Raw genomic sequence first — 54977 nt, forward strand, 5'->3', positions numbered from 1 at the left:
CCGGTTTCGAGCACGGCCGGGTGCTCCGGCCACGTCGCCGCGGCCCGTGTGAGCAGCCCGCCGACCCCCGGCTGCGTCCCCTCTGGAGCACTCACCCGCGACCTGCCTTTCCTCGCCCGGCGTGAACCGTTGCAAGTCTGTCATCTGAAGCGACGTCATGGGTGCCGGCCGCGAGCGTCGCGTCTGCGCAACCCCGGAACCACTACCTACTTAGCGGTAACTACACGTATGCTGCACTGCGTCGCGCCGGTGTCGTTGATCACCGCCGCGACCGGAGAGAGGGAGTCGCCGTGAGGAACTTGCCTGCCCACGAGGCCGTGGGGCATGCGAGCCGGCCGGCCCCTGCTCATCCGGGTTCCGGGGGTTCCGTGGCCCGCTGCCGGGCCGAAGCCGCCGCCGGAGGTGCCGCCCGATGACCCTGCCGACCGCCGCGAGCCGCGGGCCCGTCTTCATGTTCGCCGAGCGCGTCTTCGGCCGGACGTCCGCCGTGCCGCTGAGCAGGCAGGCGGCCGACGACGAGCGCGCCGAGGCGGCGAAGGCCGAGGCGTGGGACCTGGTGCGGGCCGCGCAGGACGGCGACTCGTCCGCCTTCGGCCGCCTCTACGACCGGTACGTCGACGTCGTCTACCGGTACGTGCTGTTCCGGCTGGGCGACCGCGACCTCGCCGAGGACGTCACCAGCGAGACGTTCCTGCGCGCGCTGCGCCGGATCACGTCGGTGAGCTACCAGGGGCGTGACGTCGGCGCCTGGTTCGTCACCATCGCCCGCAACCTCGTGCTCGACCACGTCAAGTCGAGCCGGTTCAAGCTCGAGGTGGTCACCGACGAGGTGACCGAGCCCGGTTCGGCGCCGTTCAGTGTCGGTGCGGCCACCCAGGTCGGCCCGGAGCAGGAGGCGATCAGCCGCGCCACCCGCGCCGAGCTGCTGCGCTGCGTCGCGGAACTGGGCGATGACCAGCGGGAATGCATTGTCCTGCGGTTCCTGCAGGGCCTGTCCGTGGCCGAGACGGCCGAGATCATGAACCGCAACGAAGGGGCGATCAAGGCGCTGCAGCACCGCGCCGTACGCCGATTGGCACAACTCCTGCCCACCGGATTGCGCTGAACCCGCGAACTTTTCCGTTCGTCGGCCGAAACCGGTAACCCCGGCGGCTGCTGGATCGTTACCCCACGCAGACCGGTGTCAGTACCGGCCGGAGCCCGGGATGGAGAGCAGCGCCGTGAGGTTTGCGCGTGAGCGAGCCGAGAGCGAGCGGTTCGCGCGTGCCCTGGAACCGTCGCCGGTCCGCCGCGACGACGAGTTCGCCGCCGAACTCGCGCTCGTCGGCGCCCTGCGCGAGCTCGGCGCGGCCGGGGCCCCGGACCTGGAGACGCGGCAGCGGATCCGCGCCGAGATCGCGGGCCGCCTGGAGACGGCGGCGGCCACCACCCCACGTCGGAGGTGGCGGCCGCGGACCGCCGACCTGGTGGCCGCCGCGCTGTTCCTCTTCCTCGCCCTCGCGGGGCTCACGCTGGTGCTCTCGCGCACCGCGTTGCCCGGCGACCCGCTGTACGGCGTCAAGCGCGCCGGCGAGTCGACCGCGCTGGGCCTGACGTTCGGTGACCAGGAGAAGGCGCGCAAGCACCTCGAGTTCGCGACCAACCGGATCACCGAGCTGGGCGAGCTGGCCGCCGAAGGCGCGAGCGCGGCCGACTACCGGACCGCGTACGACGACTTCACCACCGATCTGCGGGCCGGCGTCGCCGAGACGTCGGCCGCGGCGACCAGCGACGGCGGCGGTGCGCAGGCGCTGTCCGACGTCCGGCTGTGGGCGCGCAACCAGGCGACGAGGCTGTTCGCGCAGCCGCTCCCGGCGGACGCCGCGCCGGTGTTCGGCGACGTCCGCGACCTGCTGGGCAAGGTCCAGGAGCGCGCGAGCGGCCTGGTGGCGCGGATGAACTGCTACCGGATCACCACCGGCACGTCGGACGAGCTCGGCCCGCTCCCGGCGACCGGCGAGTGCACGCAGCGGCCCGTCCCGGCGGCCGGTGACCACCCGACGTCGGCTTCGGCGTCGGTCGCGCCCCCGCCGGCGGACAGCACTTCGCCGGCACCGACGGGCACGCGGCTGCCGCCGTCGGACGCCGCGGCGACCCCGGGTATCCCGGCGCCGACCGGCGGGGTGACGCCGCCGCCGGTGTTCGGCCAGCCGTCGACGACGTCCCGGCCGCCGGCGCCGACGACCACGACGACCCAGCCGCCGCTGATTTCGCTCCCGCCGCTGCTGCCGGGCCTGCCGCCGATCGTGATCGGCTGAGGTCACCTGCGACGGGGCGGTGGGCGGCTCGCTACGCTGTGCAAAGGACCCGGATTTTCCCGGCCGCCGGGAAGTGACGTGGAGGCGGTGTGCGTGTCAGCTTGGCGTGGCAGGGACAAGAGTCAGGAGCTGGAGCGGCTCGCCGCGCTCGCGGGTGAGGCGTCGGCCGAGGCCGCCCACGCGCGGGTGGTCTCCGAACCCGCCCCGCCGGCCCCGCCGGACCTGACCGCGGCCGCGTTCTTCGACGTCGACAACACGATGATGATGGGCGCGTCCATCTTCTACTTCGCCCGCGGGCTGGCGGCGCGCAAGTTCTTCACGTCGGCGGACCTGGCCGGGTTCGTGTGGGGCCAGATCAAGTTCCGCCTCGGCGGCCGCGAGAACAAAGAGGACATCAGGACCCACCGCGAGCGCGCACTGTCCTTTGTGGCCGGCCGCACGGTGGCCGAGCTGACGTCGATCAGCGAAGAGATCTACGACGAGCTGATGGCGGACAAGATCTGGTCGGGCACGCGCGCGCTGGCCCAGATGCACCTGGACGCGGGCCAGCGGGTCTGGCTGGTGACGGCGACACCGATCGAGCTGGCGGCGATCATTTCCCGCCGCCTGGGCCTGACGGGCGCACTGGGCACGGTGGCGGAGACCCGCGACGGCGTGTACACGGGCCGCCTGGTCGGCGACCTCCTGCACGGCCGGGCGAAGGCCCACGCGGTCCGCGCACTGGCTTCCCGCGAGGGCCTGAACCTCAAGCGCTGCACGGCGTACTCGGACTCGGCGAACGACATCCCGATGCTGTCGGCGGTGGGAACGGCGGTGGCGGTCAACCCCGACGGCGGCCTGCGTGACGTGGCCCGGGCCCGCGGCTGGGAGATCCGCGACTTCCGGACGGGTCGCAAGGCGGCGAAGATCGGCGTGCCTTCGGTGCTGGGGGCCGGGGCTTTGGCGGGCGCTGTGGCGGCGGGGATGGCCTACCGCCGCCGCTGAGCGCGTTCTCAGTCTGGCGCCGGCTCGTGTCGTCCGTCCAATCACGCGTGTCGACTTCTCGATCACGTGTCGGGGCGGTCCTGAGCCTGATGCTCGCCGAGGTGGGTCTCGCTGGGCGCGGGCGATGTGTGGCGATCCGGATACCCGCCGTGGTGGGTCGGCTGTGCCTGCCCCCCGGCCCCAAAGAGCAGCCCCCGCCCTATCCCGGGGGGCGTCCCCTGGTCCAGTCTATCGCCACCCCGGCCCAAAAACCGGCGCAGCCGAAATCTGTGGACAACCGAGGCCGATGTGGACAACTCAGCCGCGGAAAACCGACTTCCGCTGCTCGCCGGAGTGGGCCAGGAATCGGACGGCGGGCTGCGTGACGTGGAGCCGGGCCGGTCGCTGGAAGGTCCGCGACTTCCGGACCAGCCGGAAGGCGGCGAAGACCGCCGTGGCTTCGGTCCTGGACGCGGGCGCGGCGGCGACCGGAATGGCTCGCCGCTAAGCGCGAGCGAGGCTCAGCCGCGGAAAACCGACTTCCGCCGCGAAAGCCGCCGGTACAACGTCTGCTGGATCGACTCGCGCACCTGGTCCGTCAGCTGGAACACCAGCATCGGGTCGTCCACCGCGTCCGGGCCGAACGAATCCGTCGGGATCGGTGTGCCGAACTCGATGCTCCACTTCGTCGGCAGCGGGACCGCGCCCAGCAGGCCCAGCATCGGGAAGAACGGCGTCACCGGGAAGTAGGGCAGGCCCAGCATGCGCGCCAGCACCTTGATGTCGCCCAGCTTCGGGTAGATCTCCTCCGCGCCGATCACCGACACCGGGATGATCGGGACGCCCGCCCGTAGCGCCGCCGAGACGAACCCGCCGCGGCCGAAGCGCTGCAGCTTGTAGCGGGATGCGAACGGCTTCCCGATCCCCTTGAAGCCCTCCGGCCACACCCCGACCAGCTCGCCCTGGCGCAGCAGGCGCTCGGCGTCCGCGTGGCAGGCCAGCGTCTGGCCCGACTTGCGCGCGAACGAGCCCACCAGCGGCACCTGGAACACCAGGTCCGCACCGAGGCCGCGCAGGTGACGGCCGCCCGTTTCGTCGTGGACCGCCACCGCCGTCATCAACGAATCGAGCGGGATCGTGCCCGAGTGGTTCGACACCAGCAGCGCGCCGCCCGACGCCGGGAGGTTCTCGACGCCGTACGTGTCGACGCGGAACCACTTCCTGTACAGCGCGCGCAGCGGCGGCAGGAACACCGCCTCGGTCAGCTCGGCGTCGAAGCCGAACTCGTCGACGGTGTAGTCGCCCGTCAGCCGGTCGCGGAGGAAGCCGAGCGCCGAGCGCGCGGCGTCCGAAAGCGGCTCGGGGGTGGGCCGGTCCGCGCCGGGGAACGCGACGACCGGCGCGCCCTCCTGCCCGCGGACGTCGGCTTCCCGCGCCTCCGGCTTCTCCCGGCCCGGTCCGTGCAGGGGGATGATCTGCGCCTCGGCACCGCCCACCGTCTCCGCCTCGCTTCCGAAGTAGTCCTGCGGCCTGTGACCACCGGGGCCTCGCCCCGGACCCCCGAAGGACATGCTCACCGGCTCTGCCCCGTCGCCGCGGCGACGAGCACCTTGCTCGCCAGGCCCGCCAGCTTGCCGCCGTCCAGCACCGGGCGGAGCCCGCGCCCGGCGATGTAGTCGTCGAACGCCTCCCGCGTCGTCCACCGCGGGGTGTACCCGAACTCCTGCTTCAGCTTGGCGATGTCGACGACCCGGCCGAAGTTCAGCAACCGGACCTGGTCGGCGGAGAAGTCCACGACGCGGGCGCCGCGCAACACCTTGCCGACCGACGGCACCACACTCCGCGGCATCGGCAGCTCGACCCGGCCGGCTCGCCGGATCGCCTGCGAAAGGGTGAGTACCCCCTCCGCGCCGACGTTGAACACGCCGGGCCTGTCGGTCAAGGTCGCCCGCTCCAGCACGGCCAGCGCGTCCGAGGAGTGCAGCAGCTGGATGCGCGCGTCGTAGCCGAAGACCGTCGGCACCACCGGCAGCGCGAAGTAGCGCGCCAGGACGGTGTCGGTCTCCGGGCCGATGATGTTGGCGAAGCGGAACAGCGTCGTGGTGATGTCCGGGCGGCGGCGCACCAGGCCGCGCACGTACCCCTCCATCTCGACGGCGTCCTTCGCGTACCCGCTGGCCGACGTCGGGATCAGCTCGGAGTCCTCGGTGAACACCGCCTGCGAGCGGGCGCTCGCGCCGTAGACCGCCGCCGTCGACTTGACCACCAGTTTCCGGACCAGCGGCGACCGCTGGCAGGCGGCGAGCAGCCGCATGGTGCCGATGACGTTGACTTCCTTGATCGCCGTGCGGCGGCCCGGGCCGGCCGGGTGCGCGGTGCAGGAGGCGTGCACGACGGTGTCGACCGCGGCCGTGCTGATCACCTTGGCGATCAGCGGGTTCCGGATGTCCGCGCGGACGAACTCGGCGTGCCCCATGCGCTGCAGGACCGTCTTGTCCGGCGGGACCGTGTCGACACCGATGACCCGTTCGAAGTCGGGGTTGTTGCCCAGCCGGGCGAGCAGTTTCCCGCCCAGTTCCCCGGCGACCCCGGTGACGAGCACGATGTTCGACGGCATGCGACTCCCTGCGGCGCGTAGGGCGTGTGGGGGGTGGACGATCACCCGAGGCGCGCGAACCTGCACTCACTGGCAGCATCGCGCGGACGCCGTTGAGATGTTACCGCTCTTCAGTGGTAGCTCCGGGCCGTCGCACGTGCTATTGCCGCCCGTACCCCGGGAAAGCGACGAACGCCTCACTCGAACGGGCGGACGTGCCCACCACATGGACGTGGCCCGTCCAGAGACTGGACGGGCCACGATCACGCTCAGCAGGCTTACTTACCGGCCTTACGACGCTGGACGCGCGTACGGCGAAGCAGCTTGCGGTGCTTCTTCTTCGACATGCGCTTACGGCGCTTCTTGATCACAGAGCCCATGGGCGCTCCTTAGGTCGACGTCGGTCACGCTGCCCGGCGCAGCGTCCAACGGGTGGAGCGCACAGGCACGAGCGGTTTTCCAGGTTACCCGTCACCCGGCGCGGGCCGGTCAGCGGGCACGGTGTAGCGCTGTGCACCCGTGCCCGGCGACCGGATCAACCCACGTCGTAGTACGCGCCCTGCAGGTACTCGTGCACTGCTTTCTCCGGCACCCGGAAGGACTTCCCGACCCTGACGGCGGGCAGCTCACCCGAGTGCACGAGACGGTAGACGGTCATCTTGGAGACCCGCATCAGCGTGGCCACTTCGGCGACCGTCAGGAACTGGACCTGCCCGACAGCGGGCAAATCCTCCTTCTTGTTCGGCGACATGTTTACCGCGTCCTTCGACACGTGTCGCGCCACGAGGCTTCCCCACCTGTGGTATCGACACGCACGTGCTCTATCGAGAGTAGCGGGACTGGTGGGACTAATGCGACGCCTGTCACCGAGATGGGCTCCTACCTGCGCTAACGCACAGGCACCCGCGCGTGCAAGACCCGGGCGATCGCCCTTTCCGGCGAAATCAGTTCTCTTCGTGCGCCTTGCCGAGCTCGACCGAACGGTCCTTTGCTGCCTCGATGGCGGCCAGCAGCGCCGCCCGGACGCCGTGCTTCTCGAGCTCGCGGATGGCGTTGATGGTCGTGCCCGCCGGGGACGTCACGGCCTCGCGCAGCAGCACGGGGTGCTCGTCGGATTCGGCGAGCATCTTCGCCGCGCCGACGGCCGACTGGATGATCAGCTGCCCGGCCAGCGCCCGCGGCAGGCCCAGCAGGATGCCGGCGTCGATCATGGCCTCGACCAGGTAGAAGAAGTAGGCGGGACCGGACCCGGACAGCGCCGTGACGGCGTCCTGCTGGGCCTCCGGCACCTCGACGACCCGGCCGACGTGCGAAAGCAGGTCGCGCACCACGGCGAGGTGCTCCGCGGTGGCGTACCGGCCGGCGGAGATGGCGCTCATGGCCTCGTTGACCAGCATCGGCGTGTTCGGCATGACCCGCACGACGGGCACGCCCTCGGCGAGCCGGCGCTCGTACAGCGACGTGGGCAGCCCGGCGCACAGCGAAACGACGAGGGACGAGGGCCCGAGCAGCGGCGCGAGCTCGTCGAGCACCGGCTCGATGTCCTGCGGCTTGACGGCGACGACCAGGATGTCCGCCCGCTTGGCGGCGTCCTCGACCTCGACGCCGCGGATGCCGTAGCGGCTGGTCAGCTCTTCGACGCGCGCCGGGTACCGCTCGGTGAAAAGGAGGTCGCCGGCGTCGTGGCCGCCGTGCAGCAGCCCCGACAGCAACGCCTCGCCGATCTTGCCCGCACCCAGCACCGCGATGACCGTCATGCGGTAGAGCGTGCCAAACCCGCCGCGGCCGCCGGGTGCCGGGGCGAGGTGGCGCTAGCCGGGGATCGCCGCAGTCCGCCCTCAGCCGCCCGGGGCCGGGGCGAGACCGAGCTGGCGGGCCTGGCACACCAGCCGTCCCTGGGCGTCCACCACCGTCGCGTCCGAGTCGAACCAGGACTCGTGCACCGACCGGGACTCCACCACCACCCGCAGCCACCCGGGCGCCGGGCGCGTCCGCAGCAGCGCCGTCAGCTGGACCGTCGGGGCCCAGCCGATGCGGCCGAGGTTCATCACCACCGGCGGGTTCACGTCCGACGCCAGGAGCGAAAAGTACGGGTCCACCAGGCTGTGCCGGGGGCGGACCCACAGCCGCATCCGGGGTGGCTCGCCCGTGCGGCCGGTCAGGTACCCCGCCGTCGCCGGGTCCAGCCGGACTTCACAGCCCTTGGCCAGGTTGAACGGCCCCTCGGTGCTCTCGGCCATGGCCAGCGCGCCCGGCGGCGGCTCGGCGGGCATCGACGGCACGTCGGTCCACTCCGGGCGCCGCATCGGCAGCCGGCCCGTGGTCACTCTCGCCTCGACGCAGCTGCGGCCGCGCTGCTCGAGCCGGACCTCGACCACCGTCGCGCGGCGGCCGACCTTGCGGACGTCCGTGCGCAGCAGCACCGGGCCGAGCGCGGGCGCGTGCAGGAACTCCGCGCTGACGACCAGCGGCTCCGCGTGCGGCTCCCCGCGCTCGTGCAGTGCGGAGACCGCCGCCCGGGCCAGCAGGGCGAGCAGGAAACCCCCGTGCGGGTGCGAGCCGATGGCCCATTCCGCACGCAGCACCGCGGTGAAGGTGCCGTCCCCCAGCGACCGCGCCGCACTCGCCGTGTCGAAGGACACGGCGGTGCCGTCGATTCCGCTCACGAACGGTCCTCGCCGATTCGAGAATCCGGATAGGTGACAAGAAACGAGAGCGACGGGTTCACGGTCCGAACTTTACGGGTTGGACCGGCGGAAATGCACTCGGGAGCAGTGGTGTCGGCACGAGATCGCACCGTTATTGCCCGAGGTGGAACCGCGCGAACAACAGCGCCTCGGCCAGGTCGCGGACCCGCTGGGCCGCGGTGACGGCGTGCCGGGTGTTGATCTCCAGCACGATCTGCCCGGCGAAACCGTTGCTGACCAGCTTCTCGAGCAGTTCGGCGCAGGGCTGGCCGCCACGGCCGGGTACCAGGTGTTCGTCCTTCGGGACGCCGGTTCCGTCGGCCAGGTGGACGTGCGAGAGGCCCTCGCCCATCCGCTGCGCCAGCGCCAGTGCGTCCATCTCGGCTGCCGCTGTGTGGGACAGGTCGAGCGTGTAGTGGCGGAACCCGACGTCGGTCGGATCGATCGACGGCCGGAACGCGGACACCCGCGAATTCTTCGAACCGCCGGGCGGGCGCACCTTGAACATGTTTTCGACGGCGATTTCGACGCCGCTCGACTCCTCCAGTTCACCGACCAGATCGCCGAACGCGTCCCCGTACCGGCGCTGCCACCGGAACGGTGGGTGCACCACCACGGTGCGCGCGCCGAGTTCGACGGCGGCGTCGACCGACATCCGCAGCCGCACGGCCGGGTCCGGCGACCAGACCCGCTGGGTGATCAGCAGCGACGGCGAGTGCACCGACAGCACCGGCACGCCGGTGCGCCGCGACCACCGCCGCAGGGCCGTGACGTCCTGGCTGACCGGGTCGGCCCAGACCATCACCTCGACGCCGTCGTAGCCGAGCTCGGCGGCCAGCTCGAAGGCGGTCCCCGCCTTCAGGGGCCACACGGACGCCGTGCTGAGTCCGACGGGGACCGGCTGCTCGTCTGCCACGCGCGCCATCCTGCCTCGTGACCGACGGTGCGCGACGGCGCCGGGCCGCCAACGCGACGCGGATCACGGGGTCAGCGGCCGACCAGCAGCAACGCGGCCGGGGAGACCGTCACCACCAGGCCCACCAGCACCGCGAGCACCGTGGTCTGCAGGTCCTCGGCGCGGCGGATCTTCCGCACGATCCAGACCAGCGCCACGACCACCAGCAGGGCGGCGACCAGCGCGGCGGCCGGGATGTTCACCCACAGCCAGTTGAAGCCGAGCCAGACGGCGGCCCCGCCGACCACGCCCATCGCCAGCTGGCCGGCCAGGGCCAGCCACTGCTTGCCGGGCGAGGCCGCGGTTTCCGGCTCCGCGACCGGCTCGGGCACGTCGTCGTACTCGTCGTCTTCGTAGCCTTCGCCCTGCTCGTAGGCGTAGTCGTCGTGCTCGAAGTCCGGGCCGTCGGCCGGGTAGTCGTCGGCGAACTCGCGCTCGTAGGGCTCGAGGTCGTCCGGGATCGGCGCCCGCGAGGCGCGGTCGCCGGGCGCGAACGGCATCGGCGGCGGGTACGCGCCGGTCGGCGGGCCCGCGTCGTAGGCGGCCTGGTAGCCGCTGCCCTCCGGCTCGAAGCCGTCCGGCTCGAAGTCGTCCTGGGGGTACCCGTCGTCCGGGGCGTCGGAGGGCACCGCCGGCATGACGCCGATCTCGGTGTCCTCCATCTGCTCCTTCTGGCGGCGCTTGCGCCAGTTCGCCAGGCCGGCGGGCGAGGACGGCTCCGGCGGTTCGGGCTTCTTGCCCTTCGGGGGCACCGGCGGGGCGGGCGGCTCGTCGTCGGGGACCGCCGAGAACTGCTCGGTGTAGTCCTCGCGCTTCGGCTCCGGACGGCGGGACGGCGCCCGGCGCGGACGGCCGGGGGCCGCGGGCGGGGTCGCGAACGTGCCGCTGGCCATCGGGGGCGGCGGGACGTCGATTTCGGCGTCCGGGGTGCCGTTGAGGCCGTCGAGCCGGGCCGACAGCGGACCGCCGGGCGGCGGCGGGGGCACCGGCAGCTGCTGCGACGGCTGGGGCGGCACCGGCAGCTGCTGGGACGGCTGCGGCGGGCCGGGACGGCGCCGGACCGGCGGAACGGCCCGGGTGTCCTCGGCCGACGACGGGGTCGGCAGCTGCTGCGACGGCTGCGGCGGCACCGGCAGCTGCTGGGACGGCTGCGGCTGCTGCGGCGGCGGGGGCTGGCGGCGCGGTGCGGCCCGCGGCGGCACCGGCAGCTGCGCCGACTCCTGGGGGCGCGGCGGCACGGGCTCGGGCGGGACCGGGCGCGCGAACTTGCCCGACTCCTGCGGCGGCCGGGCGAACTGGCCGGACTCCTGCGGGACCGGGCGCGCGTACTGGCCGGACTCGGCGGCGCCGGGGGCGGGCCGCGCCGGGGGCGGCGGCACCGGCCGGGGCGGCGGCTGGGACTCCTGCGGGACCGCGCGGGGCGCGGGCGGCGGCGGGGACGGCGGCTCGGCGCGGCGCCGTCCGGCGGGCCGCGCGGGCGGGGCCGGCGGGGGCGGGCTGCCCTCGGCGGCCACGCGGTCGATGATCGCCTGCGGGCCGGTGTCGCTCACGCCGGGGCGCCGGTGCGAGCCGGTGGCGCCGGGCGGGGCCTCGGGGGTGCCGGGTTCGTCGTCGTCATCGGCCGCGCGCCGACGGCGACGGCGTCCGCCGTCGACCTGGGCACCGTGCTGGGCGAGCAGCTCAGCCACGGTCTTCTGCGGCGGCTGGTCGCCTCCGGTCTGGTCCGTCATACCTGGTGATCCCCTGCGCGCTCCGGGTCCTCGGCACCTCGCGGGGAGGTACCCGACGGCGGCTCGGTGGCGCAGCGCGCGCTGTACGCCGTCCTCTGCATGTCCGTCACTCCTCCACCGTGCCCATCTTCCGCGTGCGAAGTCCAGCCGTGTGCTTTCACCGGTCCTCCTGTGCGCCGAAGCGCCCCACGAGGGCGGCTCCAGTCTCATCCGCGCCGTTCGAATGGTCCAGCCGCCGCAGGATGACGCCCTCTCGCAGAGCCCACGGACAGATCTCCAGTTCCGGCACGCCGAGCGCCCGCATCGCGGCCTGCGCGACGAGCGCACCCGCCACCAGCTGGTGCGACCGGCTGGAGCTGACGCCCTCGAGCTGCGCGAGATCGGCCGAGGGCATCCGCGAAATGAAGGCGAGGAGCTGGCGCAATGCGGTGTCGGAGAGCGTACGTCGCACGCGCGGGCCCGCCGCCGAGGGGGCGGCGCCGGTCAGCCGGGCGAGCGAGCGGAACGTCTTCGACGTCGCCACGACCCGATCGGGTTCACCCCATTTGGTGACTTTGCGCGCGAGGTCGGTGAGCTGGTCGTCCAGCCACGCGGACGTCGCGACGAGTTCCGAGCGCGTCGGCGGATCGTGCTTGAACCGGGTGCGCGTGGTGCGGCCCGCCCCCAGCGGCAGCGATTCGGCCAGGACGGGTTCCTCGTCGCGGCCCATCGCGACCTCCAGGGAGCCGCCGCCGATGTCGAGCACGAGCAGCTGGCCTGCCGACCAGCCGTACCAGCGGCGGACGGCCAGGAAGGTCAGGCGGGCTTCGTCGGTGCCCGAAAGGACCTGCAGGTCGACGCCGGTCTTCTCGGCCACGCGGGCGAGCACCTTGGCGGAGTTCTTGGCTTCGCGGACCGCGGAGGTAGCGAACGCCATGACTTCCTGGCACCCGAGCCGCGCGGCGGCGTCCTTTGCGGATTCCACGGCGGTGACGAGGTCGTCGGCGCCGGCCTTGGAGAGCTCCCCACCGGGAGTGATCTGCTCGGCCAGCCGCAGCACGGACTTCTCGGAATGCATCGGCGTCGGGTGGGCGCCACGGTGGGCGTCGACCACGAGCAGGTGGACGGTGTTGGAACCGACGTCGAGTACCCCTAGGCGCACGGGGGTCCAGGGTACCGGCCCCGGCGCCAGGTCTCGAACATGTAACCGAAAACACTCGGTGCGGTACCGCCCCGGCGCGCCTCCACGCGGGAGCGGTACCGCCCGAACAGGACTTACGTCTCGAACTTGTAGCCAAGGCCGCGGACGGTCACCAGGTGCCGCGGCGAGCCCGGGTCCGGCTCGATCTTCGAGCGCAGGCGCTTCACGTGGACGTCGAGGGTCTTCGTGTCGCCCACGTAGTCCGCGCCCCACACCCGGTCGATCAGCTGCCCGCGCGTGAGCACCCGGCCGACGTTGCGCAGCAGGTACTCCAGCAGGTCGAACTCCTTGAGCGGGAGCGACACCTCGGCGCCGTCCACGGTCACGACGTGCCGCTCGACGTCCATCCGGACCGGGCCCGCGGACAGCACCAGCGGAGCCAGCTCGCCTTCGGAGCCCGGCTCGCCGCCGCGACGCAGGACCGCGCGGACGCGGGCGATGAGCTCGCGGGCCGAGTACGGCTTGGTGACGTAGTCGTCCGCGCCCAGCTCCAGGCCCACGACCTTGTCGATCTCGCTGTCGCGGGCGGTCACCATGATGACCGGCACGGCCGAGCGCTGGCGCAGCTGCTTGCAGACGTCGGTGCCGCTCATCCCGGGCAGCATCAGGTCGAGCAGCACGATGTCGGCGCCGTTGCGGTCGAACTCCTCCAGCGCGGCCTGGCCGGTCCCGGCGACGGCCGCGGTGAACCCTTCCTTGCGCAGCAGGAAGGCGAGGGGGTCGGCGAACGACTCCTCGTCCTCGACGATGAGAACCCTGGTCACAGGTTTCCTCCATGATCTGGGCTGTCCTGCCCGGTAACCACGAGCCTCGGGGTGCGCTCGGGGGTCTTCTCCTGCCGCGGTGCCGGCGAGGTCTTGGCGGCCCGCGCCGGCTCGGGGGCCGGTTCGGGGCTGACGTGCGCGGGGATGCGCAGGGTGAACGTCGAGCCCGTGCCCGGACGGCTCCACAGCCCGACCGAGCCGCCGTGGTTGGCCGCGACGTGCTTGACGATCGCCAGGCCGAGGCCGGTGCCGCCGGTGGCGCGTGAGCGGGCCTTGTCGGCGCGGTAGAAGCGCTCGAAGACGCGCTGCTGCTCTTCTTCGGCTATGCCGATGCCGCGGTCGGTGACGGCGATCTCGACCATGCCGTCGGCGAGCCGCCGGGAGATCGAGACCGGGCTGCCGGCCGGCGAGTAGTTGACCGCGTTCTCCAGCAGGTTCGACAGCGCGGTGACCAGCAGCGTGCGGTCGCCTTCGATGAGCAGGCCGCTGGGGTGGTCGGTGGTGATCCGGATGTCGGCGGACTCGGCCGAGAGCGTCGTGCGGCCGAGGGCTTCGCGGACGACCGCGTCGACCTCGACGACGTTGAGGTCGGGCAGCCGTTCGGCACCCTGCAGCCGGGACAGCGCGATCAGCTCGGTGACGAGCTGGCCCAGGCGCGTGGACTCGCGCAGGATCTTGCCGCCGAAGCGCCGGACCTCCGCCACGTCCTCGGCGGCGTCGAGCACGGCCTCGGTGAGCAGGGCGATCGCGCCGACCGGGGTCTTGAGCTCGTGGCTGACGTTGGCGACGAAGTCGCGGCGCACGGCCTCCAGCCGGATGGCCTCGGAGTGGTCGACGGCCTCGACGACGGTGAAGCCGTCGCCGAGCGGCCGGACCTGGCCGAGGACCGCCTCCGGCTGGCGGCCGCGCGCTTCGAGCGGGGAAAGGTCGATTTCGAGCGGTTCGTCGGTCTCGACGACCTGCTCGGCGGCCTGGCGGGCCCGCGGGTCGGCCTGGTTGACCTTCACCAGGCCCAGCTCGTAGGCCCGCGGGTTGTGCAGCACCATGTCGCCGAACTTGTTGAGCACGACGATGCCGTTGTTCGAGGAGCGGACCAGCCGCTCGAGGAGCTCCGCGACGGTCGGGCCCGGCGGGCGGGCGTCTTCCCGGCGGGTGCGCGCCCGCGCCAGGAAGTAGCCGGCCACCGCACCGGCCACCAGTGCGCCGATGGCCAGTGCGAGTGAAACAGGCGTGGTCACGGGCCGATCGTAAGCTGAGAAGTGGGCTTGCGGCCTAGCGTTGTCCGCCTTGTCGTGAGCACCGCGACACCTGCGGAGGACATGTTCGCCGGGGCTTCAGGCCGCGTTCACCCGATCGATTCCGCGGCGAGACATTCCGGGCGAATTCACCCGAGCGCCGCCAGGTCCTCGCCGGTCAGCTCGAGCGCCGCCGCGGCGACGTTCTGCTCGAGGTGCCCGACGTCGCCGGTGCCCGGGATGGCGAGCACGTGCGGGCCCTGGTGCAGCGTCCACGCGAGCCGCACCTGCGCCGGGGTGGCGTCGTGGCGGCGGGCGACCTCGGCCACCCGCTCGTCCTCCCCCGTCCCGCTCGCGACGGCGAAGAAGGGCACGAACGCGATCCCGCGCTCGGCGCACATCCGGACGAGCTCGTCGTCCTCGCGGCGGGCGGTGAGGCCGTACTGGTTCTGGACGCAGACGACGGGGGCGATCTCCAGGGCCTCGGTCAGGTGCTCCGGCCCGACGTTGGAGATGCCCAGCTCGCGGATCAGCCCGGCTTCGCGCAGCTCGGCCAGGACGCCGAAGCCCTCGGCGAGCGAGCCGGTGCCGCGGTCGAGGTTCTGGCCGATCCGGTAGTTGACGACGTCGAGGTGGTCGAGGCCCAGCTCGCGCAGGTTCTCCTCGACCTGGGCGCGCAGCTGGTCCGGCCGGGCCGTGTAGAAGTTCCCCTCGAAGTCGCGCCCCGGGCCGATCTTGGTGGTGAGCACCAGGTCGTCGTAGGGCGCGAGGGCGCTGTTGAGCAGTTCGTTGGCCGAGCGCGGTCCGGCGAAGTAGAAGGCGGCGGTGTCGAAGTGGTTGACGCCGAGCTCGACGGCGCGCCGGAGCACGGCGAGCGACGTCTCCCGGGCGCGGATGCCGCCGTCGGTGGTGGACATCAGGCGCATCGCGCCGAACCCGAGGCGGTTGACTTCGAAGGAGCCGAGCTTCCAGGTGCCCGCCGCGGCGGCGGGGAGCGTGTTCGTGGTCATGGCTCCAGCCTTCCGCCGGAGCCCGGGTGACCTCCCGGTTTGGCAGTTTGCTGCCACACTGGAGGGCGTGGAGAAGGTGACTGACGTCGTCATGGTGCGCGGCGAGGCGGAGCTGTTCGAGCGCACGGCGCACCTGTTCGAGGCCGCGACGGAGGTCTCCTGCGCGGCCCGCGACCTGCACACCTGGTCGGTGGCGCACCCGGCCGCGCCCGAGCGCGAACAGTCGGTGCGGGGCATGACCGTGCGCAAGATCTACCAGCCCGGCGTGCTGATCGACCCCGCGCTGGCCGACCACCTGCGGGCGATGGCCGCGAACGGCGCCCGGATCCGGATCACCGAGCGCGAGATCAACGAGACGATCCTGCTCGACCGCCGGATCGCGATCGTGGCCGGCGACCACGTCGGCGGCGTCCGCGGCTACACCGTGCTCAGCAGTCCGCCCCTGGTCCAGGGCATCCAGTCGCTGTTCGAGGCGGCCTGGCACGGCGCGACCGACCTGGCGTCCTACCAGGCGCGGTTCACCGAGCTGGGCGCACGCGAGATCCTCGGGCAGCTGGCGTCCGGCTGCAAGGACGAGACGGCGGCCCGCGCCCTCGGCGTCAGTCTGCGCACCTACCGGCGGCGGGTGGCCGAGCTGATGGAGCTGCTCGGCGCGTCCTCCCGGTTCCAGGCCGGAGCCCGGGCCCGGGAGGCCGGGCTGCTCTGACTCACCCGCGCAGCGCGTCCACCGGCTCGATCGACGCCGCCCGCATCGCCGGGTAAGCCCCGGCCAGCAACCCGACCACCGCTCCCACCAGGGGCGCCGGGAACACCGCCAGCGGATCGAGCACCGCCGTCCAGCCGCGGGCCAGCGCCACGAAGACCACCGTGAGCACCCCGATGCTGGCCCCGGCCAGCCCGCCCAGCAGGCCCAGGACGCCGGACTCCGCCACGAACTGGACGGCGATGTGCCGCCGGCGGGCCCCGAGCGCCCGGCGCAGGCCAATCTCCGCCGCCCGCTCCATCACCGAGACCAGGGTCGTGTTCGCGATCCCGACCGCGCCGATCACCAGCGCCAGGCCGGCGAGCAGCAGGAACAGGCTGTCGACGTCCGCGGTGACGCTGTCGCGCAGCGTCCGCGGGTCCGGCGGGGCCGCGGCCGACAGCAGCTGCGGGGCGTCCGGGCGCAGCGCGAGCGGCAGCTGGCCCGCCACCAGCTGGGCACTGCCCAGCCGCGTCTCGACCAGCATCTTCGCCGGGTCGTCCGGGGACGGCACGCCGTACCGCGCCAGCGCCGTGCCCGCGGGGATCAGCACCCCGAGCCCGGCCTGCGGCAGCCGCTGCGGGCTGCCGACGATGCCGATCACGGTGTAGGCGTCGTCGCCGACGAACACCGCCGGTTGCGAATCGAGCCTGCTGATGCCCAGCTGGGCGGCGGCGGCCGCGCCGAGGAGCGCCACGCGCTCGGCCCGCCGCTCGTGGAACGCGTCGAACAGCGCACCCGTGGTCACCGGTGTGTGCGCCGCCCGCAGTGCGCCCGGCGAGACCGCGTAGACGTCCAGCCCGCGCGCGTCCCGGGCCGCCGGCAGGGCCCGGGCGCTCACCTGCGTCCCCGGCGGCACCGGCACCTTCCAGTACCGGCCCGCGTCGACGACGCCGTTGAGCGCCCCCGCCCGCTGGTCGGCGTCGGCCGGGAAGTCCAGCACCGGCTCGACCGTGCGGGTCTTCGCGCCGGCGTCGGTGACGGTGACCTCGGTGGCCGACAGCACCGTGAAGCGGGCGCTGATCTGCCCGGCCGAGGTCGCCGTGAAGCCGAGGATCGCCACCAGCGACGCCGTGCCGACGACCGTGCCGAGCATGGTCAGCAGCGACCGGGCCGGCCGCTGGAGCAGCCCGGCCAGCGCCTCCGCGGCGAGGTCCTTGACGGCGAGCGCGGAGCGCTTCACGGCACACGCTCGCGGAGCCGGCCGTCGGAGATCTCGACGACCCGCCCGGCCCGGGCCGCGACCACCGGGTCGTGCGTGATCATCACGATGGTGAGCCCGTCGGCGTGCAGGGCGCCGAACAGGTCCAGCACCGTCTGCGTGGTCGCGGTGTCGAGGTTGCCGGTGGGTTCGTCGCACAGCAGCAGCCGGGGCCGGTTCACCAGCGCCCGCGCCACGGCCACCCGCTGCCGCTCGCCGCCGGACATGGTCGTCGGCAGCGCGTCGAGCCGGTGCGCGAGGCCGACCCGCGCCAGTGCTTCCCGGGCCAGCCCGGCCCGGCGGGCCCGCGGGGTGCGGTTGTAGAGCATGGCGAGCTCCACGTTCTCCGTGGCGGTCCGGTGCGCGAGGAGGTGGAAGGCCTGGAAGACGAACCCGATCGCGGTGCCGCGCAGCGTGGTGCGGTCGGCGTCCGGGAGGGCGGCGACGTCCCGGCCGTCGAGTTCGTAGACGCCCTCGGTCGGGGCGTCGAGCAGCCCGAGCAGGTGCAGCAGGGTCGACTTCCCCGACCCCGACGGCCCGACCACCGCGACGTACTCCCCGCCGTGCACGACGAAGTCGGCCGGGTGCAGCGCGTGCACCGGCGGCGTTCCCGGGTAGGTCCGCCGCACCCCGCGCAGGGCGATCACCGGCGCCGTCATCGCCCGACCACCACCCGGTCGCCCTCCGCCAGGCCGCCGGTGACCGGCTCGACCTCGACCAGCCCGGCGCCGGACTTGCCCGCGCGCACCTCGACGGTCCGCTGGGTCCCGTCCGGCGCGGCCACCACGACGTGCGTGCGGCCGTCCGCGGACGACGTGATGGCGGCCGACGGCACGGCGAGCACCGGCCCGGCGGTCTGGGCGAACTTGAGCGTCAACCGGACGTCCTGGCCGATCAGGCCGGCGTCGAGCGGCTTGTCCGGGGTGATCGTCACCGGCACGAAGGACTGGCCGGACGCCTGCCCCTGGGTCTGGTTCTGCTGCGCGCCCGCCTTCGCGCCCTCCTGGGGCTGCCCGACCTCGGTCACCTTGCCGGTGCCGTGGAACCCGGTGACCTCGGCGTCGATGTCGGCCGCCGCGCCGGGCCGCACCAACGTGCGGTCCGCCGGGTCCAGCCGGCCCGCCACTTCGAGCTGTCCGGACGACAGCGTCACCAGCGGGGCTTCGACCGGGGCGCCGACCTTCCCGCCGAACTTCGTCACCCGCGCCGGGAACGAGGGCAGGAACACGATTTCGGCCAGCGGGACCATCGGCCCGGTGCGGGCCCGCAGCCCGGTCAGCCGGTCGCGGGCCGTGGCGAGGTCGGCTTCGGCGTCGGCGACCGCGGTCGGCGGCCCGCCCGCCTTGGCGTCCCGCACCCGGCGTTCGGCCTGGGTGACGGCGTCCTCGGCGGCCTGCAGCGCCGTCTCGTCCTGGCCGGTGGCCCCGCCGGTCGACGGGGCGCTGAAGCCGAGCGAACGGTAGTAGGCGGTGACGGCCTTCTTCGTCGCCGCGCCGAAGACGCCTTCGGCGTCGCCCGCCGACGGGAAGCCGAGCTCCCGCAGGGCCTGCCGCAGCTGGGTGACGTCCTTGCCGGTGTCCCCCGGCCGCAGGTCGCGGTAGGCGGGCTCGGCGCCGTGCAGGGCGACGAGCGGGCGGCCGGCCACCTCGGCGAGCACGTTCCCGGCGCCGACGAGCTCGCCCGCCTGCTTCCGCACGGCGGTGACGACCGGCTTGGCCCCGGCCGCGGACTCGCCGGTCGCCGACGGCGCGGGTGTCACCTCGACGTCCTGCGCGCCGGCCACCGTGCCGCGCAGCACCACGGTGGCGCCGACGACCTGCCGGGTCACCGGGGCGGTCAGCACCGACGGGGTCACCGGCGCCTGCTCCGCGGCGACCTGGGCCGGCGACTTGACGAACGCGGCGCCGAGCACCCCGCCGACGGTCAGCAGCAGGAGGCCGCCGACGGCCAGGAGCAGGACGCGGCGGCGGCGGCGCAGCACGCTGCCGCCGGGCACCGGCTCGTCAGCCACCGGTCGCGACGATCTGCTCGGCGTTCTTCAGCACGGCCTGCCAGGCGTCCTGGAGCTGCTTCAGCGCGGGCGCGTTCTGTTCGAGCAGCGTCTGCTGGTAGCCGGTCTGGACGGCGAGCCAGATGCCCGGGAGGTTCGTCCGGGCCTTGCAGTTCACGTCGGCGGCCGCGGTCGCGAGCTCCGCCGGGGACGGCGGTGACGGCCACTTCTGCCGCCGCGGCTCGACCGGGCTCTTGTAGGAGAACCCGGACTCCGCCATGCACGCGCTCCACGCGCCCGTGGCGGCCACGACCCGGCCGTCACCCTGGGTCCGCTCGCTCGCCTGGCCGACGAGCCGCCCGGGCAGCTCCCGGTCGAGCCGGTCGTATTCGGGTGCGCTCACCACGGCGGTGCTCAGGCAGCCGTCCGAGCCCGAGGTGTCCGGCGGCAGGAAGCCGTAGAGCGCCTTGACGTACGCGGCGCCGTGCTCCTGCACCAGCTTGTCGAGCGTCGGGATCCGGCCCTGTTCCGCGGCCGCCTGGATGCTGCCGCCGCCGGGCGGTGAGTAGCCCGACTCGCGGGCGGCCTTCAGGTCGTTGAGCCCGTAGTCGGGCAGCGGGGCGTTCGCCTCGGTGGCGCGACCGCCACCGCCGTCCGCGGGCTGGTAGGCGAATCCCTTGTCCCGCATGCACTTCGTGATGAGGATGGCGTTCGCCTTCTCGAGGGTTTCCCGATGCCCCTTGGCCAGCCCGACGTACGGGTCGAGCGGCAGGTGCACCTCGGCGGCGGTGGCCGGGGCCGGCGGGGGGTTCGCCGGGATGACGGGTTCGGGCAGCGCCGCGGCGGCACCCGGATCACCGGCAGGCGGATCCGAGCACGCGGCACCCAGGACCAGAAGCGCCCCCAGGACCGGAAAGAGAACCGAAAATCGCTTCATGCGGCTTCACGCTACCACTCTTGGAAAGGGACGGGAACGAATCGTCGACGGTTCCCGGGGCAGGCGCGCACCGCCCCGGGAACCGTTATCGGTCAGCGCGATTCCCTCCGGGAATCACCGGCGAAAAGGTCAGAAGCTGCAGCCGCCGCCGTCGACGCTGAGGTAGTCACCGCGGCTCCAGCCGATCACGTGCGTGGTGTCGTTGCGGTGGTAACCCCAGTAGTACCCGTCGCTCGCCAGCTGGGCGACCGTGGTGCACTCGCCCTGGCCCGGATAGCCGAGGCCGTTGACGCCCCCGCTGACCGGGGCACTGCGGATGCGGATGCCGCTGCCGAGGTAGTCGCCGTGCCAGCCCGCCGAGGCGACCCCCGTGCCGACCATCAGGAACGCGGCCGCCGCCGCGCCCACCGTGACAATGGTTTTGCGCATGGTTCGATAACCCCATCTCGAATGCAATCGTTACGCGGCAGAGCGCGGACGCGCCTCACCGCCCTTCGACTTCCATCGCGCCGTCGAGCGTCATTCACCCCCTCTGGTTCGCGGCTCGACGCCTGAACCGGAGGGCTCACCGGAAGTACCGCGGAATGTTCAGCGAACCCGGGGAACGCACTACGAATTACGCGGCACCGCCGCGTGGTTTACTGCTGCTCCCCCGGAAACCCCCGCAACCAGAAAGCCCTCCCAAGGAAGAAACATATCGCAGAATCGGACATGCGACCACGATTCTCGGGCCGCGAGCTGAGGTTCACCCCTTCGGCGGAGCCGGTGCGGGCCGGAAGTTGTTGCAGGCCAACAATTACGGCCCGGACGGGCGGAGTTCGGCCGACGGCGAACGGCCGGTGGGAATACCCCGGGACAGCGGGCCGGGAGTTCCCCGAACGGGTACGGCGGTCGATCGTGCGCCGCTCTTCCGGGCCGGGCGGCTCGCTCGTCCGCGGGCGGCTCGGGCACCCCGGAAACCACGAAGGCCACGCCGCGGAGTCGGTCCGCGACGTGGCCTTCACCGGCTCCGGCTTCAGCGCCCCTGGTTCGCCACCGCGGCGGCGGCTTCCTTGGCGGCGTCGGGGTCGAGGTACTCGCCGCCCGGCTTCACCGGCTGCAGGCCCTCCGTGAGGTCGTAGCGCAGCGGGATGCCCGTCGGGATGTTCAGGCCCGCGATGTCGGCGTCGGAGATGCCGTCGAGGTGCTTGACCAAGGCGCGCAGCGAGTTGCCGTGCGCGGCGACCAGCACCGTCTTGCCCGCGCGCAGGTCCGGCACGATCTCGGACTCCCAGTACGGCAGCAGCCGCTCGACGACGTCCTTCAGGCACTCGGTCAGCGGCGCCCGGTCACCGAGGTTCGCGTAGCGGGCGTCGCCCGCCTGGCTCCACTCGTCCTTGGGGTCGATCGCCGGCGGCGGGGTGTCGTACGAGCGGCGCCAGAGCATGAACTGCTCCTCGCCGAACTCGTCGAGCGTCTGCTTCTTGTTCTTGCCCTGCAGCGCGCCGTAGTGGCGCTCGTTGAGGCGCCAGTCGCGCTTCACCGGGATCCAGTGCCGGTCGGCGGCGTCCAGCGCGATGTTCGCGGTGGAGATCGCGCGGCGCAGCAGCGAGGTGTGCACCACGTCCGGGAGCAGGCCGGCGTCGGCCAGCAGCCGGCCGCCCTGGCGGGCTTCGCCCTCGCCCTGCTCCGAAAGCGGTACGTCCACCCAGCCGGTGAACAGGTTTTCCGCGTTCCACGTGCTCTGCCCGTGCCGCAGCAGCACCAACGTCCCAATCGCACCCATGGCCCACAGCCTGCCAGAACGCGCTCCGCGACCGACGGGTGACCTTCACCGCACCACGTGTCCTACCCAGAGTGTGTTACCCCGGAGTAACACCTCACTCTTCGACAAGGCCACCTGCCAACAACGCGCAAAAATCCGGGCGAAGACTGCACACCGTTATCGACATTTCGAAAATTCACTCGAACGGGCTAGCCAGTAGTCTTGTGATTACCGGCCGGGATCTGACAGGTTGACTACGTCCCGAGCGGCCGGATTCCACGCACTCCCCGGCCGGATTCGGGCGTTGACCGCGGCTCGTCTCCCCCCTGCCGAGCCGCGGCCCGCCGGCCCCGTTGGCACCCCCCTCGTCACCGGGTCCTGATCGGCGGGAACTTCAGCGGGGCGGCTCGAGATCGCGACTCCCCCTCCCTCGAGCCGTCCCGCCTGTTCCGCTCAGCCCTCGCCCGGCTCCGCCGCCGGGACGCGGCGACGCCGGTGCAGCCACCAGCCGAGCCAGCCCAGCGGCACCAGGAACAGCAGGAACGGCGCGATCGCGCCCAGCACGGTCAGCAGGCCGCCGCCGAAGACTACGAACGCGTGCCAGCCGCCGGCCAGCCCGCCGAGGAACCCGCTGTGGTCTTCGCCGGGCGGCGGCGGGACGGCGACGCTGCGCACGGTCATCGCCACGGTCGCCATGGCCACGCTGCCCGCCAGGGAGCTGCGCTGCCGTTCGAGCGATTCGAGCGTCGCTTCGCGGCTCGTCAGCTCGCTTTCGACCGACGTGATCTCGGCCACCGAAGTCGCCTTCGCGAGCAGCGCGCGGATCCGCTCCACCGACGCCCGCTGCGTCGCCAGCCGTGCTTCGACATCGACGACCTGCTCGGTCACGTCCTGGGTGTTCAGCTCCCGCTTCACCAGGCTCGTGCCCAGGTGGGAGAGCTGGTCGAGCACGCCGTCGAGCTTGTCGGCGGGCACGGCGAGGCTGAGCGTCGCCGACTCCTCGCCGGTGCTCTCCTGGCCGGTGTAGCCGCCGGCGCCCTGGGCGATCCCGCGGGCCTGCGCGACGACGTCGGTGACCTTGGTGGCGGTCAGTTCGAGCCGGGCACTGCGCGAAAGCTTGCGATCGGTGGCTCCCGGCTGCGGCGCGGTCACCTTCTCCTGCCCCGTCTTGCCGCTGCCCTGCTGCGGCGCGGCCGGCGCCGGCCCGGATCCGGCGCTGTCCGCAGTGGACGCCCCGTTTTCCGCTGCCGAGCAGCCGGCCAGCACGAACGCCACCGCGGCCAGGGCGAGCCCGGCTCTCCATCGAGTCCGCATCGTGGGTCTCCCTCCAGTTTCGACTGGCGAGGAGACGGACGTCCGGTTCAGGGCCGTTGCACGGCCCGGGTCACGACTCGGTCAAGCCGGGTTCGTGCGGCTTTCCGGGTGTGACGAGGTGCTTGAACGCCTGGAGGTTGGCCAGGGATTCACCGCGGGAGACCCGCCAGTCCCACTCGCGCTTGATGGACGTCGCGAAGCCGATTTCGAGCAGCGTGTTGAAGTCGCCGTCGGCCGCTTCCAGCACCTGGCCGAGCACCTTGTCGAGCTCGTCGGCGGACATGGTCTCCTTGCCGAACCGGCCGACCAGGTAGATGTCCCCCAGACTGTCCACTGTGTAGTGCACGCCGTACAGCTTCGCGTTGCGCTGCAGCAGGAATCGGTAAACGTCCTCATGGGACTCATCGGGACGGCGGCAGACGAAGGCCTCGACCGAGAAGGCGTGGTCGCCGTCGACCAGCCACGCGTTGGTCTGCAGCTTCTTCGTCCCCGGCAGCGTGACGAAGTACTTGCCCGGCCCGCGCTTGTCGTACTTCAGCTCCGCCGAGTCCAAAGTAGACTGGATCAGCTCGTCCAGGCTCACACCGCCACCTCCGCGCGCAGGTCCAGCGCGCGGGAGAACGCGCTCGTGGCCTGAGCATAGATGTCCAGGAGCGCGTCCGTCGTCCGGCGCCAGGAGAACCGGCGCGCGTGCACGACGGCGTTCGCGCCGAGTTCGGCCCGCCGGTCCGGGCGGAGCGCGACCGCGGCCAGCGCGTCCGCCCACTCGTCGGCGCCGTGGCCGGGCACCAGCAGTCCCGAAACGCCGTGCGGCACGGCCACCGGCAGCCCGCCGACCTCGGCCGCGACCACCGGTGTGCCGCAGGCCTGCGCCTCCAGCGCCACCAGGCCGAACGACTCGTTGTAGCTCGGCACCGCCACGACGTCGGCGGCGCGGAAGACGCGGGCGAGGCGCTCGCCCGGCTGCGGCGGCAGGAACCGGACCTGCCGCTCGATGCCGAGCGAAACGGCCAGTTCGCGCAGGGCCTGCGGCTGCTCCAGCCCGGTCCCCGACGGCCCGCCGACGATGAGCACGACCAGCCGCGCGGCCAGCTCGGGACGGCGGCGCAGCATCGCGGCCGCGGCGTGCAGCAGCACGTCCGGCGCCTTCAGCGGCTGGATCCGCCCGGCGAAGGCCAGCACGACGTCGTCGCCGGCCAGCCCCAGCTCGGCGCGCGCGACGGCCTTGGAGCCCGGCGTGAACCGTTCGAGGTCGACCCCCGGCGGCACGGCGTGCACCGCGTGCGGCTCGGCGTCGTAGAGCTCGATGAGCTGGCGCGCCTCGACCGCGGTGTTGGCGACCAGCCGGTCGGCCTCGGCCACCACCTGCTCCTCGCCGATCACGCGGGTGCGCGGTTCGGGCTTGTCGCCCTCGGCAAGCGCGGCGTTCTTCACCTTCGCCAGTGTGTGCGCGGTGTGCACGAGCGGCACGGACCAGCGGTCCCGGGCGAGCCAGCCGACCTGGCCGGACAGCCAGTAGTGCGAGTGGATGAGGTCGTAGTGGCCGGGCTCGTGGAACGCCTCGGTCCGCAGCACGCCGGAGGTGAACGCGCACAGCTGGGCGGGCAGCTCGTCGCGGCCCAGCGGCTCGAACGGGCCGGCCTGGACGTGCCGCACGGTCACCCCGGGCGCCAGCTCGGCCACCGGCGGCTGGCCGGAGGCGGTCGCGCGGGTGAAGACCTCGACCTCGACGCCGCGGCGGGCCATCTCGGTCGCGGTCTGCCTGACGTAGACGTTCAGCCCGCCGGCGTCGCCTGTCCCGGGCTGCTCGAGCGGGGATGTGTGCACGGACAGCACCGCGATCCGGCGCGGACCCCCCGCTTTCGGGAGCTCCAGAGGGGCTTGCCCCCCGGCTGGGGTCTGGGACTCGGCCCCGGACAGCGCAGCGCGGAACCTTCGGATGTTGCTGGTCACCTGGTCACGTCTCCTGCGTACGTCAGCATTCCTCGGCGAATCGCCGGAGCACCGCGTCGAACTCGGCCGCGGACTCGGCGAAGGGCGCGTGCCCCCCGTCAACGAACCAACGCGCGGTGGCACCCGGAATCTTCCCGACGGCGTGTTCGGCGGCCGAGGGCTCGATCACGCGGTCCGCCGTGCCGTGCGCGACGAGGACCGGTTTGTCGATCCCGACCAGCACTTCTTCGCTGCCGACGTCCCGGCGGAAGAGCGCCGAGCGGACCGAAGGGGGCACGCTGAGAGAAGCACCGAGCAGGGCCTGCGCCTGCGCGCCGGGCACCGGCCCGCTGGCCATTTCGCGGCTGAACGCGGTGAGCGCGGGCACCGCGATGTCCGGATCGTCCGAAAGCATCGCCCGCATGTGCTCGCGCATCAGGGGCCCGACGCGCCCGCCCGGCCGGTCGCGGCCGATCTCGGTGATCGCGCCGACGAGCACGAGCCCGCGCAGCCGTGCGGTGCCGTGCACCCGGATGTGGTCGGTGACCACCAAGCCGCCGTAGGACCAGGCGACGACGACCGCGTCCGGACCGGCGAAGTCGAGCACCGCGGCGAGGTCGTCCGCCCAGGCCTGGGGGTTGTCGTAGCCGGTGACCGGCACGTCCGAGGCGCCGTGGCCGCGCAGGTCCATCGCGACCAGGCGGAACCGCTCGGTCAGGGCCGGGTCGGCGAGCTGCGCGGCCCAGCAGCCGCCCGACTGCGCCCAGCCGTGCACGAACACGATCGGCCTGCTGTTCTCGGTGCCCTCGACCCGCAGGCCGAGCCGGACCCCGCCGTGCCCGACGACTTCGGTGCGCACGGGTTACTTCGCACCCAGCCCTTGCCAGGCCGCCCAGCTGAAGTTCCAGTCCTTGACGTCCGAGGCCATCGGCGGGGACAGCTTCGAGCCGGTGATCTCGACCGGGTCGCCGATCAGCGCCGAGTCGAAGTAGTCCTTGGCGTCGGCTTCGAGCAGGTTGACGCAGCCGTGGGAGTTGTTGTTCTTGCCGATGTTGGCCGCGTTGTCCTGGTTCTCGTGGATGTATTCGCCGTGGTTGGAGAACCGGCAGGCCCACTTCTTGTTGACGTTCGTGTAGCCGTAGCGGGCGTTGTCGAAGACGGCCGTCGGCTCCCTGGTCATGATGATGTAGGTGCCGTTCGGGGTGTTGCGGTCGACCTCGGCGTCCAGCCCGTTCGCGCAGGGGTAGCTCTTGACCTGCGACCCGTTGCGGTAGACGCGCATCTGGTGGTCCGGGGTGTTGACCTTGACCACCTGGTTGCGGCCGATCTTGAACTTCGTCGTGACGTCGGCCTTGCCGTACGCGCCGCCGCCCAGCTCGACGCCGTACAGCTTCGCCTCGACGCTCACGGTGATGTTCTGCGGCCAGTACTCCTTCGGCCGGTAGTCGACCTGGCTGTCGGACAGCCAGCCCCAGGCACCCTCGACGTCCTTGTCCGTCTTCACGGACAGGGCCTTCTCCACCGCGGCACGGTTCTTCACCGGCGACGCGAACTTGACGCTGATCGGCATGGCGACGCCTACGGTCTGGTTGTCGGCCGGGTTCAGCGTGGCGCGGACCTGCTTGGCCGGGTTGACCGTGGTGAAGCGGCCGGTGAACTCGACCGGCTTGCCGTCGGAGCCGGTGGCCTTGGCCGAGTAGGTGTAGGTCTTGCCGTAGCCGAGCGGCTCGGAGCTGGTCCAGGTGAGGCCGTCGGGCGCGAGGTCGCCCTTGACGGCCTTGCCGCCCTCGGCGCTGAGCGTGCACTCGGTGAGCTTGCCGTCGGCGACCTTCAGCACGGCGGGCTTGAGCACCGGAACGTCCTTGGCGTCGGCGGCGGGCTCGGCTGTGATCTTCGCCACCGACCGGGCGCTACCCTCGCCGTCGGCACCGGCCGCACCGGTGGGCAGCGCGTTGCCCCCGTTCTCACTCGAACACGCGGCGGCGACCAGTGCGGCTCCAGCCGCCAGGGCAGCCTTGAAGACCGTACGCCGTTCGATCACCGCAAACCTCCTGTGTCTTGCGGGGGCCGAGCCCCCGCACCCCCGCCGCGGGGGGCTCCGCCCCCGGACCCCCCGAAGCGGGAGAATCCCCCGCCGACCAGCGGGCACACGCCTTTAGCGCTGGTCACCCAGCCGACGTTACCCGCGGGAAGGCAGAAACCAACCGTTCAGGTGGCCGACCTCTTTGTCGACAAAGACGTCCGTCACACGTACGGGTTGCCCGGTTTGGCTCAGATCACGCAGTTGATCAGCAGCGGCTCGGGGTGCAGCCGGACGCCGAACCGCTGCTCGACGCCGTCGCGAACCTCCCGGGCCAGGGCCAGCAGGTCCTCGGTCGTCGCGTCGCCGCGGTTGGTCAGCGCCAAGGTGTGCTTCGTCGACAGCGAAACGCGGTTCCCTGGACCGGGGTACCCCTTGCCGAAGCCGGCGCGCTCGATCAGCCAGGCCGCGGACAGCTTGACGCCGCCGTCGGCCGGGTACTGCGGCACCTCCGCCCCGACGACGCCGGTGATCCGCGCGAGAACCGCTTCGGCTTCGGTGCTGGGCACGATCGGGTTGGTGAAGAACGAGCCGGCGCTCCACGTGTCGTGATCGGCCGGGTCGAGCACCATGCCCTTCCCGCGCCGCAGCTTCAGGACCGCTTCCCGCGCTTCGGCGGCCGGGACGCGGGCGCCGATCTCGACGCCGAGCGTGCGGGCCAGCTCGGCGTAGCGGATGGGCGCGGAGAGGCCGTCTTCGCGGACCTCGAACCGGACCGAGAGGACGACGCCGGTGTCGGTGCCCTTCAGGACGCTCGTGCGGTAGGCGAAGCCGAGCTCGTCGGCCTTGAGCGTCCGCACTTCGCGCGTCCCGCGGTCGTACAGCTCGACGGAGACGATCGACTCGGCGACCTCGCAGCCGTACGCGCCGACGTTCTGGATCGGCGTCGCCCCGACGCTGCCGGGGATGCCGGAGAGACATTCCAGCCCGCCGAGCCCGGCGTCGACCAGGCCGGCGACGAACGCGTCCCAGTTCTGGCCGGCCTCGACGTCGACGTGCCCGGCACGGTCGCCGGCGCGTCGCCAGCCGGTGTTCGCCACCTCGACGAGCGTGCCGTCGAACCCCGCGTCGCCGACCACCAGGTTGGAGCCGCCGCCGAGCAGCAGCACCGGCTCGCCCGCCGCGTCCGCTTCGCGGACCGCCGCGACGAGGTCTTCGCTGGTCACGGCGCTGACGAAGCGGCGGGCGGGGCCGCCGAGGCGCAGCGTGGTGTACGCGGAGAGCTTCGGGAGTTCGGAAGTACGGGTGTCCACCCGCCTGACGGTACTGTTCGGTCCATGGGATCCCGGATCGAGCACCGCGCTGAGTTCGCCGCCGACGTCGCGGCCACGTACGCGGCCGTCGCCGGCGAAGAGGCGCTGCGGGCACGCCTGGCGGAGCTCGGCGGGCACGACGCCGCCCTGCTGTCGTACGAGGAGTCGGGCACGGACCTGCGGTACTCGCTGCGGCAGGGGATCAGCGCGGACAAGCTGCCGCAGGCGGTCCGCACGCTGCACAAGGGCGACCTGGTGGTGACCCGCACGCAGACGTGGCGCGTGAGCAACGACGGCACCGGGCGGCAGGGCAACGCGACCGTCGAGGTCGGCGGCGTCCCGGGCGAGATCGCCGCGCGGACGGCCCTGCTGGCCGACGGCGACCGCACGGTGCACCGGACCAGCGGCGAGGTCACCGTCCGGATCCCGCTGTTCGGCGGGAAGCTGGAGAGCGTGATCGCCGAGCAGGTCACGAAGCTGCTGGAGCGCGAAGCCGAATTCACCGCGAAATGGCTCGCGCAAGCAAACTGACCCCGGTCGGCGCGCCGACCCGCGGCACCACCAACCCGAACCGCCTGCGCCGGGTCGACCGCTGGATCGCGTTTTCGCCGCGTACTTCGCGGCTGCTTCGCGCGGCCGATTCGCCGTTGGTCGTCGACCTCGGGTACGGCGCGTCGCCGGTGACGACGGTCGAGCTGGCGCGGTGGCTGCGCCGGGTCCGCCCGGACGTCCGCGTGCTGGGCCTGGAGCTGGACCCGGTGCGGGTCGCTGCCGCGTTGCCCGCCGCGTCGCCGCCGTCGCTGGACTTCCGCCGCGGCGGGTTCGAGCTGGCCGGGACGCGGCCGGTGCTGGTGCGGGCGTTCAACGTGCTGCGGCAGTACGCGGAGGACGAGGTCGCGGGCGCGTGGGGCCTGATGCTGGACTCGATGCCCGCCGAAGGCCTGCTGGTCGAGGGCACGTGCGACGAGATCGGCCGGCTGTCTTCCTGGGTCCTGGTGGCTCGGTCCGGCCCGGTCTCGCTGACGCTCTCGATGCGGCTGGCCGGGCTGGACCGCCCGTCGACCGTGGCCGAGCGGCTGCCGAAGGCGCTGATCCACCGGAACGTGCCCGGCGAGCGCGTCCACGCGCTGCTGGCGGCGTTGGACACCTGCTGGGCCACGGCGGCACCGCACCAGGCGTTCGGCGTGCGCTCCCGCTGGCTGGAGACGGCCCGGCTGCTGGCCGCGCGCGGCTGGCCGGTGCTGGGCCCGCCGTCCCGCATCCGCCTCGGCGAGCTGACGGTCCCGTGGGCGTCGGTCGCCCCGGCCTGAAGCGCGCCCCGGCCTGAGCGCCCCGGCCTCAAGCGCCCCAAGGCGGCCTTGGTTGCGTCTCACGCACCGAAGGCCGCCTTGGGTGCGTCTCACGCACCGAAGGCCACATTGGGGCGCTGTGTTCACCGGGGCACCCCCGCTGCGTCACCCCGAAGTGACCTGCGGTGATCACCATTGAGCCGTGGAACTCCTGGGGCAGGTCACCGAGCTGCTGCGCGGTGCGCTCGGGTCGCCGTGGCTGTGGGTGTTCGTCTTCGCCGTGTCCGGTTTGGACGCGCTGCTGCCGTTCATGCCCAGCGAGACCACGGTCGTCACCGTCGCCGTGCTGTTCGGGCCCGACCCCGAGCAGCTGCTCCTGCTCGCCGCGGTGGCGGCCGCCGGCGCGTGGGCGGGCGACTGCCTCGGGTACGCCGTCGGCCGGGCCGCCGGGCCGCAGGCCATCGCGCGGCTGCAGCGCGGCCCGGACGGACGGCGGCGCTACGAATGGGCGCGGGATCAGGTGCGGCGCCACGGCGGGCTGCTGATCATCGCGGCCCGCTACCTGCCGGGCGGGCGGGTCGCCAGCGCGCTCGCCACCGGCAGTCTCGGCTACCCGCTGCCGAAGTTCGCCGCCCTCGACGCCGCCGGTGCGGCGATCTGGGCGGTGTACAGCGTCCTGATCGGCCTCGCCGGCGGGGCCGCGTTCGCCGACGAGCCGGGGAAGGGCCTGCTGCTGTCGTTCGGCCTGGGCCTGGGTTTGGTGTTCGCCATCGAAGCCGGACGGCGGCTACGGTCGGCCCATGCTCGAAGCGATCGACGTCCACGCCGACGGGCTCAAGCGGGCGGCGCTGGCGGCCGGGCCGGCGGCGCCGGTGCCGAACTGTCCGAAATGGACTGTCCATGACCTGGTGACGCACATCGCGTTCGTGCACTGCTCCGTCATCGGGCTGGCGGTGGACCGGCCCGCGAAGCCCGAACCCCCGGCGGCGTGGGAAGACGTCCTCGGGTGGTGGGACGGGCAGCGCCTGGCCCTGCGGGAAGCGCTGTCGCGGAACCCGGACGCTCCGTGGACCCGCCGGATGGCCCACGAAACGGCGATCCACCGCCTCGACGCCGAATCCGCCCTCGCGCAGCCGGTGCACACGCGCTTCTCCCCCGAGTTCGCGAACGACGGCATCGACGAGTTCCTGACCTTCCTCCTGCCGCACCGGGGCTTCGCCGTTGGCGTGCGGGTCACGACGCCGGAGCGGACGTGGACGGTCGGCACGCCGGGCACCGAGGTGTCCGGTGACGCCGACGACGTCTACCGGGCGCTGTACGGCCGCCCGAACCGCGCGGCCGTGACCGGGGACCGGCTCCCGGCCCTCTGACCAGCGCGGGGAGAATGTCCCGCGTGACCGCTCCCGAACGCCGCTACGTCATCACCTTCGGCTGCCCCGACCGCACCGGCATCATCGCCCGGATCTCCGGGTTCCTCGCCGAGCACGGCGGCTGGATCGTCGAAGCGGCCTACCACACCGACCCGGACACGGGCTGGTTCTTCACCCGCCAGGTGGTCCGGGCCGACTCGCTGCCCTTCGACGCCGACGAGCTGCGCGCCCGCTTCGGCGAGGTGGCCGCCGAGCTGTCGGCCGAGTCGAGCTGGCAGGTCAGCGACACCGGCGAGCGGCGCCGCGCGGTGATCCTCGTCTCCAAGGCCGGGCACTGCCTGTACGACCTGCTCGGCCGCGTCGCCTCCGGAGAGCTCGACGTCGACGTCGCCGCGGTGATCGGCAACCACGACTCGCTGGCCGACATCACTCGCGCGCACGGCATCCCGTTCCACCACGTGCCGTTCCCGGCCCACGGCAAGGAAGCGGCGTTCGAGCGGGTGCGCAAACTGGTCGACGAGCACGACCCGCACGCGGTGGTGCTGGCCCGGTTCATGCAGATCCTGCCCGCGGACCTGTGCCGCGAGTGGGCCGGGCGGGCGATCAACATCCACCACAGCTTCCTGCCGTCGTTCATCGGCGCGAAGCCCTACCACCAGGCCCACACGCGCGGGGTCAAACTGGTCGGCGCGACCTGCCACTACGTGACGGCGGACCTCGACGCGGGCCCGATCATCGAGCAGGACGTCATCCGCGTCGGCCACGGCGACTCGGTCGAGGACATGGTCCGCAAGGGCCGGGACATCGAGAAGGTGACGCTGGCCCGCGGGCTCCGCTGGCACCTGGAGAACCGGGTGCTGGTGCACGGCAACCGGACAGTGGTGTTCTGACCGGTTGCCGTGCGGTTCGTCAGGCGCCGATGGTCTTGGCGTCGATGACGAAGCGGTAGCGCACGTCGGAGTTCTCGACGCGCTCGTAGGCCTCGTTGACCTGGTCGGCCGAGATCGTCTCGATCTCCGCGCCGATGCCGTGCTCCGCGCAGAAGTCCAGCATCTCCTGGGTCTCGGCGATGCCGCCGATCATCGAGCCGGCCAGCACCTTGTTGCCGCCGAGCAGCGAGAAGGCATTGTAGGCCAGCGGCTCGCCGGGCGCGCCGACGTTCACCATGGCGCCGCCGACCCGCAGCAGGCCGAGGTAGGCGTCCACCGGCAGCTTGGCCGACACGGTGTTGAGGATGATGTCGAACTTCCCGCGCAGGACGTCGAACGTCGACTCGTCGCTGGTGGCGTAGTACTCGGACGCGCCGAGCTTGAGGCCGTCTTCCTGCTTCTTGAGGCTCTGGCTCAGCACGGTCACCTCGGCGCCCATCGCGGCGGCGATCTTGACGGCCATGTGCCCGAGCCCGCCGAGGCCGATCACGGCGACCTTCTTGCCGGGGCCGGCGCCCCAGTGGTGCAGCGGCGAGTAGGTGGTGATGCCCGCGCACAGCAGCGGCGCGGCGACGTCGAGGTCGATGCCTTCGGGGATGCGGCAGACGAAGGCGTCCTTCACGACGATCTGGTTGCTGTAGCCGCCGTAGGTGTTCTCACCGTCGAAGCCGACGCCGTTGTACGTCTGGATGTTGCCCTTGACGCAGAACTGCTCGGTGCCGGCCCGGCAGTATTCGCACTCGCCGCAGGAGTCCACCATGCAGCCGACGCCGACGCGGTCGCCGACCTGGTACTTCGTGACGTCCGAGCCCACCGCGGCGACGACACCGGCGATCTCGTGGCCCGGGACCATCGGGAAGATCGCCTGGCCCCAGTCCTCCTTGGCCTGGTGGATGTCGCTGTGGCAGATACCGGCGTAGGCGATGTCGATCAGCACGTCGTCGGGACGCAGGTCACGGCGCTCGATCGTGGTCGGCGCCAGCGGCGCGCCCGGCGCCGGAACGGCGATGGCGTGCGTGGTCGTGCTCATGGAACCCTCCAGGTTCAAGTACCGTTGGCCCTCGTAAGAGGTCTCATACATGTTTGACGTAAGAGGTCTCTTACATATTCCGGACGAAAGATGTGAACCAGCTCATGGGCGGCAAGTACCACCACGGCGACCTCCGCGGCGAGCTCGTGCGCGTGTCACTGGACCTGATCGCCGAGCACGGCCTCGAAGGCTTCTCGGTCGCGGAGGTCGCGCGGCGGGCGAAGGTCAGTCCTGGTGCGCCGTACCGGCACTTCGCCTCCCGGGAGAGCCTGCTGGCCGAGGTGGCGGCCAACATCGCCTGCCAGCTCGCCGAGCGCGTCACCGCGGCGGCGGCCGAGCACGAAGACCCGATGGACGCCCTGGCCGCGGCGGCGGGCGCGTACACGCGCTACCTCATCGAGCGCCGGGCCGGGATGAACGTGATCTACGCCGACGGTCTCCACGGCCCGGAGCACACGGACCTGCACGACCAGACCCGCCGGCTGACCGACGAGTTCCTGCTGCGCTGCCTGGTGGTCGCCCCCGACCCGGCGACCGCCCTGGAGCTGATGGAGCAGCTGTTCACCCAGGCCCACGGCTACGGCACGTTCCACATCGACGGCGTCTTCGGCAAGCACGGCTACTCGGCGGACCTCGTGGTGCGGAAGTCCTCGGAGGCCGCCCGCGCGGCCATCGTGGGCCGGGTGGCCGGTTAGCTGATCCCGGCGACCACGTCGAGCAGTCCCGGGAACCGGGCGTCGAATTCGTCGCGGCGCAGGCGCACGAACGTGCCGTTGCCCGCGTCGCGCTGGCGCACCAGACCGGCCTGCCGCAGCACCTTCCAGTGGTGCGTGCGGGTCGACTTGGCGATCGGCAGCGGGAACGACGAGCACGCCCGCTCGGTGCCGTCGCCGCGGAAGAGCTCCACCACCACTTCGCGGCGGTGCGCGTCGGCCAGGGCGGACAGCACCGTGCCCAGGTCGACCTCGGTCAGCTCGGGAACGGGGAACTCACCAGCCATGCTGGACATGGTACGACAATCGTCGTACCTTCGGCGAGGTACGAACACCATCGAACCTGCGGAGGTCTTCCGTGCTCTGCGTCTTCGACGTCAACGAGACCCTGCTCGACCTCACCGCCATGGACCCGGTCATCGGCGGTCCCGAGCTGCGGCGCGAGTGGTTCGGCCTCGCCATCCACACGGTCCTGACCGTCACGGCCACCGGCAGCTACCGCGACTTCGCGGGCATCGCCGGCGACGCCGCGCTCGAGGTCGCCGCCCGGCACGGGCGGGAACTCGATCTCGCGGCGCTCGGCGAAGGGCTGCGGCACCTCCCCGCCCACCCCGACGTCGAAGCAGGGCTGACGAAGCTGCGGGAGGCCGGGCACACCGTCGTCGCGCTGACGAACTCGCCGCTCGCGACGGCCGAGGCGCAGCTGCAGAACGCCGGGCTGGCCGCACTGCTCGACCGGATCTTCTCGGCCGAGCAGGTGGGCAGGCTCAAGCCCGCGCCGGAGCCCTACCGGCAAGTGACCGCCGCCTACCCCGGCGAACCGGCCGTGATGATCGCCGCGCACGACTGGGACATCGCGGGCGCGCAGGCGGCCGGGCTGCGGACGGCGTTGCTCGCCCGCCCCGGCGTCCGCCCGCTGCCCGGCGCCCCCGAGCCGACCTGCACGATCACGGCCCTGACGGAGCTCGCCGGACGGCTCTAGTCCGCGATCCGGACCAGCATCTTGCCGGTGTTGGCGCCCGACAGCAGGCCGAGGAACGCCTCGGGCGCGTTGCGGATGCCGTCGACGAAGGTCTCCGAGTACTTGATCTCCCCGGAGTTCACCAGCGGCGCCACCTCGCTGACGAACTGCTGCTGCAGGTGCCAGTGGTCGATCACCAGCAGGCCGCGGATGGTGAGCCGCTTGGCGATGACCTGCGCGAGGTTGCGCGGCGCCGGCGTCGGCTCGGTCGCGTTGTACTGGGAGATCATCCCGCAGACGGCGATCCGGCCGTGCACGGTGATCGCGTCGATCGCGGCTTCCAGGTGCTCGCCGCCGACGTTGTCGAAGTAGACGTCGATGCCTTCCGGCGCTGCTTCGTGGAGCTGCGAAGCGACCGGGCCGTCCTTGTAGTTGAACGCGGCGTCGAAGCCGAGGTCGTCGATCAGGTGCCGGACCTTCTCCGGCGAACCCGCCGAGCCGATGACGCGCTTGGCGCCCTTCAGCTTCGCGAGCTGCCCGACCAGCGAGCCGACCGCGCCGGCCGCGCCCGAGACGAACACCGTGTCGCCCGGCTTGAACTCGGCCGACTCCAGCAGGCCCGAGTACGCGGTCAGGCCCGGCATGCCGAGCACACCCAGGTACGTCGACAGCGGGGCGGCGGTCCCGTCGACCTTGACGTACCGGCCCGCGTCGAGCACGGCGTGGGTGCGCCAGCCGGCCTGGTGCAGCACGTGGTCACCCGGCTTCACGTCGTCCACATGGGACTCGACGACCTCGCCGACCGCCCCGCCGGACATGACCTCGCCGACCTGGAACGGCGGCGCGTAGGACTTGACGTCCCGCATGCGGCCGCGCATCGCCGGGTCGACGCTCATGATCAGGTTGCGGACCAGGATCTGGTTCTCGCCCGGCGACGGCACCTCGGTGTCGACGATCTCGAAGTTGTCGTGCGTCGGAACGCCTTCCGGGCGCGAAGCCAGCCGGATCTCGGTCGCCGTGCTCATCGTGGATCCTCTCAAGTCTCGAAGCGGGGCATGCGCCCCGGATTCCACCTGGTGTAACCAGCTAACCGGGGCGCAGATTCCGATTGTGACGAGCTACACGATCTCGGCGAGCTTTCCGAGCACGCCGTCGTAGATCTTCTTGAGCCCACCCGGCGCGAAGGTCTTCTCGAAGAAGCCACCGATGCCACCGGCACCGTCCCACGTCGTCTCGATCTTCACCACACTGCGTTCACCCGCGTCGGTGACCGTCCACGTGGTGACCATGCTGGAGTTGGCGTCCGTCTCGACCAGGACACCCGGCTTCGGCTCGGTGACCGTCGCCGCCACGTCACGCACGCGCTTCGACGTCGCCTGCAGCTTCCAGCTCGCCTTCGTCCCCGCACCGACGCCGCCCTCGGTCACCTGGTAGTCGCGGTAGTGCTCGGTGAGCAGCTTCGGCCGCGTATCGGCGTAGTCGGCGACGAGCGCGCGGACCTTGTCGGCGGGGGCGTCGATGGTGCGCTCCGCGGTGGCCGTGACCTTTCCCATTTCACTCCTTTTCCCGGTGTACCAATCAGGGTCCACGATTCCACCGCGCGGTCCACCCCCGGCGGGCGCCCTCGCCCGGCGGTTAGGCTGCCCGGCATGGGTTCGGGAGCGCACCGCCGGTCGACCGTGGCGGTGAAGGACGCGCTGCGCGAGCTGCGCAACCAGCTTTCGCTGCTGAACCACCAGGTCAGCGCCCAGCTGGCGCTCAAGGACGTCGACCTCGACTGCCTGGAGCTGATCGCCCGGCACGGCCCGCTCGGCCCGAGCGCGCTCGCCCGCCGGGCCGGGCTGCACCCGGCGACGATGACCGGCATCCTCGACCGGCTGCAGAAGGGCGGCTGGATCGTCCGGGAACGCGACCCCGAGGCGGCCGACCGGCGCTCGGTCGCCGTGCGGGCGGTCCGCGGCCGCAACGCGGAGCTGTTCCGGCTGTACGCGGGGATGAACACCGCGATGGACGAGCTCTGCGCCGGCTACCGCGAGGACGAGCTCGAGCTGATCGCCGGGTTCCTGCGCCGGGCCACGTCAGCGGGTCACACCGCGACCGGCGATCTCGCAAACGGCTGACCAGCGGGTTTTTGTGCTGTACTGCGTGTCATGTGGCAGTCGGGCGACGCTTACGAGGCCTACATCGGACGGTGGAGCCGCCGGATCGCGGAGACGTTCGTCCGGCAGCTCGGGGCCCCGGCGAGCCGCCGCTGGCTCGACGTCGGCTGCGGCACGGGCGCGCTGACGTCGGCGGTGCTGGCGGCGGCCGACCCCGCCGAAGTCGTCGGCGCCGACCCGTCCGAGGGATTCTTGAAGACGGCTCGCGCGCGCGTGACCGATCCGCGGGCGACGTTCACGCTCGCCGACGCGCGCTCGCTGCCGTTCCCGGCCGCCCGGTTCGACGTGGTCGTGTCGGGCCTGGTGCTGAACTTCGTCCCCGAGCCGGCCCGCGCGGCGGCGGAGATCGCGCGGGTCGCCACGCCGGGTGGACTGGCCGCGGCCTACTTCTGGGACCTCGCCGAAGGCATGGAGCTGATCCGCCGGTTCTGGGACGCGGCCGCCGAGCTCGACCCGGAGCCGGTCGCCGAGCTGGACGAGGGCCGCAAGTTCACGCTGTGCCGCCCGGAGCCGCTGGGCCGGTTGTGGACGGAAGCGGGCTTCACGGCGGTGTCGGTCGGCGAGATCACGATCCCGACGGTGTTCGCCGACTTCGACGACTACTGGCAGCCGTTCCTCGGCGCGCAGGGCCCGGCACCGACGTACCTGGCGACCCTGCCCGAGGCCCGGCGGGACCGGATCCGCGAGCTGCTGCGCCGCCGCCTGCCGACGAACCCGGACGGCTCGATCCCGCTGACGGCCCGGGCCTGGGTCGTCAGCGGGACCGCCTGACTCAGAGCCCGGCCTGGCCCAGCCAGTCCTTGGCGACGTCCTCGGCCCGTTCGCCGTCGGAGTCCACGCGCTTGTTCAGGCCGCGCATGACGTCGGTGGTCAGCTTCGCGCTGACGGCGTTCACGGCGTTCGCGAAGTCGGCTCCGCGCTCGTCGAGCACCTTCTTGTTCACCGCGGGCACGACGTTCTCGGTCGGCACGATGTTCAGGTCGTCCTTGAGCACGGTGTAGTTCGAGTCGCCGGTCAGCGGGCTGACCGAGTCGACCGGGATGACCGTGACGGCCCCGGACTTGAGCTGCTGGACCCGCGGCCCGGCCTCCTGGATCGTTTGGAAGGTGATGTTGGTCAGCTTGTAGACGTCCGTGAAGCCCTTGAAGCACGGGAGGCGCTTCTCGCACTCCGGCGGCCCCGCCATCACGACCTTGTCGAGCTTCTTCAGGTCGCTGATCGACGCGATGCCCTTTTCCTTGGCCAGGTCGGACTTGATGATGTAGGTGTTCTTGTCCTCGGCGGGCGCGAAGTTCAGCAGGCCGACGCCGGTGGGCTCGAACAGCTTCGCCAGCTGCTCGTGCTCCTCCTGCGCGGTCTTGCCGGCCTCCTTGCCGAAGCCGGTGGTGATCGCCGCACCCTGGTACTCCGGGACGAACTGCAGCTCACCGGACTTCAGCGACGGGTAGATCAGCTCCCGCGACCCCAGGTTCAGCTTCCGCGTCACCGGGTAGCCCTTGGCCTCCAGCGCCTGCGCGTAGATCTCGGCGAGGATCTGGCTGTCGGTGAAGTTGAAGGACGCGACGACGATCGGCGCCCCACCCTTGCTCTGCGCGGCGGGCTTGTCACCGCCGTCGCTGCCGCCACCACAGGCGGCCAAGCCGAGCGTCGCCGCGACGGCCACCGCCACCACGGACGCGTTCCGGAACCAGCGCACGAATCCCCACTCCCTCGTCACTCGAACAGACGAAAGGACCCTAGCCCCGCCCTCCGACAGAAATCCACATCGTGGGAGATAGGCCCCGGAATTCCCACTCCGCGGAATAATTGGGCCCGATCGGGGTAGGGTCAGGCCGTGCACGTGACCGCGGTGACGCCGCTGGCCGCCGACGGTGTCGACGTCGGGCCGCCGATCTTCCAGTGGCGGTGGGTCGACCGCAACGCCGACGCCATCGCCCAGCGCTTCGTCGAGCACATCTCGCTGACCGGTGCCGCCCTCGGCGTCGGCCTGGTGGTCTCCATCGGGCTCGCCGTGCTTTCCCTGCGCTACCGCTGGTCGTACCCGGTGATCCTCGGCACGGCGGGCGCGTTGTACGTGATCCCGAGCCTGGGCGCGTTCGCGGTGCTGGTGCCGTTCTTCGGGCTGACGTTCCTCACCGCGATGATCCCGCTCGCGACGTACACGCTGCTCATCCTGGTCCGCAACATCGTCACCGGCGTCGACCAGGTGCCGAACGAGGTCCGGGAGGCCGCGGTCGGCATGGGGTACACGCGCGGCAGGCTGCTGTGGCAGATCGAGCTGCCCCTCGCCCTGCCGGTGGTGATCGCCGGCCTGCGCGTCGCGGCGGTGACGACGATCGGCCTGGTGACGGTCACCTCGATGCTCGGCCTCGGCGGCCTGGGCTACTTCATCCGCGCGGGCATCCAGACGGCGACCCCCAACCCGACGGAGATCATCGTCGGCATGGCCCTGTCGGTGGTCCTGGCGGTGGCGGTCGACCTGCTGCTCTGGCTCGGCGAGCGCGTGCTGGCGCCGTGGTCGCGGAAGGTGCGGGCGCGATGAACTTCCTCGACCAGCTGAACGCGTGGCTCGCGGACCCGAACCGCTGGAGCTGGACCGACAAGGCCGGCGTCCCGTACCGCACGCTGGAGCACCTCCGGTTTTCCCTGCTGGCCCTGCTGATCGCGGCGGTGCTGACGATCCCGGCGGCGCTGTGGCTGGCCCACTACCGCCGCGGCGCGTTCCTCGCGAGCAGCGCGGTGAACATCGGCCGCGCGATCCCGAGCTTCGGGCTGATCATCCTGTTCTGGTTCCTGGCGAGCCGCTGGGAGCTGGACACGACGTTCTGGCCGTTGCTCCTGGCCCTGGTCGCGCTGGCGATGCCGCCGTTGTTCACGAACACGTACGCGGGCGTGGTGACGCTGGAGCAGGAGACGATCGACGCGGCCCGCGGAACGGGCTACCGCGAGTGGCAGACCATGCTGCGCCTCGAGCTCCCGCTGGCGTCCCCGGTGCTCCTGGCGGGCGCCCGGGTGGCGTTCCTCCAGCTGATCGCGACGGTGGCGATCGGAGCGATCGTCAACGACGGCGGCGGACTCGGCCGCTACATCGTCGACGGCTTCGCGCTGGGAGCGCAGGGCTACGGCGCGATTTTCGCGGGCGGCCTCGCGGCGGTGGTGCTGGCGCTGGCGTGCGACGGCGCGTTCGCGTTGCTGACCCGCCTGGCGACGCCCCGCGGCCTGGCGCTGCAGAACGCCCGCCGCGGCTGAGGGTGGCGGCCGGCACCAGCCGCCCCTCGACGAGGCGACCGTGCTGCTCGACCGCGAGGCCACCGCGCGGGCCGGTCACGGCGACCGGCGTCGCCGCCCCCTCCGCAAGGGAAGCGGCGAACGGCTGATCAGAGCCGGGACGCCGTCCGGACCAGGCCGGCCAGGACGCGGGACCGGCTGTGCGCCGGCCAGACGATGTGCGTGGTGACCAGTGGCGCGTCACTCAGGGGGACGGCGGCGTGTTCCTCCCACAGCCACGTGCGAGCGGACTCGGGGAACACCGTCATGGTCCGGCCGAGCGCGATCAGCTGCGCCAGTTGCGTCTGGTCGTGCACGTCGGGTCCGGGGCCCGGCGGGGAGAAGTCCTTGCGGGGCCAGCGGGCGAGGGGAAGGTCCGGGACGTCCGCGATCTCCGCCATGGACAGTGATCTGCGCGTGGCCAAGGGATGTTTCGCGGGCAGGATGGCCACCTGCCCCTCCGTCACCAGCTCGACGCTGTCGAACCCGGCGAGGGAGTTGAACGGCGTGTGCATCAGCGCCACGTCCGCGCGGCCGTCGCGCAACATCTCCTCCTGCTCGCACGTGCCGCTCGGCAGCACCTCGATCTCGGCGGCCCCGGGCTCGGCCGCGTAGGCGTCGAGCAGCTTGTGCAACAGCTCGTGGAACGCGCCGGCCTTCACCGCCAGCACCAGCCGGTCGCGACCGGCACCGCGATCGCCGGCGCGGCGGGTCCGGCGCACGGCGGCGGCGGCCGCGTCGAGTGCCGCGCGGCCCTCCTGCAGCAGGATCTCCCCGGCGCCGGTGAGCAGGACACCACGGCGGTTGCGCTCCAGCAGGGTGACGCCGAGGCGCCGCTCGAGCTGCTGGATCGCCCGGGACAGCGGGGGCTGGGCGATGCCGAGCCGCTCGGCGGCCCGCCCGAAGTGCAGTTCCTCGGCCACCGCGACGAAGTAGCGCAGCTCCCGGTTCTCCACGGTGTCCATGCCACAGCGTACCCCGCGCTGATACCTCCCGAGTATCACAGCGCACCGGATCGGTGTTGGCGACCACGCTCGGCCGCGCCGGATCATCGACGGCATGAGCACGAACACCGTCTCCCTGCCCGGCGGGACCTGGACCCTCGGCGACCTGACCATCACCCGGTTCGGTTACGGCGCCATGCAGCTGACCGGCCCCGGGGTCATGGGACCGCCGGCCGACCGCGCCGGCGCGCTCGCCGTCCTGCGCACGGCCGTCGACCTCGGGATCACCCACATCGACACCGCCGGCGTCTACGGCCCGCGCGTCGCCAACGAGCTGATCCGCGAAGCGCTGCACCCCTATCCGGAATCGCTGCACATCGTCACCAAAGTCGGCGCGCGCCGCGACGCGGACGGTGGCTGGCCGCCCGCCCGCCGGCCCGCGGACCTGCGCCAGGCCGTCGAGGAGGACCTGGAAACCCTCGGCCTGGAACGGCTCGACCTGGTCAACCTCCGGCTCGGCGACGCCCGCGGGCCCCAGCCCGGCTCGCTCGCCGAGGCCTTCGAAACGCTGGTCGAGCTGCAGCAGCAGGGCCTGATCCGGCACCTCGGCGTCTCCAACGCAACCGCCGAGCAGGTCGCCGAAGCCCGGTCGATCGCGCCGATCGCCTGCGTGCAGAACATGTACAACCTGGCCCACCGCCACGACGACCCGCTGATCGACGAACTCGCCGGCGCCGGCATCGCCTACGTTCCCTTCTTCCCGCTCGGCGGCTTCAGCCCCCTGCAGTCCTCGGCGCTGTCGGCCGTCGCCTCGCGGCTGAACGCGGCACCGATGTCGGTCGCCTTGGCGTGGCTGCTGCGGCGATCGCCGAACATCCTGCTCATCCCGGGTACCTCGTCGGTCGCGCACCTCACCGAAAACCTCGAGGGTGCGGGCATCGTCCTGTCCGACGGCGATGTGGCCGAGCTGGACCAGATCGCCTCCCAGGCCACCACCGCCGGCTGACCGGCCGGTCAGCCCGCCCGGGACCGCCGCTCGGCGACGGTCCCGGGCTCGGCCTTCCCCTGGTTCACCCCAGTGGTTTCCCGGCCGTGTCAGGGCTTCTCGAAGTGCTGGTAGTCGATCGGGGTGTCCCACGAGCCGCCCCAGGTCCAGCCGCGGGTGGTGAACGCGTGCTCGGTGCCGTCGCCGGCGTGGATCATGCCCGGCAGGTGCTGGGTGCGGTCGACGTACGGTGCGCCGTTCGGCGGGTACACCGCGCCGCTGCCGGAGACGTAGGGGTTCTGCACGGTGTCGACGTCGATGGCCCGCCCGTAGGAGTGGTTGGACCAGGCGGTGCCGCCGGTGATCGCGCGGCAGTTGAACGCCGAGGTGTTGTTCGCCGCCATCGAGGCGTCGTCGTCGGAGTCGTACTTCTCCACGGTTTCCATCCGCTCGATGGGGAACCGCCCGAAGTACAGGTCGGCGAAGACGCGGGCGACCTCGATGGCGCGGTCGGCGTTGACGACCAGTTCGCCGCGGTGCACCTCACCGTCGAAGCCGAGGAAGCTCAGGTTGACCAGCCGCAGCTGATCGGACCCGACCGGGCAGCCTTCGTGCCAGCTGTTCCCGAGCCGCTCGGCGGTGACGGGCTTGATGACGGCGACGTAGGGCGCCAGCCCGCTCCCCGCCGGCGCGGGGACTTCCAGGGTCCGGTCCGCGGCGGCCGACGCCGGCCCACCTCCGGCCAGGACGGCGGACAACGCGAACGTGATGAGGGCCACTGCTTTCGTTCTCAGTCTCATGGTGACCCCACGCCTTGCCCCGCCGGTCCGCTGCGGCGGAGTCGGATAGGCCACAGCGGAGCAACCTCGGGGTCAGAAGGCGCCGACGAGGATCAGCACGCCGAGCGCGATCAGCACCACCGGCAACACGACGTGACCCCACCGCGCGAGCACCCGCGCGATGCCCGGCCGGGTGGCCAGGAACCGGCCCGCGACGCACCACACCGCCACACCCAGCAGGAACACCACCACGTACCCCACGAGACCCGCGGGGCCGGTCGCGGCGAACGCCGGGACGTACACACCGACGTTGTCCCCACCGTTCGCGAAGCACACCAGGGCGATCCCGAGCACCCCGGTCGCCGGGGCCGGCTCGTCGTCGTCCCGGTTCCGCGCCTGCCACGCCGCCCGGATGCCGAGCAGCACCGGCAGCACGCCCAGCCAGCGGACCGCCCCGTCCGGCAGCAGGCCCGCGCCCAGCGCACCCGCCACCGACACGGCCAAGATCGCCGCGAAGCCCAGGAACTGCCCGGCCACCACCTCGAGCGCACCGCGGTGTTCTTCGCCCGGCCGCCCGGCCGCCCGGCCGAAGAACACCGCCAGCAGCACCAGGTCGTCGACGTTGGTCACCGCGAACATCGCGGCCGCGCGGCCGAGCAGTCCGGCGTCCACACCCACCTCCGCGGGGCTCAGGTGAGCGTCGTCAGGTCGTCGAAGAGCGCCGCCCGGCAAGCCGCGATCAGGCGGTCCACTTCCGGCCCCAGCGGGCGGTCTTCGTCCAGTGGCGGCACCACCGACCGCACCCGCGAATACGCCGCACGCAGTCCCGGCGCCCCCGGCCCGCCCGCCAGGTACCGCGCCTGCGACGCCGTGACCAGCTCGCACGCCGTGATCGCGAACAGGTGCGCGGCCGCCGTGCGCACCTGCTCGCCGGCCGCGACCGCGAACGCCTGCACGTCTTCCTGGCCGGCCGACGTGTCGATCGAACCGAGCGTCGCCGGCGCCGCGAGCCGGCGCAGCGCGTGCAGTTCGCCGACCGCTCGCTTGTGCAGGGGCACCAGGCCCGCCCGCGGCCCCGGATCGGCCGTCAGCTGCGGCGGCAGTCCGCTGAACCGCTCGTCCAGCAGCCGGTGCGTCCGCTGCACCGAGATTTCGCCGAGGTGCACGAGCGCGGCCGTCACCGCGTCCATGCGCAACCCCAGGTCCACCGGGTGGTAGGCGGTCCCCGGCAGGAACGAGCCGTCGACGAAGGAAGGCGAATCACCCGGCATCGTCAGCCACCGCCGCCGCGTCTCGCGCAGCTCGCCGTGGACGCGGGCAGCGTGCGCCAGCGCCCGCGGCGCCACCCGCACCGAAAGGGGCGCCTGCACCACCCCCGGTCGCCCCGGGCCGGCGCCCACCAGCCCGGTCAGCTCCTGCAGCAGTGTCCGCAGGTGGTCGTCGCCGCCCGCCATGACCGGGGAAAACACCTCGCGCGGCGCGCCGAGGACGTCGATCGCCATCGCGGCCGTGAGCGTCTGCAGGCCGATGAGCCGCCGGGTTTCGGTCTCGCCGCGCTGAGCGTGCACCACCGCCAGCGGAGAGCCCTGAAGCAGCGAAGCGCCTTCTTTCGGCCCCAGCACATAAGGTGTCGCGCCCCGCGCGGCGAGCGCCGCAGCGGCCGGCACTTCGACGCCGTCCTCCAGCACCGTGCCGACGCCGAGGAAGGTCTGGAAGGCGTGGGCCAGCGCAATGATCTCGCCCGAACTGCCGAGCCCGGAGCGCGGGACCGCGGGCGTGAACCCGTCGTTCAGGCGGTCCACCAGGAACCGCACCAGCTCGGGGCTCACCCCCGACCACGGCTGCAGGAAGTCGCGCAGCCGGACGACGAGCAGCGCGCGGACGTCTTCGGGCGGCAGCCACGGCGGCCCGCCGACCGCCCGCCCGATCAGGAGGTTCCGCTGGTGTTCGGCCTGCTGCCGGGCGTCCAGCGCGACCCCCGCGAGCCGGCCCATCCCCGTGGTGACGCCGTAGACCGGCTTTCCCGGTTCCGCAAGGGCCGCCAGGAGCGCGTTCCGGCGCCGCGCCAGGGCTTCCACCAGCGCGTTGTCCAGGATCAACCGTGCGCCGTCGGCGAACTCGCTGTCGGAGACGATCATCGGTAGGGCAGCATGGTGCCGACGCCGGACGCCTCGGCACGGGCGAGGATCATGTCCGCCACGGCAATGTCCGTTGTGGACAGTCCGCGGTGCCAGAACAGGATCCGTTCGGCGTCGTGCTCGCGGCCGGGCCGCCGGCCCGCCACGATGGCGCCGATCTCGGCGTGGACGTTGTCCTCGGTGAGGAGGCCGGCGTTGAGCTGCGGGCGCAGGGCACCGAACCGCGGGTCGCCGGACCGCGATTCGCGCCAGTCGTCGACGACGACCTTGTCGACGTCGTCGAGCAGCGTGAGCTCGAGCGCGCTGATCGTGCCGTAGGGCACCAGGAAGGTGCCCGGCCGGAGGAACTCGCGGCGCACCAGCGCCTCGGGCTCGACGAGCCGGGAGGCCTCGACCTGGATGTCCGCGCCGTCCAGCGTCTCCGCGGCCGTGGCGCAGACGCGGACGTCCTTGCCGAGCCGCTCGGACAGCCGGCGGCCGAAGTCTTCGCGGGACTCCGGGCGCTTGCTGGTCACCCGGATTTCGGCGAAGTCGAACAGGGAGTCCAGGAGCACGACGTTCCACCAGGCGGTCCCGCGGGCGCCGATGTGCCCGAGCACCCGCGAGCCCGGACGGGCGAGGTGCTTCGCGCCGACGGCGGTCATCGCACCGGTGCGGGCTTCGGTGATCATCGTGCCGTCGACGATCGCCCGCGGCATGCCGGTGTCCGGGTCGAGCAGCAGGATCAACGCCATCTCGGACGGGAGGCCCCGCTCGAAGTTCCCCACGAAGTCACCGACGACCTTCACGCCGCTGACCTGCTTCGCCGACAGGTGGCCGCGAAGGATGTTGAAGTGGCCTTTGCCGCCGTTGTCCGGCACGAGGTGCGTCCGCGGTTCGAAGACGACCTGGCCCCGGCCGTGGTCGGCGAGCACGTCCTCGACCGCGCCGACGATGTCCGCCTCGGTGATGCCGAGGGCGTCGATGTCGGCGCCGGTCAGGTACCGGAGCCACACGGACGTCACCGGGCGAGGTCCTCGATGACCTCGGCGCCGGGCAGGGCGGCCAGCGCGGCGCCGGAGATCAGCAGCTTGCTGCCGCGGATCCCGCTGCCGATGACGAGCTCAGGTGCGTCGGCGACGCGCTTGTCGAGCAGGACGGGCCAGTCGGCGGGCAGGCCGACCGGCGTGATGCCGCCGTACTCCATCCCGGTCAGCGAAACGGCTTCGTCCATCGGCGCGAACGACGCCTTGCGGACGTCGAGGCGGCGCTTGATCACGCCGTTGACGTCGGCGCGGGTGGTCGCGAGCACGAGCGCGGCCGCGAAGCGGACCTCACCCGCGCGCTTGCCTGCGACGACAACGCAGTTCGCGGACGCCTCGAGCGGCGAGCCGTAGGCCTCGCAGAAGGCGGCGGTGTCGGCGAGCGAGGGATCGATCTCCGCGACGCCGACGGCATCCGGGTCGGCGAGCGCGGCGAGGGCCTTGGCCACCGGCTCGGCGAGCAGATCAGTACGCGTGGGGGCGGGAACGACGGTGAGGCTCCCGGCAATGGTCCAGGTCACCCCGCCAGAATAATCACCAGCTGGAGCCGCCGCGCTGGACCTCGATCAGCTTCGGCCGAACGTCCACGATGTAGACCAGGGCCGCGGCCATGGCGGGTACGTAGAAGATCATTCCCGGGCCCATCACCGGGAACAGCACCATGGCGAGCGTCGCGCCGCCGGTGATCAGCATCCAGATGGGCTTGGTCTTGCGGTCGGCTGCGGAGTAGGCGTCGGCGCGCTGGAGCAGCGCGTGCACGAAGGCGAAGAGCCCGACCAGCGCGCTGCCCCAGTGGATGACGTTGAGGATCCAGATGGCGACTAGCACAGCGACAGCTTACGGCAAACCACCCGAACGACCCCGGCCCCGCCACCGGGGGTGCGGTGGCGGGGCCGGGTGTTCACGGCGTCTTCACTTGTCGGTCTTCGGCGCGGCCGGCTTCTTCGCGGCGGCGCTGGTGGTGCTCGTCGTGGTCGTGCGGCGGGCCGGGGCGGCCGTCTTCGGGGCCGTCTTGTTCGCGGCCTTGCGGGCGGCCGAGCGGGTCTCGTGGGCGACGTCGTCACCCAGCTCCTCGATCGCGTCCGCGGTCTCGCCGGCGACCTCGGTCACCTTGCGGGCGGTCTTCTCGCCGGCCGAGCGGGTGCGCTTGGTCACCTTGGCCAGCACGCCGTCGACGCGCTCGCGCACCTCGGTGGTGACGCCCTCGACTTGGCCCTGCGCGGTGGCCAGGGCCTCTTCGAGCTGCTCGACGGCCTTCTTGACCTGCGGCTGCGTGGCGATCTTGTCCCACGCCTGCTCGCCCGACTCGGCCAGCTTGTTGTACAGCTTGAGCGCGGCCTCGGTGTATTCGTCGATGACCTTGCGCAGCTCGGCCGGGTCCAGCTTCTCGCGGAGGCTCTCGACGTCGGTCGGCAGCTCCTGCAGGTTCTTGCGGGCCACTTCGCCGCTCTTGGTCACGTTCTCCTTGGCCTTCGCCACGGCGTCGGTGACGGCGTGGGTGGCCAGGTTGCCGGCGCCGAGCGCGGCGAGCAGCGGCGTGCGGACCTGGTCGAGGGCGGTGGTGACGGCCTTCTTGACGTCTTCGGTCTTGGGGGTGGTCATGCTGACTCCTCGGGTTTCGCGGCTGAAGATGTGTCTGGGGTTTCCGGAGCGGGAGCGGCGGCCGGCCGTGCCGCGGCGTTCTCCCGGCGGAAGGATTCGTAGACGTCGAGCAGGACCTGCTTCTGCCGCTCGGTCAGCTCGGCGTCGGCGCGGATCGCGTCGCCCACCGGCCCGCCCGTCGGCAGGTCGAGGATCCCGGCCTGCACGTACAGCGCTTCCGCCGAAATGCGCAGGCCCTTGGCGATCTGCTGCAGGATCTCCGCGCTGGGCTTGCGCACCCCGCGCTCGATCTGGCTCAGGTAGGGGTTGGACACGCCGGCGAGCTTCGACAGCTGGCGCAACGAGATCTTCGCGGTGTTGCGCTGCTGGCGGATGTACTCGCCGATGTCGGAAGCGATGTCCGCGACCTTCTCCATGGGACCGCCGGATCCTGCCGTCCCACCGGTTTCCGCCATCCGGTCACCTCCTCGCGACACTTCCGACGGTACGCGCGAGTGCTAGCTATTGCAAGCACTCTGCTTGCAACCATCGGGTGTGACGCGCACCGCTACCGTGGTCCCATGACGCGCTCGGCCCGGCTGCGGCGGCGCCTCGTCGAGCACCTGCTCGACGAGGACGTCCTGCACGCCCCGGAGTGGGTCGCCGCCTTCCGCGCGGTCCCCCGGCACGTCTTCCTCCCGCGGTTCTTCGTGCCGGCGGGCGGGCTGTGGGCCGCCGTCGACCGCGGCGATCCGGGCTGGCTCGAGACCGTCTACTCCCGCGACGTGCTGGTGACGCAGCTCGACGACGACCCGGCCCGCTGGGAGCTCGCCCGGCGCACCGGCCCGGTCGCGGGCACGCCGACGAGCTCGTCGAGCATGCCGTCGATCATGGCGATCATGCTCGAGGAGCTGCGCGTGCGCGACGGGCAGTGCGTGCTCGAGATCGGCACCGGCACCGGGTACAACGCCGCACTGCTGAGCCACCGCTGCGGCAGCGGCCGGGTGTCCACAGTGGACATCGACCCGGCGCTCGTCGCGGCGGCGCGCGAGCGGCTGGCCGCGGCGGGCCACCACCCGGCGTGCGCGGTGGGCGACGGCGCGCTCGGCTTCCCGGGCGGCACGGTCTTCGACCGGGTGCTGTGCACGGCGTCGGTTTCCTCGATCCCGCCCGCGTGGCTCGCGCAGACCGCGCCGGGCGGGCTGGTCGTGACGACGCTCAACCGCCCGATCGGCGCCGGACTGGTCCGGCTCGTGGTGGGCGAGGACGGCACCGCGCAGGGCCGCGTCCTCGCGCGCGACGGCCGGTTCATGCCGCTGCGCGCGCACCGGCTGCCGGAGACCGGCCCGCTGCCGATGCCCGCGCGGAGCGACTGGGAGCAGACGAGGCTGCCGATGTCGGCGGTGCTCCAGCCCCGCAGGCAGTTCGAGTTCTTCGCCGGGCTGGCGCTGCCCGGCGTCCGGCCGGTGCGCGAAGGCACCGGCGACGCGGCGAGCGTCGCGCTGGTCCACCCGGACGGCTCGTGGGTCCGCCACCGCAAGCGCGGCGGCGCCGACGAAGTCGCCCAAGGCGGCCCGCGGGCGCTGTGGGAGATCGCGGAGGCGGCGTTCGTCGAGTGGTGCGAGCTGGGCAAACCGGACCGCGACCGCTTCGGGGTGACGGTGGCCGGCGAGCGCCAGGAGTTCTGGCTCGACTCCCCCGGCGGCCGCACCTGGCCGTTGCCCTAGGGAAGCCGCGCGCGGATCCACCGCGCCACGTGGTCGGCGGTCGCCTCCGGGGACGCCTCCGTGGTGTCGAAGAGCTCGACGCCGAGGCCCGGCGCCGACGTCCGGAGCCAGTCGTTGAACTCCAGCATCTCCTCGATCCGCGGCTCGTCCCACTCACGCCACGCCGGCCGCGCGCGCAGCCGGGCGCGCAACGACTCCGGCGACCCGACCAGCGCCAGGTAGTGGATCTCGCTGAAGAACGCGCGCTCCGGCAACGGCTCGAACTCCGGCGGCGCGACCGTCCCGCACAGCACGACCGGGCGCCCGTTCTGCTGCACCATCGCCGCCATCCGCAGCCAGACCGAGCGGAACGTCCCGACGTCGTCGCGCAGGGCGTCGATCCAGAGGATGTCCTGCTCCAGCAGGACGACGTCACCGGCGAACCGCTCGGCCAGCAGCGGCCCCATCGTCGACTTCCCGGCGCCGCTCGGGCCGGTCAGCGCGAACAGGGGCAGCTTCCGGAACGGCCGCTCGTGCCCGCACTTCGGGCACGTGATGACCGAGCCCGCGACGACCGGGCGCTCGGCCAGCTCGCCGCACGCCGGGCAGATCCGCAGGTCGAGCCCCATTTCAGTCGAACAGGTTCTCGAGGAAGCCGCGCTTGCGGTGCCCGTGCCCGTAGGGCTTCGGCGAGTCCGCGTAGCCCCCGCGGTACGGCCGGGGTGAATCCGCGTATTCGCGGTACGGCCGGGGTGAATCCGAGTACCCGCGGTGCGGCCGCGGCGAGTCCGGGTAGCCGCCGCGGTAGGGCCGCGGCGAGTCGGGACGCCCCCGGTAAGGCGGTGGCTGGTGGCCGTAGAACGAGCTCTCCGCCCCGGCGATCGCCTCGAGCTCACCGCGGTCCAGGAAGATCCCCCGGCAGCCGTCGCACTGGTCGATGTGGATGCCGTTCTTGTCGACGGTCCGCATCAGGTTCTGACACTTCGGACAAATCACGCCACCGAGCCTACGCAAAAACTCCTCAGCAGGCGCAGAGGCAGAACGGGTGCCCGACCGGATCGGCGTAGACGCGGAACGTCTCGGGCTTGTCATCCAGCAGCTTCGCCCCCAGGCCGAGCACGCGCTCGTGCGCCGCTTCCAGGTCCGTGACGTTCAGGTCCAGGTGCAGCTGCTGCGGGTTCTCCGCCGAGGGCCACGCCGGCGGCCGGTAGCCGGACACGCGCTGGAAGGCGATCCCCGCTCCGCCGGCGGGGTTCCTCAGCGTCGCCCAGTGCCCGTCCGCCACCACTTCGGGCGCGTCCCACTCCAGCACCGAGCGGTAGAACTCCGCCAACGCGACCGGGTCCGGGCAGTCGAGGGCCACCACACCCAGCGTCGGTACCGCACTCATCGTCGCTCCCTTCGATCCTGAGTAACCAGTGAAGCGATTATGTGGGTTAGCCCACGCAAAGGCAACCGCCGTACAATCGGCAAGTGCACACCGACGCCTCCCTCGTGGTGGACTTCCTCAACACGGTCAACGTCGAAGAGCGCACCGACCTGCTCGAAGACCCCGGGCAGTGGCACGAGTGGGCGGCCGGCCACGCACTGGCGGCCAACCCGCCCGCCGAGGCCCGCGCGGCCCGCGACGCCCTGCGCGCCGCGATCGGCGACCCGCGCCTCCCGGCCGCCCACGCCGAGGTGGGCACCCGCATCTGCCTGACGGCCGACGGCCCGTCCCTGGTCGCGGAGGACGTCGTCGGCGCGGTGTTCGTCGCGTGCGCGCGCCTGGTGGTCCGCGGCGACTGGATCCGGCTGAAGATCTGCCCCGCGGACACGTGCCTGTGGGCGTTCTACGACGAGTCGCGCAACCGGTCGCGGACGTGGTGCTCGATGCGCGTGTGCGGGAACCGGGAGAAGGCGCGCGGCTGGCGTGCCCGCACCGCCGCCGCGGGCTGAAGGCCTCATCCGAGCGGCGGACCCTCGAACGGCTGTGGACAACTTGCGGACGAAGCACCACATATCCACGCCCCGGCCCGCCGCAACCCCACACATTGTGGACAGCCGTTAGGCCATCACCGTGAAAAGTTGTGGATAACCCGGGGGATAACTCAGCTTCCTGTGGACAACTGGTTTGAAGGTCCTCCAGCTGTGGTATATGACCTGGCCATCAGAACAGCAGCTCCGCCACGGCGTAGATGACCAGGCCGGCGAGCGCGCCCACCACCGTGCCGTTGATCCGGATGAACTGCAGGTCGCGGCCCACCTGGAGCTCGATCTTGCGGGACGTCTCCTCCGCGTCCCACCGCTCGACCGTGTCCGTGATGATCGTGGTGATCTCGCGCGAGTAGTTCTTCACGAGGTACGCCGCGGCGCCCTCGACCCAGCCGTCGGCCTTCGCGCGCAGCTGGTCGTCCGACACCAGCCGCGCACCCAGTGACACCAGCCCCAGCCGGACGCGCCGGCGCAGCTCGCTCGACGGGTCCTCGGCCGCCGTCAGCAGCATCTCCTTCGCCGTGCTCCACGCCGAACCGATCAGGCGCTGGACCTCCTCGTGGTGCACGATCTGGCCCTTGACCTGCTCGGCGCGGGCCATCACGTCGGGATCGGTCTGCAGGTCCTGGGCGAACTCGCCGAGGAACTTGTCGAGCGCCAGCCGCATCGGGTGGTTGACGTCGGTCTTCACCGCCCACGCGAAGGACAGCACCTCGCCGTAGACCTTGTCCGCGAGCATCTCGTCGACGAACTTCGGCGACCAGCTCGGCGCCCGGTCCGACACCACGCGCAGCATCGTCGTGTGGTTGTCGCGGACCCACTCGTACGCGCGGTCGCACATCAGGTCCACCAGCTTGTGGTGGGCACCGTCGGCGAACACGCCCTGGAGGATCTTGCCCAGCGGCGGGCCCCACGGCTTGTCGATGATCCGGCGCGCGACGGCCTGCTCCATGATCGCCTGGACGTCCTCGTCGCGAAGGACGCGGACGGCGGCGCGGACCGCCGTCGACAACTCCGACGTCACGCGCTCGGCGTTGTCCTCCTGCGCCAGCCACGCGCCGAGGCGCCGCGCGAGCTCGACCCGCTTGAGCTTGTCGCGCACGACCTCCTCGGAGAGGAAGTTCGAGCCGACGAAGTCGCCGAGGCTGTTGCCCAGCGCGTCCTTCTTGTTCGGGATGATCGCCGTGTGCGGGATCTTCAGCCCGAGCGGGTGCCGGAACAGCGCCGTGACGGCGAACCAGTCGGCCAGCGCGCCGACCATGCCGGCCTCGGCCGCGGCGCGCACGTACCCCACCCAGGCCGGCCAGCCGGCCGACTGCGCCCAGCCGGCCAGCAGGAACACCAGCGTCGCGCCGAGCAGGAACGACAGCGCGACGAGCTTCATCTTGCGCAGCGCACGCCGCTTTTCCTCTTCACCGGCCGCGCCGCCCGGTGGGTCGGCGGGCGTCACCTTCGCGGGGGTCAGTTGCTCCACATCGCCATTGTCCGTGAGGATGGCTGATCGTGCGCGAACCTGCTCTCGTCCCCCGCCTCCGGCCGTTCACCTCGACCATCTTCGCCGAGATGACCGCGCTGGCCGTGCGGCACGACGCCGTCAACCTCGGCCAGGGCTTCCCGGACACCGACGGCCCGGACGGCATGCTCAACGCGGCGAAGAACGCCCTGTTCGGCGGGGCCAACCAGTACCCGCCGGGGCCCGGGCGGCCCGAGCTGCGGGCCGCCATCGCGCGGCACCGGCGGCGCTACGGCACCGAGTACGACCCGGACACGGAGATCCTGGTCACGGCGGGCGCCACCGAGGCCATCGCGGCAGCGTTGCTGGCCCTGACCGAGCCCGGCGACGAAGTGCTCGTCATCGAGCCGTACTACGACTCCTACGCCGCCGCGGTCGCCATGGCCGGCGCCGAGCGGCGGGTGGTCGGCCTGGTCGAAGGCCCGGACGGCCGCTTCGGCCTCGACGTCGACGGCCTGCGTGCCGCCGTCACGCCGCGGACCAGGGCGATCCTGGTCAACTCCCCGCACAACCCGACCGGCACCGTGTTCACCCGCGCCGAGCTGGAGGCCCTGGCCGCGTTGTGCGTCGAACACGACCTCATCGCGATCTGCGACGAGGTCTACGAGCACCTGGTCTTCGACGGCAACGAGCACATCCCGCTGGTCACGCTGCCCGGGATGCGGCCGCGGACGGTGAGCATCTCCAGCGCGGGCAAGTCGTTCAACTGCACCGGCTGGAAGATCGGCTGGGTCTGCTCGACCCCGGAGCTCGTCGCCGCGGTGAAGGCGGCGAAGCAGTTCATCACCTTCGTGTCGGGCGGCCCGCTGCAGCCGGCCGTCGCCCACGCGCTCGACCACGAGCTGCCGTGGGTCGACGGCCTCCGCGCGTCGCTGCAGGAGAAGCGCGACCGGCTTTCGGCCGGCCTCGCGGACGCCGGGTTCGCCGTGCGGCGGACGGCGGGCACGTACTTCGTCTGCGTCGACGTGCGGCCGCTCGGCTTCACCGACGCCGCCGACCTGGCCTGGGAGCTGCCGGGCCGGGTGGGTGTCGCCGCGGTGCCGGTGAAGGTCTTCACCGATCACCCGGACGAGTGGAAACACCTGCTGCGTTTCGCGTTCTGCAAGCGCAACGAGGTCATCGACGAGGCCATCACCCGGTTGCGCAAACTGGTCTGATCACCGCGGTCGGGCTGAGTAGACGGCGGCCGCGGTCGTTCCAGCGCCGCACCGGGCGCGGGAGACGGCCCGGCCGGGGCGCCGCAGCCCGCGCGGGTGAAGAGGCGCGTCCACCACTTGCCGCGCCGATTCGTCACTCTCCGCAACAGCGGCGACTGCATCCCGCGACGGCCACGGCGGGCGCCGGGGGCTCCGGCGCGGTGCTCCGCCTGCCGGGCGCGCGCCGCGGCGGCCGGCTCCCGGAGCGCCGCGGCCACGCCGTTCGTGATCACGGACCGCAGCCGGATGGCGATCCGGTCCGCGCCGCGTGGTTTCCGCGCAGGGCAAGCGAAGCCGCGCACTCAACCCGTTCGGCCCAATCGGCTTCCCCCATCCCGGGCCGATTTCCGGCGGCCGGGCCGATCCGCAGAACGCACACCGAGCGGAACCGTCTCGGCACGGACCGCCATCGGCCGCCCGGAAACATCAGGTCAGCCGCGGACGTGCAATTTGCAATAATCGTCCGAATGGCCGTAAGGCGACACCCGAACGGCACTGAGAGTGATCAACTCGTTGGCCGCAGATCCCTGGCCCGGTAGGGCCGCTGGGCCTTGCGGGCTGGATCGAACGCGGGAGAGATGAAAGACTCGCGAGCGGTGCTAGAAAGAGTGCAGCCCCGGGGGAACTGCGACCTGGCCGGAGAAAGACCCAGCAAGAATCAGGCTCGAGCGGCAGTCGCGGAAGCCTCAGGCGCGGACGGTGGTGGTGGCGGTGAGCAGCACGGCGGACGCTCCCGTGCGTCCCGCGCTCGCCGCGGGTGACCCGGTTGCCTCGTACGCGCGCGGCCGCGCGCCGCGCCCGTGGACGGCAT

General features: G+C 72.2%; 63 protein-coding genes (2 of these 63 only partly in view). 20 read left to right on the forward strand and 43 right to left on the reverse strand.

From position 1 onward, the window contains the following. Positions 1-95: the 5' end (the start) of an AMP-binding protein gene (locus tag ACLJOU_RS00540; RefSeq protein WP_410561869.1), read on the reverse strand. 1417 nt of this gene lie to the left of the window's left edge; 95 of the gene's 1512 nt are visible here — the first part of the coding sequence; it begins with the start codon at positions 93-95; the stop codon falls past the left edge of the window. A 317-nt stretch (positions 96-412) separates the two neighbouring features. Here ACLJOU_RS00540 and ACLJOU_RS00545 point away from each other — a divergent pair, with 317 nt between their 5' ends. From ACLJOU_RS00545 to ACLJOU_RS00555, 3 genes are all read left to right on the forward strand, one after another. Next, on the forward strand, positions 413-1105 hold the full coding sequence (locus ACLJOU_RS00545) for a sigma-70 family RNA polymerase sigma factor (protein WP_410561872.1): 693 nt from the start codon (positions 413-415) through the stop codon (positions 1103-1105). 115 nt (positions 1106-1220) lie between these two features. Then, positions 1221-2297 carry a DUF5667 domain-containing protein gene (locus ACLJOU_RS00550; RefSeq protein WP_410561874.1) on the forward strand — a complete coding sequence of 359 codons (1077 nt, stop codon included), beginning with the start codon at positions 1221-1223 and terminating at the stop codon, positions 2295-2297. 78 nt (positions 2298-2375) lie between these two features. After that, complete coding sequence (locus ACLJOU_RS00555) at positions 2376-3281, forward strand: HAD family hydrolase (RefSeq protein WP_410561877.1); 906 nt, start codon at positions 2376-2378, stop codon at positions 3279-3281. A gap of 500 nt (positions 3282-3781) precedes the next feature. Here the strand turns inward: ACLJOU_RS00555 and ACLJOU_RS00560 are convergent, their stop codons facing one another. The 12 genes from ACLJOU_RS00560 to ACLJOU_RS00615 form a co-directional block, all read right to left on the reverse strand. Next, a complete protein-coding gene (locus ACLJOU_RS00560; RefSeq protein WP_410564639.1) occupies positions 3782-4831 on the reverse strand; it encodes a lysophospholipid acyltransferase family protein in 1050 nt (349 codons plus the stop codon). Positions 4832-4833: 2 nt separating this feature from the next. After that, entirely contained in the window at positions 4834-5877 is a 1044-nt protein-coding gene (locus ACLJOU_RS00565) for an NAD-dependent epimerase/dehydratase family protein (protein ID WP_410561880.1), read from the reverse strand. Positions 5878-6134: 257 nt separating this feature from the next. After that, positions 6135-6236, reverse strand: coding sequence for a 30S ribosomal protein bS22 (locus ACLJOU_RS00570; protein WP_007030867.1), 102 nt, complete (start codon positions 6234-6236; stop codon positions 6135-6137). A 155-nt stretch (positions 6237-6391) separates the two neighbouring features. After that, positions 6392-6607 (reverse strand): helix-turn-helix domain-containing protein, encoded by a 216-nt coding sequence (locus ACLJOU_RS00575; RefSeq protein ID WP_013222402.1) that lies wholly within the window; start codon positions 6605-6607, stop codon positions 6392-6394. A 193-nt stretch (positions 6608-6800) separates the two neighbouring features. Next, the gene (gene proC / locus ACLJOU_RS00580) at positions 6801-7613 is read right to left on the reverse strand and encodes a pyrroline-5-carboxylate reductase (protein ID WP_410561886.1); all 813 of its coding nucleotides are present in this window, start codon (positions 7611-7613) and stop codon (positions 6801-6803) included. An 81-nt stretch (positions 7614-7694) separates the two neighbouring features. After that, positions 7695-8513 carry a thioesterase family protein gene (locus tag ACLJOU_RS00585; protein ID WP_410564641.1) on the reverse strand — a complete coding sequence of 273 codons (819 nt, stop codon included), beginning with the start codon at positions 8511-8513 and terminating at the stop codon, positions 7695-7697. A gap of 142 nt (positions 8514-8655) precedes the next feature. After that, complete coding sequence (locus ACLJOU_RS00590; protein WP_410561888.1) at positions 8656-9468, reverse strand: sugar phosphate isomerase/epimerase family protein; 813 nt, start codon at positions 9466-9468, stop codon at positions 8656-8658. A 62-nt stretch (positions 9469-9530) separates the two neighbouring features. Beyond that, positions 9531-11228 carry a hypothetical protein gene (locus tag ACLJOU_RS00595; RefSeq protein WP_410561891.1) on the reverse strand — a complete coding sequence of 566 codons (1698 nt, stop codon included), beginning with the start codon at positions 11226-11228 and terminating at the stop codon, positions 9531-9533. A gap of 157 nt (positions 11229-11385) precedes the next feature. Then, on the reverse strand, positions 11386-12369 hold the full coding sequence (locus tag ACLJOU_RS00600) for a Ppx/GppA phosphatase family protein (RefSeq protein WP_410561894.1): 984 nt from the start codon (positions 12367-12369) through the stop codon (positions 11386-11388). A gap of 113 nt (positions 12370-12482) precedes the next feature. Next, on the reverse strand, positions 12483-13172 hold the full coding sequence (locus ACLJOU_RS00605) for a response regulator transcription factor (protein ID WP_003062718.1): 690 nt from the start codon (positions 13170-13172) through the stop codon (positions 12483-12485). Then, complete coding sequence (locus ACLJOU_RS00610) at positions 13169-14410, reverse strand: sensor histidine kinase (protein WP_410561898.1); 1242 nt, start codon at positions 14408-14410, stop codon at positions 13169-13171. Before ACLJOU_RS00610 ends, ACLJOU_RS00605 begins: the two co-directional genes overlap by 4 nt. 146 nt (positions 14411-14556) lie before the next feature. After that, the gene (locus ACLJOU_RS00615) at positions 14557-15417 is read right to left on the reverse strand and encodes an aldo/keto reductase (RefSeq protein WP_410561901.1); all 861 of its coding nucleotides are present in this window, start codon (positions 15415-15417) and stop codon (positions 14557-14559) included. Positions 15418-15484: 67 nt separating this feature from the next. Here ACLJOU_RS00615 and ACLJOU_RS00620 point away from each other — a divergent pair, with 67 nt between their 5' ends. Then, positions 15485-16123 carry a DNA-binding response regulator gene (locus ACLJOU_RS00620; protein WP_410561904.1) on the forward strand — a complete coding sequence of 213 codons (639 nt, stop codon included), beginning with the start codon at positions 15485-15487 and terminating at the stop codon, positions 16121-16123. Between the two features lies 1 nt (position 16124). On the opposite strand, the gene ACLJOU_RS00625 is transcribed toward ACLJOU_RS00620, so the two are convergent. From ACLJOU_RS00625 to ACLJOU_RS00680, 12 genes are all read right to left on the reverse strand, one after another. Then, positions 16125-17342 (reverse strand): ABC transporter permease, encoded by a 1218-nt coding sequence (locus ACLJOU_RS00625; RefSeq protein WP_410561906.1) that lies wholly within the window; start codon positions 17340-17342, stop codon positions 16125-16127. Next, a complete protein-coding gene (locus tag ACLJOU_RS00630) occupies positions 17339-18019 on the reverse strand; it encodes an ABC transporter ATP-binding protein (RefSeq protein ID WP_410561908.1) in 681 nt (226 codons plus the stop codon). Before ACLJOU_RS00630 ends, ACLJOU_RS00625 begins: the two co-directional genes overlap by 4 nt. Continuing rightward, positions 18016-19371 carry a peptidoglycan-binding protein gene (locus tag ACLJOU_RS00635; protein ID WP_410561909.1) on the reverse strand — a complete coding sequence of 452 codons (1356 nt, stop codon included), beginning with the start codon at positions 19369-19371 and terminating at the stop codon, positions 18016-18018. The genes ACLJOU_RS00630 and ACLJOU_RS00635 overlap by 4 nt, the downstream gene beginning before the upstream one ends. Further along, entirely contained in the window at positions 19364-20287 is a 924-nt protein-coding gene (locus ACLJOU_RS00640) for a hypothetical protein (protein WP_410561912.1), read from the reverse strand. Before ACLJOU_RS00640 ends, ACLJOU_RS00635 begins: the two co-directional genes overlap by 8 nt. Positions 20288-20416: 129 nt before the next feature. Next, positions 20417-20716, reverse strand: coding sequence for a hypothetical protein (locus tag ACLJOU_RS00645; RefSeq protein ID WP_410561914.1), 300 nt, complete (start codon positions 20714-20716; stop codon positions 20417-20419). Positions 20717-21302: 586 nt separating this feature from the next. After that, positions 21303-22052 carry a phosphoglyceromutase gene (locus ACLJOU_RS00650; protein WP_410561917.1) on the reverse strand — a complete coding sequence of 250 codons (750 nt, stop codon included), beginning with the start codon at positions 22050-22052 and terminating at the stop codon, positions 21303-21305. Between the two features lie 432 nt (positions 22053-22484). Next, the gene (locus ACLJOU_RS00655; RefSeq protein ID WP_410561920.1) at positions 22485-23345 is read right to left on the reverse strand and encodes a DUF4349 domain-containing protein; all 861 of its coding nucleotides are present in this window, start codon (positions 23343-23345) and stop codon (positions 22485-22487) included. A 70-nt stretch (positions 23346-23415) separates the two neighbouring features. Further along, positions 23416-23928 (reverse strand): YbjN domain-containing protein, encoded by a 513-nt coding sequence (locus tag ACLJOU_RS00660; RefSeq protein ID WP_410561923.1) that lies wholly within the window; start codon positions 23926-23928, stop codon positions 23416-23418. Beyond that, positions 23925-25220 carry a D-inositol-3-phosphate glycosyltransferase gene (gene mshA, locus ACLJOU_RS00665; RefSeq protein WP_410564642.1) on the reverse strand — a complete coding sequence of 432 codons (1296 nt, stop codon included), beginning with the start codon at positions 25218-25220 and terminating at the stop codon, positions 23925-23927. Before mshA ends, ACLJOU_RS00660 begins: the two co-directional genes overlap by 4 nt. Before the next feature lie 100 nt (positions 25221-25320). After that, complete coding sequence (locus ACLJOU_RS00670; protein WP_410561926.1) at positions 25321-26136, reverse strand: alpha/beta fold hydrolase; 816 nt, start codon at positions 26134-26136, stop codon at positions 25321-25323. A gap of 3 nt (positions 26137-26139) precedes the next feature. Beyond that, positions 26140-27318 (reverse strand): L,D-transpeptidase, encoded by a 1179-nt coding sequence (locus ACLJOU_RS00675; RefSeq protein ID WP_410561929.1) that lies wholly within the window; start codon positions 27316-27318, stop codon positions 26140-26142. A gap of 230 nt (positions 27319-27548) precedes the next feature. Next, complete coding sequence (locus ACLJOU_RS00680) at positions 27549-28610, reverse strand: UDP-N-acetylmuramate dehydrogenase (RefSeq protein ID WP_410561932.1); 1062 nt, start codon at positions 28608-28610, stop codon at positions 27549-27551. A 24-nt stretch (positions 28611-28634) separates the two neighbouring features. Here ACLJOU_RS00680 and ACLJOU_RS00685 point away from each other — a divergent pair, with 24 nt between their 5' ends. From ACLJOU_RS00685 to purU, 5 genes are all read left to right on the forward strand, one after another. Continuing rightward, on the forward strand, positions 28635-29141 hold the full coding sequence (locus tag ACLJOU_RS00685) for a DUF2505 domain-containing protein (protein WP_410561935.1): 507 nt from the start codon (positions 28635-28637) through the stop codon (positions 29139-29141). After that, positions 29120-29920, forward strand: a complete 801-nt coding sequence (locus tag ACLJOU_RS00690) for a class I SAM-dependent methyltransferase (protein WP_410561938.1) — start codon at positions 29120-29122, stop codon at positions 29918-29920. Before ACLJOU_RS00685 ends, ACLJOU_RS00690 begins: the two co-directional genes overlap by 22 nt. A gap of 181 nt (positions 29921-30101) precedes the next feature. After that, positions 30102-30803, forward strand: coding sequence for a DedA family protein (locus tag ACLJOU_RS00695; protein ID WP_410561941.1), 702 nt, complete (start codon positions 30102-30104; stop codon positions 30801-30803). Beyond that, entirely contained in the window at positions 30700-31269 is a 570-nt protein-coding gene (locus ACLJOU_RS00700) for a maleylpyruvate isomerase family mycothiol-dependent enzyme (RefSeq protein WP_410561944.1), read from the forward strand. Before ACLJOU_RS00695 ends, ACLJOU_RS00700 begins: the two co-directional genes overlap by 104 nt. Positions 31270-31283: 14 nt before the next feature. After that, the gene (gene purU / locus ACLJOU_RS00705; RefSeq protein ID WP_410561946.1) at positions 31284-32159 is read left to right on the forward strand and encodes a formyltetrahydrofolate deformylase; all 876 of its coding nucleotides are present in this window, start codon (positions 31284-31286) and stop codon (positions 32157-32159) included. A gap of 19 nt (positions 32160-32178) precedes the next feature. On the opposite strand, the gene ACLJOU_RS00710 is transcribed toward purU, so the two are convergent. Further along, positions 32179-33228, reverse strand: a complete 1050-nt coding sequence (locus ACLJOU_RS00710) for an NAD(P)-dependent alcohol dehydrogenase (protein WP_410561947.1) — start codon at positions 33226-33228, stop codon at positions 32179-32181. Positions 33229-33332: 104 nt separating this feature from the next. On the opposite strand from ACLJOU_RS00710, the gene ACLJOU_RS00715 reads away from it, so the two are divergent. Beyond that, on the forward strand, positions 33333-33923 hold the full coding sequence (locus tag ACLJOU_RS00715) for a TetR/AcrR family transcriptional regulator (RefSeq protein ID WP_410564644.1): 591 nt from the start codon (positions 33333-33335) through the stop codon (positions 33921-33923). Here the strand turns inward: ACLJOU_RS00715 and ACLJOU_RS00720 are convergent. Further along, positions 33920-34228: an ArsR/SmtB family transcription factor gene (locus ACLJOU_RS00720; RefSeq protein WP_410561950.1), complete on the reverse strand. Its 309-nt coding sequence runs from the start codon at positions 34226-34228 to the stop codon at positions 33920-33922. The genes ACLJOU_RS00715 and ACLJOU_RS00720 overlap by 4 nt on opposite strands. A 71-nt stretch (positions 34229-34299) precedes the next feature. Here ACLJOU_RS00720 and ACLJOU_RS00725 point away from each other — a divergent pair, with 71 nt between their 5' ends. Next, on the forward strand, positions 34300-34923 hold the full coding sequence (locus ACLJOU_RS00725; protein WP_410561953.1) for a haloacid dehalogenase type II: 624 nt from the start codon (positions 34300-34302) through the stop codon (positions 34921-34923). Here the strand turns inward: ACLJOU_RS00725 and ACLJOU_RS00730 are convergent. Further along, positions 34920-35927 (reverse strand): NADP-dependent oxidoreductase, encoded by a 1008-nt coding sequence (locus tag ACLJOU_RS00730; RefSeq protein WP_410561955.1) that lies wholly within the window; start codon positions 35925-35927, stop codon positions 34920-34922. The two genes, ACLJOU_RS00725 and ACLJOU_RS00730, sit on opposite strands and share 4 nt — an antisense overlap. A gap of 93 nt (positions 35928-36020) precedes the next feature. Beyond that, complete coding sequence (locus ACLJOU_RS00735; protein WP_410561958.1) at positions 36021-36455, reverse strand: SRPBCC family protein; 435 nt, start codon at positions 36453-36455, stop codon at positions 36021-36023. A gap of 96 nt (positions 36456-36551) precedes the next feature. Here ACLJOU_RS00735 and ACLJOU_RS00740 point away from each other — a divergent pair, with 96 nt between their 5' ends. After that, positions 36552-37022 carry a MarR family transcriptional regulator gene (locus ACLJOU_RS00740; RefSeq protein ID WP_410561961.1) on the forward strand — a complete coding sequence of 157 codons (471 nt, stop codon included), beginning with the start codon at positions 36552-36554 and terminating at the stop codon, positions 37020-37022. 30 nt (positions 37023-37052) lie between these two features. After that, complete coding sequence (locus ACLJOU_RS00745; RefSeq protein WP_410561964.1) at positions 37053-37832, forward strand: class I SAM-dependent methyltransferase; 780 nt, start codon at positions 37053-37055, stop codon at positions 37830-37832. A 1-nt stretch (position 37833) separates the two neighbouring features. Here the strand turns inward: ACLJOU_RS00745 and ACLJOU_RS00750 are convergent, their stop codons facing one another. After that, positions 37834-38757: an ABC transporter substrate-binding protein gene (locus tag ACLJOU_RS00750; protein WP_410561967.1), complete on the reverse strand. Its 924-nt coding sequence runs from the start codon at positions 38755-38757 to the stop codon at positions 37834-37836. Positions 38758-38895: 138 nt separating this feature from the next. Here ACLJOU_RS00750 and ACLJOU_RS00755 point away from each other — a divergent pair, with 138 nt between their 5' ends. Both ACLJOU_RS00755 and ACLJOU_RS00760 read left to right on the forward strand, forming a co-directional pair. After that, a complete protein-coding gene (locus tag ACLJOU_RS00755; protein ID WP_410561971.1) occupies positions 38896-39603 on the forward strand; it encodes an ABC transporter permease in 708 nt (235 codons plus the stop codon). Next, the gene (locus ACLJOU_RS00760) at positions 39600-40310 is read left to right on the forward strand and encodes an ABC transporter permease (protein ID WP_410561974.1); all 711 of its coding nucleotides are present in this window, start codon (positions 39600-39602) and stop codon (positions 40308-40310) included. The genes ACLJOU_RS00755 and ACLJOU_RS00760 overlap by 4 nt, the downstream gene beginning before the upstream one ends. Positions 40311-40438: 128 nt before the next feature. On the opposite strand, the gene ACLJOU_RS00765 is transcribed toward ACLJOU_RS00760, so the two are convergent. Beyond that, the gene (locus tag ACLJOU_RS00765) at positions 40439-41293 is read right to left on the reverse strand and encodes a LysR family transcriptional regulator (RefSeq protein WP_410561977.1); all 855 of its coding nucleotides are present in this window, start codon (positions 41291-41293) and stop codon (positions 40439-40441) included. A gap of 94 nt (positions 41294-41387) precedes the next feature. Here ACLJOU_RS00765 and ACLJOU_RS00770 point away from each other — a divergent pair, with 94 nt between their 5' ends. Beyond that, a complete protein-coding gene (locus ACLJOU_RS00770; RefSeq protein WP_410561980.1) occupies positions 41388-42278 on the forward strand; it encodes an aldo/keto reductase family oxidoreductase in 891 nt (296 codons plus the stop codon). A gap of 89 nt (positions 42279-42367) precedes the next feature. Here ACLJOU_RS00770 and ACLJOU_RS00775 read toward each other — a convergent pair whose 3' ends face one another. From ACLJOU_RS00775 to ACLJOU_RS00810, 8 genes are all read right to left on the reverse strand, one after another. Further along, complete coding sequence (locus tag ACLJOU_RS00775) at positions 42368-43057, reverse strand: M15 family metallopeptidase (RefSeq protein WP_410561984.1); 690 nt, start codon at positions 43055-43057, stop codon at positions 42368-42370. Between the two features lie 72 nt (positions 43058-43129). Continuing rightward, the gene (locus tag ACLJOU_RS00780) at positions 43130-43708 is read right to left on the reverse strand and encodes a cadmium resistance transporter (protein WP_410561987.1); all 579 of its coding nucleotides are present in this window, start codon (positions 43706-43708) and stop codon (positions 43130-43132) included. A 17-nt stretch (positions 43709-43725) separates the two neighbouring features. After that, entirely contained in the window at positions 43726-45174 is a 1449-nt protein-coding gene (locus ACLJOU_RS00785; RefSeq protein ID WP_410561990.1) for an aromatic amino acid lyase, read from the reverse strand. Continuing rightward, a complete protein-coding gene (locus tag ACLJOU_RS00790) occupies positions 45171-46178 on the reverse strand; it encodes an ornithine cyclodeaminase family protein (RefSeq protein WP_410561992.1) in 1008 nt (335 codons plus the stop codon). The genes ACLJOU_RS00785 and ACLJOU_RS00790 overlap by 4 nt, the downstream gene beginning before the upstream one ends. After that, positions 46175-46717, reverse strand: a complete 543-nt coding sequence (locus ACLJOU_RS00795) for a YbaK/EbsC family protein (protein WP_410561995.1) — start codon at positions 46715-46717, stop codon at positions 46175-46177. Before ACLJOU_RS00795 ends, ACLJOU_RS00790 begins: the two co-directional genes overlap by 4 nt. A gap of 13 nt (positions 46718-46730) precedes the next feature. Continuing rightward, on the reverse strand, positions 46731-47024 hold the full coding sequence (locus tag ACLJOU_RS00800; RefSeq protein WP_013222364.1) for a DUF2516 family protein: 294 nt from the start codon (positions 47022-47024) through the stop codon (positions 46731-46733). An 84-nt stretch (positions 47025-47108) separates the two neighbouring features. Further along, positions 47109-47798: a hypothetical protein gene (locus ACLJOU_RS00805; RefSeq protein WP_410561998.1), complete on the reverse strand. Its 690-nt coding sequence runs from the start codon at positions 47796-47798 to the stop codon at positions 47109-47111. Further along, on the reverse strand, positions 47795-48214 hold the full coding sequence (locus tag ACLJOU_RS00810; protein WP_410564645.1) for a helix-turn-helix domain-containing protein: 420 nt from the start codon (positions 48212-48214) through the stop codon (positions 47795-47797). The genes ACLJOU_RS00805 and ACLJOU_RS00810 overlap by 4 nt, the downstream gene beginning before the upstream one ends. 144 nt (positions 48215-48358) lie before the next feature. On the opposite strand from ACLJOU_RS00810, the gene ACLJOU_RS00815 reads away from it, so the two are divergent. After that, entirely contained in the window at positions 48359-49504 is a 1146-nt protein-coding gene (locus ACLJOU_RS00815) for a methyltransferase domain-containing protein (RefSeq protein WP_410562000.1), read from the forward strand. Here ACLJOU_RS00815 and ACLJOU_RS00820 read toward each other — a convergent pair. From ACLJOU_RS00820 to ACLJOU_RS00830, 3 genes are read right to left on the reverse strand one after another with little or no spacing between them, the layout of a single operon-like run. After that, positions 49501-50112 carry a nucleoside kinase gene (locus ACLJOU_RS00820; RefSeq protein ID WP_410562002.1) on the reverse strand — a complete coding sequence of 204 codons (612 nt, stop codon included), beginning with the start codon at positions 50110-50112 and terminating at the stop codon, positions 49501-49503. The genes ACLJOU_RS00815 and ACLJOU_RS00820 overlap by 4 nt on opposite strands. 1 nt (position 50113) lies before the next feature. Then, entirely contained in the window at positions 50114-50497 is a 384-nt protein-coding gene (locus ACLJOU_RS00825) for a zf-TFIIB domain-containing protein (protein ID WP_410562005.1), read from the reverse strand. Positions 50498-50504: 7 nt separating this feature from the next. Further along, on the reverse strand, positions 50505-50873 hold the full coding sequence (locus tag ACLJOU_RS00830) for a VOC family protein (RefSeq protein ID WP_410562007.1): 369 nt from the start codon (positions 50871-50873) through the stop codon (positions 50505-50507). Positions 50874-50956: 83 nt separating this feature from the next. On the opposite strand from ACLJOU_RS00830, the gene ACLJOU_RS00835 reads away from it, so the two are divergent. Further along, positions 50957-51421, forward strand: a complete 465-nt coding sequence (locus ACLJOU_RS00835; RefSeq protein ID WP_410562010.1) for a CGNR zinc finger domain-containing protein — start codon at positions 50957-50959, stop codon at positions 51419-51421. A gap of 211 nt (positions 51422-51632) precedes the next feature. Here the strand turns inward: ACLJOU_RS00835 and ACLJOU_RS00840 are convergent, their stop codons facing one another. Next, entirely contained in the window at positions 51633-52931 is a 1299-nt protein-coding gene (locus tag ACLJOU_RS00840) for a DUF445 domain-containing protein (RefSeq protein WP_410562013.1), read from the reverse strand. A gap of 29 nt (positions 52932-52960) precedes the next feature. Here ACLJOU_RS00840 and ACLJOU_RS00845 point away from each other — a divergent pair, with 29 nt between their 5' ends. Further along, the gene (locus tag ACLJOU_RS00845) at positions 52961-54127 is read left to right on the forward strand and encodes a pyridoxal phosphate-dependent aminotransferase (protein ID WP_410562016.1); all 1167 of its coding nucleotides are present in this window, start codon (positions 52961-52963) and stop codon (positions 54125-54127) included. A 750-nt stretch (positions 54128-54877) separates the two neighbouring features. Beyond that, positions 54878-54977: the start of a hypothetical protein gene (locus ACLJOU_RS00850; RefSeq protein ID WP_410562019.1), read on the forward strand. Its footprint extends 1271 nt past the window's final position; only the first 100 of its 1371 coding nucleotides appear in the window; it begins with the start codon at positions 54878-54880; its stop codon lies beyond the right edge, outside the window.

This window comes from Amycolatopsis sp. cmx-4-61 (assembly GCF_046548775.1).
Classification (GTDB): domain Bacteria; phylum Actinomycetota; class Actinomycetes; order Mycobacteriales; family Pseudonocardiaceae; genus Amycolatopsis.

Coding starts and splice junctions, on each gene's coding strand:
- ACLJOU_RS00640 (WP_410561912.1), bottom strand. CDS start 20,287: ATGAAGCGATTTTCGGTTCTCTTTCCGGTCCTGGGGGCGCTTCTGGTC.
- ACLJOU_RS00565 (WP_410561880.1), bottom strand. CDS start 5,877: ATGCCGTCGAACATCGTGCTCGTCACCGGGGTCGCCGGGGAACTGGGC.
- ACLJOU_RS00830 (WP_410562007.1), bottom strand. CDS start 50,873: ATGAGTGCGGTACCGACGCTGGGTGTGGTGGCCCTCGACTGCCCGGAC.
- ACLJOU_RS00715 (WP_410564644.1), top strand. CDS start 33,333: ATGGGCGGCAAGTACCACCACGGCGACCTCCGCGGCGAGCTCGTGCGC.
- ACLJOU_RS00690 (WP_410561938.1), top strand. CDS start 29,120: ATGGCTCGCGCAAGCAAACTGACCCCGGTCGGCGCGCCGACCCGCGGC.
- ACLJOU_RS00570 (WP_007030867.1), bottom strand. CDS start 6,236: ATGGGCTCTGTGATCAAGAAGCGCCGTAAGCGCATGTCGAAGAAGAAG.
- ACLJOU_RS00645 (WP_410561914.1), bottom strand. CDS start 20,716: ATGCGCAAAACCATTGTCACGGTGGGCGCGGCGGCGGCCGCGTTCCTG.
- ACLJOU_RS00545 (WP_410561872.1), top strand. CDS start 413: ATGACCCTGCCGACCGCCGCGAGCCGCGGGCCCGTCTTCATGTTCGCC.
- ACLJOU_RS00655 (WP_410561920.1), bottom strand. CDS start 23,345: ATGCGGACTCGATGGAGAGCCGGGCTCGCCCTGGCCGCGGTGGCGTTC.
- proC (WP_410561886.1), bottom strand. CDS start 7,613: ATGACGGTCATCGCGGTGCTGGGTGCGGGCAAGATCGGCGAGGCGTTG.
- ACLJOU_RS00760 (WP_410561974.1), top strand. CDS start 39,600: ATGAACTTCCTCGACCAGCTGAACGCGTGGCTCGCGGACCCGAACCGC.
- ACLJOU_RS00590 (WP_410561888.1), bottom strand. CDS start 9,468: ATGGCGCGCGTGGCAGACGAGCAGCCGGTCCCCGTCGGACTCAGCACG.
- ACLJOU_RS00730 (WP_410561955.1), bottom strand. CDS start 35,927: ATGAGCACGGCGACCGAGATCCGGCTGGCTTCGCGCCCGGAAGGCGTT.
- ACLJOU_RS00740 (WP_410561961.1), top strand. CDS start 36,552: ATGGGTTCGGGAGCGCACCGCCGGTCGACCGTGGCGGTGAAGGACGCG.
- ACLJOU_RS00775 (WP_410561984.1), bottom strand. CDS start 43,057: ATGAGACTGAGAACGAAAGCAGTGGCCCTCATCACGTTCGCGTTGTCC.
- ACLJOU_RS00765 (WP_410561977.1), bottom strand. CDS start 41,293: ATGGACACCGTGGAGAACCGGGAGCTGCGCTACTTCGTCGCGGTGGCC.
- ACLJOU_RS00820 (WP_410562002.1), bottom strand. CDS start 50,112: ATGGGGCTCGACCTGCGGATCTGCCCGGCGTGCGGCGAGCTGGCCGAG.
- ACLJOU_RS00720 (WP_410561950.1), bottom strand. CDS start 34,228: ATGGCTGGTGAGTTCCCCGTTCCCGAGCTGACCGAGGTCGACCTGGGC.
- ACLJOU_RS00815 (WP_410562000.1), top strand. CDS start 48,359: ATGACGCGCTCGGCCCGGCTGCGGCGGCGCCTCGTCGAGCACCTGCTC.
- ACLJOU_RS00770 (WP_410561980.1), top strand. CDS start 41,388: ATGAGCACGAACACCGTCTCCCTGCCCGGCGGGACCTGGACCCTCGGC.
- ACLJOU_RS00700 (WP_410561944.1), top strand. CDS start 30,700: ATGCTCGAAGCGATCGACGTCCACGCCGACGGGCTCAAGCGGGCGGCG.
- ACLJOU_RS00630 (WP_410561908.1), bottom strand. CDS start 18,019: ATGACGGCGCCGGTGATCGCCCTGCGCGGGGTGCGGCGGACCTACCCG.
- purU (WP_410561946.1), top strand. CDS start 31,284: ATGTCCCGCGTGACCGCTCCCGAACGCCGCTACGTCATCACCTTCGGC.
- ACLJOU_RS00785 (WP_410561990.1), bottom strand. CDS start 45,174: ATGATCGTCTCCGACAGCGAGTTCGCCGACGGCGCACGGTTGATCCTG.
- ACLJOU_RS00575 (WP_013222402.1), bottom strand. CDS start 6,607: ATGTCGCCGAACAAGAAGGAGGATTTGCCCGCTGTCGGGCAGGTCCAG.
- ACLJOU_RS00745 (WP_410561964.1), top strand. CDS start 37,053: ATGTGGCAGTCGGGCGACGCTTACGAGGCCTACATCGGACGGTGGAGC.
- ACLJOU_RS00650 (WP_410561917.1), bottom strand. CDS start 22,052: ATGGGTGCGATTGGGACGTTGGTGCTGCTGCGGCACGGGCAGAGCACG.
- ACLJOU_RS00685 (WP_410561935.1), top strand. CDS start 28,635: ATGGGATCCCGGATCGAGCACCGCGCTGAGTTCGCCGCCGACGTCGCG.
- ACLJOU_RS00615 (WP_410561901.1), bottom strand. CDS start 15,417: ATGACCACGAACACGCTCCCCGCCGCCGCGGCGGGCACCTGGAAGCTC.
- ACLJOU_RS00810 (WP_410564645.1), bottom strand. CDS start 48,214: ATGGAGAAGGTCGCGGACATCGCTTCCGACATCGGCGAGTACATCCGC.
- ACLJOU_RS00735 (WP_410561958.1), bottom strand. CDS start 36,455: ATGGGAAAGGTCACGGCCACCGCGGAGCGCACCATCGACGCCCCCGCC.
- ACLJOU_RS00710 (WP_410561947.1), bottom strand. CDS start 33,228: ATGAGCACGACCACGCACGCCATCGCCGTTCCGGCGCCGGGCGCGCCG.
- ACLJOU_RS00805 (WP_410561998.1), bottom strand. CDS start 47,798: ATGACCACCCCCAAGACCGAAGACGTCAAGAAGGCCGTCACCACCGCC.
- ACLJOU_RS00560 (WP_410564639.1), bottom strand. CDS start 4,831: ATGTCCTTCGGGGGTCCGGGGCGAGGCCCCGGTGGTCACAGGCCGCAG.
- ACLJOU_RS00595 (WP_410561891.1), bottom strand. CDS start 11,228: ATGACGGACCAGACCGGAGGCGACCAGCCGCCGCAGAAGACCGTGGCT.